Origin of the sequence: Nocardioides ganghwensis (assembly GCF_014779655.1) — a bacterium.
Classification (GTDB): domain Bacteria; phylum Actinomycetota; class Actinomycetes; order Propionibacteriales; family Nocardioidaceae; genus Nocardioides; species Nocardioides ganghwensis.
This window is the reverse complement of record NZ_JACXYX010000022.1, coordinates 1-55,102: the sequence shown is the minus strand read 5'-3', so window position 1 is coordinate 55,102 and position 55,102 is coordinate 1. Positions and strand designations below refer to the sequence as shown.

At 72.3% G+C, this 55,102-nt stretch carries 57 protein-coding genes, 1 tRNA gene and 1 pseudogene (1 of these 59 cut by a window edge); 29 read left to right on the top strand and 30 right to left on the bottom strand.

All coding sequences use genetic code 11. From position 1 onward, the window contains the following. Positions 1-974, bottom strand: partial view of an ABC transporter permease subunit gene (locus IEZ24_RS19825; protein ID WP_129456741.1) — the 5' portion only. The gene continues 652 nt to the left of window position 1, outside the view; the window shows 974 of its 1,626 coding nt (coding positions 1-974); it begins with the start codon at positions 972-974; the stop codon falls past the left edge of the window. A 131-nt stretch (positions 975-1,105) separates the two neighbouring features. Beyond that, entirely contained in the window at positions 1,106-2,389 is a 1,284-nt protein-coding gene (locus IEZ24_RS19820) for a sugar ABC transporter substrate-binding protein (RefSeq protein ID WP_129456742.1), read from the bottom strand. Positions 2,390-2,525: 136 nt separating this feature from the next. On the opposite strand from IEZ24_RS19820, the gene IEZ24_RS19815 reads away from it, so the two are divergent. Next, positions 2,526-3,575 carry a LacI family DNA-binding transcriptional regulator gene (locus tag IEZ24_RS19815; RefSeq protein ID WP_129456743.1) on the top strand — a complete coding sequence of 350 codons (1,050 nt, stop codon included), beginning with the start codon at positions 2,526-2,528 and terminating at the stop codon, positions 3,573-3,575. Here the strand turns inward: IEZ24_RS19815 and pntB are convergent. The 4 genes from pntB to upp all read right to left on the bottom strand — a co-directional run bounded on the left by pntB (position 3,547) and on the right by upp (position 9,166). Then, positions 3,547-4,995 carry a Re/Si-specific NAD(P)(+) transhydrogenase subunit beta gene (gene pntB, locus IEZ24_RS19810; RefSeq protein ID WP_207206926.1) on the bottom strand — a complete coding sequence of 483 codons (1,449 nt, stop codon included), beginning with the start codon at positions 4,993-4,995 and terminating at the stop codon, positions 3,547-3,549. The two genes, IEZ24_RS19815 and pntB, sit on opposite strands and share 29 nt — an antisense overlap. 3 nt (positions 4,996-4,998) lie before the next feature. Then, positions 4,999-6,564, bottom strand: coding sequence for a Re/Si-specific NAD(P)(+) transhydrogenase subunit alpha (locus tag IEZ24_RS19805; protein ID WP_129456744.1), 1,566 nt, complete (start codon positions 6,562-6,564; stop codon positions 4,999-5,001). 128 nt (positions 6,565-6,692) lie between these two features. Further along, on the bottom strand, positions 6,693-8,507 hold the full coding sequence (locus IEZ24_RS19800) for a glycoside hydrolase family 13 protein (protein WP_207206927.1): 1,815 nt from the start codon (positions 8,505-8,507) through the stop codon (positions 6,693-6,695). 17 nt (positions 8,508-8,524) lie between these two features. After that, positions 8,525-9,166 (bottom strand): uracil phosphoribosyltransferase, encoded by a 642-nt coding sequence (upp, locus tag IEZ24_RS19795; protein WP_129456745.1) that lies wholly within the window; start codon positions 9,164-9,166, stop codon positions 8,525-8,527. Positions 9,167-9,262: 96 nt separating this feature from the next. Here upp and IEZ24_RS19790 point away from each other — a divergent pair, with 96 nt between their 5' ends. The 3 genes from IEZ24_RS19790 (at position 9,263) to IEZ24_RS19780 (ending at position 10,744) form a co-directional block, all read left to right on the top strand. Further along, positions 9,263-9,748, top strand: coding sequence for a tRNA adenosine deaminase-associated protein (locus IEZ24_RS19790; RefSeq protein WP_129456746.1), 486 nt, complete (start codon positions 9,263-9,265; stop codon positions 9,746-9,748). A gap of 82 nt (positions 9,749-9,830) precedes the next feature. Then, the gene (gene tadA, locus IEZ24_RS19785) at positions 9,831-10,277 is read left to right on the top strand and encodes a tRNA adenosine(34) deaminase TadA (RefSeq protein WP_129456747.1); all 447 of its coding nucleotides are present in this window, start codon (positions 9,831-9,833) and stop codon (positions 10,275-10,277) included. Beyond that, positions 10,274-10,744, top strand: a complete 471-nt coding sequence (locus IEZ24_RS19780) for a GNAT family N-acetyltransferase (protein WP_129456748.1) — start codon at positions 10,274-10,276, stop codon at positions 10,742-10,744. Before tadA ends, IEZ24_RS19780 begins: the two co-directional genes overlap by 4 nt. A gap of 13 nt (positions 10,745-10,757) precedes the next feature. On the opposite strand, the gene IEZ24_RS19775 is transcribed toward IEZ24_RS19780, so the two are convergent. The 4 genes from IEZ24_RS19775 to IEZ24_RS19760 form a co-directional block, all read right to left on the bottom strand. Then, the gene (locus IEZ24_RS19775; protein WP_129456749.1) at positions 10,758-12,026 is read right to left on the bottom strand and encodes a DUF2254 domain-containing protein; all 1,269 of its coding nucleotides are present in this window, start codon (positions 12,024-12,026) and stop codon (positions 10,758-10,760) included. 133 nt (positions 12,027-12,159) lie between these two features. Then, positions 12,160-13,554, bottom strand: coding sequence for a wax ester/triacylglycerol synthase domain-containing protein (locus IEZ24_RS19770; protein ID WP_129456750.1), 1,395 nt, complete (start codon positions 13,552-13,554; stop codon positions 12,160-12,162). After that, positions 13,551-14,984, bottom strand: coding sequence for an HAD-IB family hydrolase (locus IEZ24_RS19765; RefSeq protein ID WP_129456751.1), 1,434 nt, complete (start codon positions 14,982-14,984; stop codon positions 13,551-13,553). Before IEZ24_RS19765 ends, IEZ24_RS19770 begins: the two co-directional genes overlap by 4 nt. Continuing rightward, positions 14,981-16,918, bottom strand: a complete 1,938-nt coding sequence (locus IEZ24_RS19760) for a lysophospholipid acyltransferase (protein ID WP_129456752.1) — start codon at positions 16,916-16,918, stop codon at positions 14,981-14,983. The genes IEZ24_RS19765 and IEZ24_RS19760 overlap by 4 nt, the downstream gene beginning before the upstream one ends. A gap of 156 nt (positions 16,919-17,074) precedes the next feature. Between IEZ24_RS19760 and IEZ24_RS19755 the strand changes: the two genes are divergently transcribed. The 7 genes from IEZ24_RS19755 to IEZ24_RS19730 all read left to right on the top strand — a co-directional run bounded on the left by IEZ24_RS19755 (position 17,075) and on the right by IEZ24_RS19730 (position 24,666). Next, positions 17,075-17,164, top strand: a tRNA-Ser gene (locus IEZ24_RS19755). Between the two features lie 118 nt (positions 17,165-17,282). Continuing rightward, entirely contained in the window at positions 17,283-18,329 is a 1,047-nt protein-coding gene (locus tag IEZ24_RS19750) for an acyltransferase family protein (RefSeq protein ID WP_129456753.1), read from the top strand. Positions 18,330-18,659: 330 nt separating this feature from the next. Further along, positions 18,660-19,343: a DUF308 domain-containing protein gene (locus IEZ24_RS21885; protein WP_129456754.1), complete on the top strand. Its 684-nt coding sequence runs from the start codon at positions 18,660-18,662 to the stop codon at positions 19,341-19,343. A gap of 227 nt (positions 19,344-19,570) precedes the next feature. Then, positions 19,571-20,386 (top strand): alpha/beta fold hydrolase, encoded by an 816-nt coding sequence (locus IEZ24_RS19745; protein WP_224745602.1) that lies wholly within the window; start codon positions 19,571-19,573, stop codon positions 20,384-20,386. A gap of 206 nt (positions 20,387-20,592) precedes the next feature. Then, complete coding sequence (locus IEZ24_RS19740; protein WP_129456756.1) at positions 20,593-21,300, top strand: TetR/AcrR family transcriptional regulator; 708 nt, start codon at positions 20,593-20,595, stop codon at positions 21,298-21,300. A 52-nt stretch (positions 21,301-21,352) separates the two neighbouring features. Next, complete coding sequence (locus IEZ24_RS19735; RefSeq protein WP_129456757.1) at positions 21,353-23,830, top strand: MMPL family transporter; 2,478 nt, start codon at positions 21,353-21,355, stop codon at positions 23,828-23,830. After that, positions 23,827-24,666, top strand: coding sequence for an HAD-IIA family hydrolase (locus IEZ24_RS19730; RefSeq protein WP_129456758.1), 840 nt, complete (start codon positions 23,827-23,829; stop codon positions 24,664-24,666). Before IEZ24_RS19735 ends, IEZ24_RS19730 begins: the two co-directional genes overlap by 4 nt. 22 nt (positions 24,667-24,688) lie before the next feature. On the opposite strand, the gene IEZ24_RS19725 is transcribed toward IEZ24_RS19730, so the two are convergent. The 4 genes from IEZ24_RS19725 to IEZ24_RS19710 form a co-directional block, all read right to left on the bottom strand. After that, a complete protein-coding gene (locus tag IEZ24_RS19725) occupies positions 24,689-26,176 on the bottom strand; it encodes a fused MFS/spermidine synthase (RefSeq protein WP_129456759.1) in 1,488 nt (495 codons plus the stop codon). Positions 26,177-26,214: 38 nt separating this feature from the next. Beyond that, a complete protein-coding gene (chrA, locus tag IEZ24_RS19720) occupies positions 26,215-27,579 on the bottom strand; it encodes a chromate efflux transporter (protein ID WP_129456760.1) in 1,365 nt (454 codons plus the stop codon). Between the two features lie 73 nt (positions 27,580-27,652). Then, the gene (locus IEZ24_RS19715; protein ID WP_129456761.1) at positions 27,653-27,913 is read right to left on the bottom strand and encodes a GlsB/YeaQ/YmgE family stress response membrane protein; all 261 of its coding nucleotides are present in this window, start codon (positions 27,911-27,913) and stop codon (positions 27,653-27,655) included. Between the two features lie 61 nt (positions 27,914-27,974). Next, complete coding sequence (locus IEZ24_RS19710) at positions 27,975-28,595, bottom strand: hypothetical protein (protein WP_129456762.1); 621 nt, start codon at positions 28,593-28,595, stop codon at positions 27,975-27,977. Between the two features lie 90 nt (positions 28,596-28,685). On the opposite strand from IEZ24_RS19710, the gene IEZ24_RS19705 reads away from it, so the two are divergent. After that, positions 28,686-29,324 (top strand): vitamin K epoxide reductase family protein, encoded by a 639-nt coding sequence (locus IEZ24_RS19705; RefSeq protein ID WP_191192886.1) that lies wholly within the window; start codon positions 28,686-28,688, stop codon positions 29,322-29,324. Here the strand turns inward: IEZ24_RS19705 and IEZ24_RS19700 are convergent. Then, on the bottom strand, positions 29,303-30,082 hold the full coding sequence (locus IEZ24_RS19700) for a cation diffusion facilitator family transporter (protein WP_129456764.1): 780 nt from the start codon (positions 30,080-30,082) through the stop codon (positions 29,303-29,305). The genes IEZ24_RS19705 and IEZ24_RS19700 overlap by 22 nt on opposite strands. Continuing rightward, complete coding sequence (locus tag IEZ24_RS19695) at positions 30,082-30,447, bottom strand: ArsR/SmtB family transcription factor (RefSeq protein WP_129456765.1); 366 nt, start codon at positions 30,445-30,447, stop codon at positions 30,082-30,084. Before IEZ24_RS19695 ends, IEZ24_RS19700 begins: the two co-directional genes overlap by 1 nt. 80 nt (positions 30,448-30,527) lie before the next feature. Here IEZ24_RS19695 and IEZ24_RS19690 point away from each other — a divergent pair, with 80 nt between their 5' ends. Beyond that, complete coding sequence (locus IEZ24_RS19690) at positions 30,528-31,793, top strand: MFS transporter (RefSeq protein ID WP_129456766.1); 1,266 nt, start codon at positions 30,528-30,530, stop codon at positions 31,791-31,793. 214 nt (positions 31,794-32,007) lie between these two features. On the opposite strand, the gene IEZ24_RS19685 is transcribed toward IEZ24_RS19690, so the two are convergent. From IEZ24_RS19685 to IEZ24_RS19660, 6 genes are all read right to left on the bottom strand, one after another. After that, entirely contained in the window at positions 32,008-33,018 is a 1,011-nt protein-coding gene (locus IEZ24_RS19685) for an aldo/keto reductase family protein (RefSeq protein ID WP_129456767.1), read from the bottom strand. Positions 33,019-33,055: 37 nt separating this feature from the next. Then, positions 33,056-33,430 carry a hypothetical protein gene (locus IEZ24_RS19680; RefSeq protein WP_129456768.1) on the bottom strand — a complete coding sequence of 125 codons (375 nt, stop codon included), beginning with the start codon at positions 33,428-33,430 and terminating at the stop codon, positions 33,056-33,058. Further along, a complete protein-coding gene (locus tag IEZ24_RS19675) occupies positions 33,423-34,082 on the bottom strand; it encodes a Pr6Pr family membrane protein (protein WP_129456769.1) in 660 nt (219 codons plus the stop codon). Before IEZ24_RS19675 ends, IEZ24_RS19680 begins: the two co-directional genes overlap by 8 nt. 39 nt (positions 34,083-34,121) lie before the next feature. After that, entirely contained in the window at positions 34,122-34,349 is a 228-nt protein-coding gene (locus IEZ24_RS19670; RefSeq protein ID WP_129456770.1) for a biotin/lipoyl-binding carrier protein, read from the bottom strand. Between the two features lie 65 nt (positions 34,350-34,414). Beyond that, the gene (locus tag IEZ24_RS19665; protein WP_129456771.1) at positions 34,415-35,701 is read right to left on the bottom strand and encodes a hypothetical protein; all 1,287 of its coding nucleotides are present in this window, start codon (positions 35,699-35,701) and stop codon (positions 34,415-34,417) included. Between the two features lie 11 nt (positions 35,702-35,712). Beyond that, entirely contained in the window at positions 35,713-36,480 is a 768-nt protein-coding gene (locus IEZ24_RS19660) for a carbon-nitrogen hydrolase family protein (RefSeq protein ID WP_129456772.1), read from the bottom strand. A gap of 26 nt (positions 36,481-36,506) precedes the next feature. Between IEZ24_RS19660 and mobA the strand changes: the two genes are divergently transcribed. The 4 genes from mobA to IEZ24_RS19640 all read left to right on the top strand — a co-directional run bounded on the left by mobA (position 36,507) and on the right by IEZ24_RS19640 (position 39,179). Next, positions 36,507-37,085, top strand: coding sequence for a molybdenum cofactor guanylyltransferase (gene mobA / locus IEZ24_RS19655; RefSeq protein ID WP_129456773.1), 579 nt, complete (start codon positions 36,507-36,509; stop codon positions 37,083-37,085). Positions 37,086-37,132: 47 nt separating this feature from the next. Next, positions 37,133-37,456 carry a DUF6457 domain-containing protein gene (locus tag IEZ24_RS19650; RefSeq protein WP_129456774.1) on the top strand — a complete coding sequence of 108 codons (324 nt, stop codon included), beginning with the start codon at positions 37,133-37,135 and terminating at the stop codon, positions 37,454-37,456. A gap of 3 nt (positions 37,457-37,459) precedes the next feature. After that, positions 37,460-38,428 (top strand): NAD(P)H-quinone oxidoreductase, encoded by a 969-nt coding sequence (locus IEZ24_RS19645; RefSeq protein ID WP_129456775.1) that lies wholly within the window; start codon positions 37,460-37,462, stop codon positions 38,426-38,428. Positions 38,429-38,558: 130 nt separating this feature from the next. Next, positions 38,559-39,179 (top strand): bacterial proteasome activator family protein, encoded by a 621-nt coding sequence (locus IEZ24_RS19640; RefSeq protein ID WP_129456776.1) that lies wholly within the window; start codon positions 38,559-38,561, stop codon positions 39,177-39,179. Between the two features lie 86 nt (positions 39,180-39,265). Here the strand turns inward: IEZ24_RS19640 and IEZ24_RS19635 are convergent, their stop codons facing one another. From IEZ24_RS19635 to serS, 5 genes are read right to left on the bottom strand one after another with little or no spacing between them, the layout of a single operon-like run. Beyond that, complete coding sequence (locus tag IEZ24_RS19635) at positions 39,266-39,838, bottom strand: hypothetical protein (RefSeq protein WP_129456777.1); 573 nt, start codon at positions 39,836-39,838, stop codon at positions 39,266-39,268. A 10-nt stretch (positions 39,839-39,848) separates the two neighbouring features. Beyond that, entirely contained in the window at positions 39,849-40,667 is an 819-nt protein-coding gene (locus IEZ24_RS19630) for an HAD family hydrolase (protein WP_129456778.1), read from the bottom strand. Further along, positions 40,664-40,984: a DUF1905 domain-containing protein gene (locus IEZ24_RS19625; protein WP_191192888.1), complete on the bottom strand. Its 321-nt coding sequence runs from the start codon at positions 40,982-40,984 to the stop codon at positions 40,664-40,666. Before IEZ24_RS19625 ends, IEZ24_RS19630 begins: the two co-directional genes overlap by 4 nt. Positions 40,985-40,986: 2 nt before the next feature. Next, entirely contained in the window at positions 40,987-41,826 is an 840-nt protein-coding gene (locus tag IEZ24_RS19620; RefSeq protein ID WP_129456780.1) for an HAD family hydrolase, read from the bottom strand. 39 nt (positions 41,827-41,865) lie between these two features. Further along, on the bottom strand, positions 41,866-43,149 hold the full coding sequence (serS, locus tag IEZ24_RS19615) for a serine--tRNA ligase (RefSeq protein WP_129456781.1): 1,284 nt from the start codon (positions 43,147-43,149) through the stop codon (positions 41,866-41,868). 59 nt (positions 43,150-43,208) lie between these two features. Between serS and IEZ24_RS19610 the strand changes: the two genes are divergently transcribed. Further along, a complete protein-coding gene (locus tag IEZ24_RS19610; RefSeq protein ID WP_242498596.1) occupies positions 43,209-44,783 on the top strand; it encodes a YegS/Rv2252/BmrU family lipid kinase in 1,575 nt (524 codons plus the stop codon). A gap of 47 nt (positions 44,784-44,830) precedes the next feature. Here IEZ24_RS19610 and IEZ24_RS19605 read toward each other — a convergent pair whose 3' ends face one another. Beyond that, on the bottom strand, positions 44,831-45,232 hold the full coding sequence (locus IEZ24_RS19605; RefSeq protein ID WP_129456783.1) for a DUF4446 family protein: 402 nt from the start codon (positions 45,230-45,232) through the stop codon (positions 44,831-44,833). A gap of 69 nt (positions 45,233-45,301) precedes the next feature. On the opposite strand from IEZ24_RS19605, the gene IEZ24_RS19600 reads away from it, so the two are divergent. From IEZ24_RS19600 to IEZ24_RS19570, 7 genes are all read left to right on the top strand, one after another. Then, positions 45,302-46,141, top strand: coding sequence for a prephenate dehydratase (locus tag IEZ24_RS19600; protein WP_129456784.1), 840 nt, complete (start codon positions 45,302-45,304; stop codon positions 46,139-46,141). A gap of 16 nt (positions 46,142-46,157) precedes the next feature. Next, entirely contained in the window at positions 46,158-46,763 is a 606-nt protein-coding gene (locus tag IEZ24_RS22480; protein WP_242498597.1) for a TMEM165/GDT1 family protein, read from the top strand. Then, the gene (locus IEZ24_RS19590; protein ID WP_165356200.1) at positions 46,745-47,881 is read left to right on the top strand and encodes a GNAT family N-acetyltransferase; all 1,137 of its coding nucleotides are present in this window, start codon (positions 46,745-46,747) and stop codon (positions 47,879-47,881) included. The genes IEZ24_RS22480 and IEZ24_RS19590 overlap by 19 nt, the downstream gene beginning before the upstream one ends. Positions 47,882-47,913: 32 nt before the next feature. Further along, positions 47,914-49,140, top strand: a complete 1,227-nt coding sequence (locus tag IEZ24_RS19585; RefSeq protein WP_129456785.1) for an arginine deiminase — start codon at positions 47,914-47,916, stop codon at positions 49,138-49,140. Positions 49,141-49,241: 101 nt separating this feature from the next. Then, positions 49,242-49,616 carry a Crp/Fnr family transcriptional regulator gene (locus tag IEZ24_RS19580; protein WP_129456786.1) on the top strand — a complete coding sequence of 125 codons (375 nt, stop codon included), beginning with the start codon at positions 49,242-49,244 and terminating at the stop codon, positions 49,614-49,616. Between the two features lie 10 nt (positions 49,617-49,626). Then, entirely contained in the window at positions 49,627-50,616 is a 990-nt protein-coding gene (locus IEZ24_RS19575; RefSeq protein ID WP_242498598.1) for an adenylate/guanylate cyclase domain-containing protein, read from the top strand. A gap of 74 nt (positions 50,617-50,690) precedes the next feature. Further along, positions 50,691-50,858 carry a hypothetical protein gene (locus IEZ24_RS19570; RefSeq protein ID WP_165356201.1) on the top strand — a complete coding sequence of 56 codons (168 nt, stop codon included), beginning with the start codon at positions 50,691-50,693 and terminating at the stop codon, positions 50,856-50,858. Positions 50,859-51,063: 205 nt separating this feature from the next. Here the strand turns inward: IEZ24_RS19570 and IEZ24_RS19565 are convergent, their stop codons facing one another. Both IEZ24_RS19565 and IEZ24_RS19560 read right to left on the bottom strand, forming a co-directional pair. After that, a complete protein-coding gene (locus IEZ24_RS19565) occupies positions 51,064-51,993 on the bottom strand; it encodes a DUF5926 family protein (RefSeq protein WP_129456787.1) in 930 nt (309 codons plus the stop codon). Between the two features lie 9 nt (positions 51,994-52,002). Next, a complete protein-coding gene (locus tag IEZ24_RS19560) occupies positions 52,003-52,824 on the bottom strand; it encodes a glycerophosphodiester phosphodiesterase family protein (RefSeq protein ID WP_129456788.1) in 822 nt (273 codons plus the stop codon). A 236-nt stretch (positions 52,825-53,060) separates the two neighbouring features. Between IEZ24_RS19560 and IEZ24_RS19555 the strand changes: the two genes are divergently transcribed. The 4 genes and pseudogenes from IEZ24_RS19555 to IEZ24_RS22585 form a co-directional block, all read left to right on the top strand. Continuing rightward, positions 53,061-53,849 carry a hypothetical protein gene (locus IEZ24_RS19555; RefSeq protein ID WP_129456789.1) on the top strand — a complete coding sequence of 263 codons (789 nt, stop codon included), beginning with the start codon at positions 53,061-53,063 and terminating at the stop codon, positions 53,847-53,849. Between the two features lie 165 nt (positions 53,850-54,014). Further along, positions 54,015-54,431 (top strand): DUF2177 family protein, encoded by a 417-nt coding sequence (locus IEZ24_RS19550; RefSeq protein ID WP_129456790.1) that lies wholly within the window; start codon positions 54,015-54,017, stop codon positions 54,429-54,431. 268 nt (positions 54,432-54,699) lie between these two features. Beyond that, positions 54,700-54,912: pseudogene (locus IEZ24_RS22590) on the top strand (IS110 family transposase); the annotation flags it as partial. Positions 54,913-54,985: 73 nt separating this feature from the next. After that, positions 54,986-55,102 (top strand): transposase (locus IEZ24_RS22585; protein WP_191192887.1); only part of this gene is annotated, 117 nt, incomplete at its 3' end.

The window sequence follows — 55,102 nt, the reverse complement described above, 5'->3', positions numbered from 1 at the left end:
CCGATCACCGAGAAGGTGGCGAAGACGACCGTCCACACGAAGATGCCGAAGAAGCTGCTGCTGATCCGGCTGTCGGTGAAGATCCGCTCGTAGTTGCGCCAGCCGACGTTGGCCGTCCACGACTGGTCGGACAGGCGCTGGCCCTCGTCATCGACGAAGAACTCCCGGTCACCCTGCTGCTCGGCCGTGTAGACGGTGTCGGTGGTGGTGTCGGTGATCGTGTCGGCGTCCTCGTCGTAGACGAGCGTCGGGGCACCCTCGAAGGCCTCGCTGGTGCCGTCGCGCACGATGAAGTTGCCATTGTCGGTGGGGACGGCGATCTCGTCGAGCGCGTCCGCGGCGGCGCTGACCTGACGGATGTCGAGGACGGTGAAGCCCTCGATCGCGGTGACGCGACCGTTGTCGACGGTGACGCCGTCCGGATCCTCCTCGAGCCCGTCCTCGGTGCCCTCGAAGACGGTCTCGGGATCGCTCTGCGGCACCAGGAAGTAGGTGAAGGGCCCGGACTCGGGGTCACCGTCCGTGGCGATGGTGAGGTTGTACTGCGGCGAGTCGTCGGACCGCACCACCGACGACCCGACGATCCGGTCGACGGTCGTCTGCTTGTCGTTGCGGGTGCCGTCGCCGTAGTTGGTGAACGAGGTCTGCGCGGTCAGGAAGATCGGGTAGACCACGAAGAGGGCGAGCATCAGCGTGCCGGGCACGAGGTACTTCGCCGGCAGCGCGCGCCCGGTGGCGTACGTCGCGACCAGGATCACGGTGACCACCCAGATCCCGACGAGGAACGTCCAGGATCGCTCGCCCACCAGGGCGGGCGTCAGCGCGATCGCGGTGCCGATGACGACGCCGAGGAAGAGCACCTTGACGAGGAGTGCGGGGATCCCGTCGCGGCCGGGCTTGGTGAACCCGAAGCGGGACCCGCCGTCCGCGTCGGGGTCCTTCTGGTTGTCGATCGTGTCGCGCAGGTCCGCCATGTCAGCTGCCCTTCAGGGTCCGAGCGGGGCCGGGTAGGACTGGGTGGGCCTCGACGAGGCCGGGTGTAGCACGGAGGCTGGGCGGGGCACCGGTGGGCGGCGACGGCCGCCCACCGGGGTTCCCCCTGGGCTCAGCCCGCGTCGGCGATGTTCTTGTTGATGGTGTTGCCGGCGGACTTGATGGTCGCGACCGGGTCCTTGCCGCTGACGATGGCGGAGTACGCCTTGCCGAGCGGCTCCCAGACCGAGGCCATGGCCGGGATGGCGGGCATCGGGGCGGCAGCGTTGGCGGCCTCGGTGAAGACCGTCAGGTCGGGGTCGTCGACCTGCTCCTGCACGGCCGTCATGGCGGGCGGCAGCTGGGTGCCCTCGAAGAGGGTCATCATCGCCTCTTCGCTGTTGACGCCGTTGTTGACGAACTCCTGCGCGATGTCCTTGTTCTTGCCGTTGGCGGCGACCATGAACGCCTGCGCTCCCATGAACGGCTCAGCGGGCTCCTGGCCCTCGAAGCCGGGCACGGGCTGGATGGCGTACTCGAAGCCGGCCTTCTTGACGTCGGCCAGGGCCCACGGACCGGAGACGAGGAAGGCGGCCTTGCCGCTGGTGAACAGCGCGATCGAGTTGTCGCCGCTGATCGAGGTGCGCAGCACGTTGGCCTTGGCGAGGCGGGAGATCTCCTGGGCCGCCTTGACGGACCCCTCCTTGCCGATGCCGACGTCCTGGGCGTCGTAGCCCGAGCCCTCGTCGTAGGCGAAGATGTAGCCGCCGAACGAGGTCAGGATCGGCTCCATGTGGTAGGCGTCGCCGAGCTGGCCGACCGGGAGGTTGAGCGCGGAGTCGACCTCGCCGGCCTTGACGGCCTTCTGGCCGGCGGCTATGGCCTCGTCCATGCTCGCGGGCTCGTCGGGGACGACGTCGGCGTTGCGGTAGAGAGCGAGCGCCTCGATGCCGTAGGGGACGCCGTAGAGCTTGCCGTCGTACGTCGTGGCCTGGACCGCCTTCTCGGAGTAGCCGGACAGCTCGTCGGGGGTCAGGTTGAGCGGCTCGATCGCGCCGTTCTGGACGAGGTTGCCGATCCAGTCGTGGGCGCCGACGACCACGTCGGGGCCGTTGCCGGCCGCGTCCGCGGTCACGAAGTTGCCCTGGAGGTCCTCGGAGATGGCCTGCACCTTGACGTTGATGCCGTTGGACTCGCCGAAGGACTCCGCGACCTCCTTGACGGCGTCGATCTTGAGCGAGTCGGTCCAGACGAGGAGGTCGGCGTCGCCGCCGTCCCCGCCGTCGGGATTGGCGCTCGAGGTGTTGTCGGAGCCGGACGGCTCGGAGCTCGAGCCGGATCCGCCGCCGCAGGCGGCGGCGGTCATGACGAGCACCATCGCGGCCGCCGGGCCGAGGGTGCGGGCGAATCTGCGCATAGGTGGTTCCTCTTCAGAAGTGCGGCAGGTGTGAGGGTCGCCACACGGTAGCAGCGCATTTGCAAGAACGGGAAGACGCTGCAACTTTTTTCATGAGGGATCCCCGCGGAGTGGTCCTCGTCACTAAGGTGTGGTCGTGACCATCAGGCTGAGCGAGATCGCCGAGCGCTCCGGCGTGAGCATCAGCACGGTCAGCCGCGTCCTCAACGAGCGGCCCGGCGTGAGCCAGCAGACCCGCCGCCAGGTCCTGACCGCGATCGACGTGCTCGGCTACGACCGACCCGTACGACTGCGCCCGCGGGCGGGGGGCCTGGTCGGCCTGGTCATCCCCGAGCTCCAGAACCCCTTCTTCCCGCGGCTGGCGCACCACCTCGAGATCCACCTGTCCCGCACGGGCCTGTCGACGGTGCTGTGCAGCCAGACGCTGGGCGGCATCCACGAGGACGACTACGTCGCGATCCTGATGGAGCACTCCGTGGCCGGCATCGTGTTCGTCTCGGGGGTGCACGCCCTCGTCGACAGCGACCCCGCGCGCTACCAGCGCCTGATGGACCTCGGCCTGCCGATCGTCCTGGTCAACGGCGCCCTCGCCGGCCTGGACGCCCCCTGCGTCTCGACCGACGACGTCGCCTCCGTCCAGCTCGCGGTGCAGCACCTCGAGCACATGGGCCACCGCCGCATCGGGGCGGCGCTGGGCCAGCTGCGCTACGTCCCGGCCCAGCGCAAGCGGAAGGCGTTCCTGGAGATCGTGACCGAGCGCGGCCTGGTGCCCGACGACCTCGACGCCGAGGACCTGGTCGAGACCACCGCGTACTCGGTGCAGGGCGGGCAGCGGGCCGCCGACGCCCTCATCGACCGGGGCGTGACCGGCATCGTGTGCGGGTCGGACGTGATGGCCCTGGGCGTGATCCGCGCCGCGCGCCGGCGCGGGCTGCGCGTGCCAGAGGACCTGTCGGTGGTCGGCAGCGACGACAGCCAGATGATGGAGTTCGCCGACCCGCCGCTCACCACCGTACGGCAGCCCGCCGAGGCACTCGCCCAGGCGGCGAGCCTCGAGATCGCCGAGCAGATCGCGGGGTCCAAGCCGCACGCGGGCGAGGTGCTCCACCGCCCCGAGCTGGTCGTACGGGGCTCGACGGCCGCGGCGCCGGAGCCGCTCAGCCCAGGGCGGCCACGATCTCGTTGACCTTGTCCTTGGCGTCGCCGAAGAGCATCTGGGTGTTGTCCTTGAAGAACAGCGGGTTCTGCACCCCGGCGTAGCCCGTGGCCATGGAGCGCTTGAACACCACGACGTCCTTGGCGTTCCAGACCTCCAGCACCGGCATGCCGGCGATCGGTGAGCCGGGCTCCTCCTGGGCGGCCGGGTTGACGGTGTCGTTGGCGCCGATGACGAGCACGACGTCGGTCTCCGGGAGGTCGTCGTTGATCTCGTCCATCTCGAGCACGATGTCGTAGGGCACCTTCGCCTCGGCGAGGAGCACGTTCATGTGGCCGGGCAGCCGGCCCGCGACCGGGTGGATCCCGAACCGGACGTCGACGCCCTTGTCGCGCAGCTTCCTCGTCATCTCCGCGACGGGGTACTGCGCCTGGGCGACCGCCATGCCGTAGCCGGGCGTGATCACCACCGACGAGGCGTGGGCGAGGAGCTCGGCCACGTCGTCGGCCTGGATCTCGCGGTGCTCGCCGTAGTCGCGGTCCTCGCCCGCGGACCCGCCGTCGGAGCCGAACCCACCGGCGATGACGCTCACGAACGAGCGGTTCATCGCCTTGCACATGATGTAGCTCAGGATCGCACCGGACGAGCCGACCAGCGCGCCGGTGATGATGAGCAGGTCGTTGCCGAGCATGAAGCCCGCGGCGGCCGCCGCCCAGCCGGAGTAGCTGTTGAGCATCGACACGACCACCGGCATGTCCCCGCCGCCGATCGCGGCGACGAGGTGGAAGCCGAGGACCAGGGCGAGCGCGGTCATCACCAGGAGCGGGACGATGCCGACCCCGTCGCCGTCGTCGCCCTCGACGAGCGCGAACCACACGCCCAGCGCCACCGAGGCGACGATGATCGCCAGGTTGAGCCAGTGGCGGCCCGGCAGCGTCAGCGGCGCGGACTTCATCCGCGCGCTGAGCTTGAGGTTGGCCACGATCGAGCCCGTGAAGGTGATGGCGCCGATGAAGACGCCGATGAAGACCTCGACGTCGTGGACGGTGTCGTGGCCGGCGCCGTGCTGGAGGTAGGAGTTGAGGCCCACGAGGACGGCGGCGAGACCGACGAAGGAGTGGAGCAGCGCGACGAGCTCGGGCATCCCGGTCATCTCGACGGTGCGCGCGCGCCACGCCCCGATGACGGCGCCGATGCCCATCATGGCGGCCACCACCAGCACGGCCACGCCCAGCGAGGGCGCGTCGGTGGTCAGCTCGTTCTGCTGCGCCATCAACAGGACCGTGGCGACCAGGGCCAGCGCCATGCCGCCCATCCCGAGGATGTTGCCCTGCTTGGCGGTCTCGTGCCGCGCGAGGCCCGCGAGCGCACCGATGAAGCACAGCGCCGCGATGATGTAGGCACCCTGGATGAAGCCGTAGAGGTGCTCCGAGGTGAGGAAGTCGGTCACGGGTCAGCCCTTCCGGAACATCTGGAGCATCCGCAGCGTCACGAGGAAGCCACCGAAGATGTTGATGCTGGCGACGAGCACGGCTACCGCTGCGAGGACGAGGATCAAGGCGTTGCTGGCCGTGCCGACCTGGAGGATCCCGCCGACCAGGATGATCCCGGAGATGGCGTTGGTCTCGGCCATGAGGGGCGTGTGGAGGGCGTGCGCCACGTTGGAGATGACGTAGTAGCCCGCGACCACCGCCAGCGCGAACACCGTGAAGTGACCGAGGAACTCCCCGGGCGAGAAGGCCGCGAGCAGCGCGAACAGCACGCTCGCCAGGCCGGCGGCGTACCACTTGCGGCGCGGGTCCGGCGGCACCTTCTCGGCCGCCGGCTCCTTCTCGGCCGCCCCTGGTCCGGCCGCCGCCGGTGCCGCGGAGACCTGGACGGGGGGCGGCGGCCACATGACCTCCGCACCCGTCCCCGCCGTCGCGTCCTGCCCGGCACGGGTGACGGCGATGCCGCGCTGGACCACGTCGTCCATGTCGAGCGTCAGCACACCGTCCTTCTCCGGCGTGAGCAGCTTGAGGAGGTTGACGATGTTGGTGCCGTAGAGCTGGCTGGTCTGGGCGGCCAGGCGACCGGCGAGGTCGGTGTAGCCGAGGACGGTGACACCGTTGGCCGTGACCACGCGCTCGTCCTTGACCGTGGCGGCGACGTTGCCGCCGTTGGCCGCGGCCATGTCGACGATCACCGAGCCGGGCCGCATCGCCGCGACCGTCTCGGCCGAGATGAGCTGCGGCGCGGGGCGGCCGGGGATCAGCGCGGTGGTGATGACGATGTCGGCTGCGCGCGCCTCCTCGTCGTACATCGCCGCGGTGGCGGCCTCCTGCTCGGCGGTCATCTCCTTGGCGTAGCCGTCCGAGCTGACCTCCTGCTCCATGTCGACCGTGACGAACTGCGCGCCCATCGACTCGACCTGCTCGGCCACCTCGGGGCGTACGTCGAACGCGCGGACGATCGCGCCCAGCGAGCCCGCGGCGCCGATGGCGGCGAGGCCGGCGACACCCGCGCCGACGACGAAGACACGGGCCGGCGGCACCTTTCCGGCCGCGGTGACCTGGCCGGTGAAGAGCCGGCCGAACTCGTGGGCGGCCTCGATCACCGCGCGGTAGCCCGCGACGTTGGCCATCGACGACAGCACGTCCATCGACTGCGCCCGCGAGATCCGCGGCACCGCGTCCATCGCGAGCGCGGTCACGCCCTGGGCGGCGAGCCGCTCGACGAGCTCGGGGCTGCGGCCCGGCGCCATCAGGGCGATGACCGTGGCGCCCGGGCGCAGGCGCGCGATCTCCTCGTCCGTGGGGGCGTTGACCTTGACCACGACGTCGCTCGACCACACCTCGTCGGCGGCGACGACCGCGATGCCCGCGTCGGCGTACGCCGTGTCGGGCTGGTCGGCCGCCTCTCCCGCGCCCCGCTCGACCACGACGACGTAGCCCAGCGCGGCGAGCTGCGACGCCGTCTTCGCCGTCGCTGCGACGAGGGTCTCACCGGGTCGTGACTCACGTGGGATGCCGATGCGCACTGCGTGCCTCCTGGGTGGGGGCTCGGGTCCGGGTCGGGACCTGAGCGGCGTGCGGGCCGGGCACAACGTATCGAAAGGAGGCTGCGCGTCACCTGTGTCTCATGTGGCACGCGTCACGTGTCGCGTGCTCAGGCCGGCTGCCACATGGAGAACCGGGGGCCGTCGTCGGGGAGGGTCAGCGTCCCGTCCGCGTCCGCCCGGACGTCCTCGGTCCCTGCGATCCCGACGAGCTCCCGGCCGAAGGCGGCCGCCGGGAGGCGTACGACGTCGTGTGCCGACCGCGCGGCGTGCACGAGGACCCGACCCTCCGGGGCCTCGCGCAGGAAGGTGACGGCTCCCGCGGCGACGTTGACCCACCGCAGCCCACCGTGGCGGAGGGCCGCGTGGTCGGCGCGGGCACCGAAGAGCGCCCGGGTGGTCGCGAGCCTCCTGTCGTCCCACTGGCTGGTGTCGTGCCACGGGAACGGGCGCCTGCCGTCCTCGCCGTTCGTGCCCTTCTGCCCGATCTCGTCACCGGCCCACAGCATCGGGATCCCCGGCATCGAGGCGAGCAGGCCGAAGGCGACTGTGACGAGCGCGTCGTCGCCGAGGAACGTGGCGATCCGCGGCACGTCGTGCGACCCGACCAGGTTGAGGGCGTGGGCGGTGGCGCGCCACGGCTGCGCGGCCGAGAAGGCCCGCATCGTGTCCACCATCGCGGTGCCGGGGAAGCTGGGAAGCGGGGTGAAGGGGCCCGGCTCGAACCGGATCTCCTCGGGCGGCTTCAGCCACTGCCACAGCGGACGGGCGAAGCCGGCGTAGTTCATCACGCCGTGCCACCCGTCCCCTGCGAGGTCGTGCGACGCGTCGTGGGAGTGCTCGGCCAGGAGCAGCGAGTCCGGGTCGGCCGCCGCCATCGTGGCACGGATGGCGGTGGCGACCTCGTGGTTGAGGTCGGTCGCGCCGAGACGGCCCGTCATGTTGGCGACGTCGATGCGCCACCCGTCGAGGCCGCTGGGGCCGAGCCACCTCGCCACGGTCGACGTCGGGCCCTCGTAGAGGGCGGCGCGCAGGCCCGCGTCACGGTGGTCGAACTTGGGGAGGGAGCGGTACCCGAACCAGCAGACGTAGTCGTCCGGGTGCCTCGTGAAGACGAAGTAGCCGGCCTCCGGCGAGGTGGCGTCGGCCAGCGCACGCTGGAACCAGTCGTGCGCGTCGCCGCAGTGGTTGGTGGTGAGGTCGCCCATCAGCCGCATGCCGCGGCGGTGCACGTCGTCCGCGAGCCGGGCCAGGGCGGAGTCACCGCCGAGCAAGGGGTCGACCCGGTCGAACGTCGAGGCGTCGTAGCGGTGGTTGGAGCGGGCCGGGAAGAACGGCGTGAGGTAGACGGTGTTGGCACCCAGCGACGCGATGTGGTCGAGGTGGGCGCGGACGCCGTCCAGGTCCCCGCCGTAGTACTGCAGGGGCGTCTCGGGACCACTCCCGACGACGGGGTCGTCCCACGCCTGCGGGACGGCCCAGTCGGGGGCGGGCCGGTCGACGGACTTGTCGAACCGGTCGGGGAAGACCTGGTAGAGCACGGCGTCGGCAGCCCACGCCGGCGGCGGCGCGTACGTGGAGATGCGAAAGTCCTCGGCGTCGGTCACGTCCCGCTGGAAGGCGCCCGCCTGGTTCAGCCACTGGTAGCCGTGGGGCACACCGTCGAGGAGCCAGCGGTAGCTGACGACCGGGTTCTCGACGACGAGGTCGCCCCGCAACCAGATCTCCTGGTCGGTCTCCCGGTCGACCGTTGTCTCGACGAGGACCTGCTCGCCGTCGATGCTGCTGCGGAGCAGCGCCTGCGTCACGCCGCTTGCCCGTGGCACACGCAGGAACACCGAGACCTCGTCCCCGAGGTCAGGCGTCAGGTCCGAGACGTACGTCGCCGAGCCGTCGTGATGGGGGGTGTCCCACAGGTGCGCCATGTCGGCAACGCGATGCGTCAGTGCGCGACGCCGTAGAGCCGGTCGCCGGCGTCGCCGAGACCGGGGACGATGTAGCCCTTGTCGTTGAGCTTCTCGTCGAGGGCCGCGGTCACGACGGCGACGGGGACGTCGAGGTCCTCGAGTCCCTTCTCCAGGTTCGCGACGCCCTCGGGCGCGGCGAGCAGGCAGATCGCGGTGATGTCGTCGGCGCCGCGGTCGGTGAGGAACCGGATCGCGGCCGCGAGCGTGCCACCGGTCGCGAGCATCGGGTCGAGGACGTAGCACTGGCGCCCGGACAGGTCCTCGGGCAGCCGCTCGGCGTAGGTCGAGGCCTCGAGCGTCTCCTCGTTGCGGACCATGCCGAGGAAGCCGACCTCGGCCGTCGGCAGCAGGCGCATCATCCCGTCGAGCATGCCGAGCCCGGCGCGGAGGATCGGGACGACCATCGGCTTGGGCTGGGCGAGGTAGACGCCCGTGGTCGGTCCGACGGGGGTGGTGATGTCCATCGGGGCGACGCGCACCTCGCGGGTCGCCTCGTAGGCCAGCAGGGTGACCAGCTCGTCGGTCAGTCGCCGGAAGGTCGGCGAGTCGGTGTCCTGGTCTCGGAGGACGGTGAGCTTGTGGGAGACGAGGGGGTGGTTCACCACGTGCAGGCGCATGGGGGCCACCCTAGTGGGGAGGCCGGGCGCCGAACGAGACACCGAAGAAGGTTGGCGCACCCGGGGCTTTCTGCGACATTGGTGGAGGGAGGTCAGATGTCCGAGCAGCACGGCGAGGTGGACTTCGCGCTGGCCGCGTTCCTGGAGGACGGGGACTGGCAGGTGCAGGAGATCGCCTCGCCCGCCTACGACTCGATCGAGTCGTTGAGCCACGCCCTCCGCCAGGTCTCCGGCGAGGACGGGGCCGTCGGGATGGTCGCCGTCGACGAGGACTTCTTCGTGCTCGTACGCGTCACCGGGGCACGGACGCGCGTGCTGCTCTCCGACGTGACCGCAGCCGACCAGTGGGAGCTGGCCCAGTCGGCCATCGACTTCCTCGGTCTGCCTCCCCCGGAGGACGACGACGTGGAGGTGCCCGCCGGCGACCTCGACCTGCTCGGCGACCTCGGGCTGCACGCGATCGACCTGGGTGCCCTGCTCGACGACGTCGAGCTCTACCCCGACGAGATGCTCTCCGACATCGCCCGTCGCCTCGGGTTCGGCGAGCTCTTCGACGACGCCGTGGGACTCACCTCCGCATGACGAACACCCCACGACGTTCTTCTCCTCCGCTCCGCTCCCCCGAACAACGCCGCGGGGACCCCGGGTGAGGTGGGAAGCACCGATGCGCCTGGCCCTCGCCGAGGCGCAGGCCGCGCTGGCCGCCGACGACGTGCCGGTCGGCGCCGTGGTCCTCGACGAGACCGGCACGGTCATCGGCACCGGACACAACACCCGCGAGGCCGACGCCGACCCCACCGGTCACGCCGAGGTGGTGGCCCTGCGCGCGGCGGCGGCGGCCCGCGGCGAGTGGCGGCTGACCGGCTGCACGCTCGTCGTCACCCTCGAGCCGTGCACGATGTGCGCCGGCGCGCTCGTCCTCGCCCGCGTGGACCGCGTGGTCTTCGGGGCGTACGACGACAAGCTCGGCGCGGTCGGCTCGCTGTGGGACGTCGTACGGGACCGCCGCCTCAACCACCGGCCCGAGGTCGTGGCGGGAGTGCTGGCCGAGGAGTCGGCGGCCCTGCTCGACGGCTTCTTCGCCCGCCACCGCTCGCAGGAGGTCCGATGACGACCGTACGCCGCGCCGGCGTCGCCGACGCCGAGGTGCTCGGCCAGCTGCTGTGGGACTTCAACACCGAGTTCGACACCGAGACCGACGACGCCGACGTGCTGGCCGCCCGGTTCGCCCGGCTGCTGGACCTCCCGGAGATCGTCGTGGTGCTGGCCGAGGACGAGGCGGGCGAGCCGGTCGGCTTCGCGCTGGTCAGCTTCCGACCGGCCATCTGGTTCGACGGCCCGGTCTCGCAGCTCGAGGAGCTCTACGTGGTGCCCGCGCTCCGGTCGCACGGCATCGGCACCGAGATCCTCGGCCTGTGCCGGAGCCTCGCGCGCGACCTCGGATCGCCGGAGATGCACATCGGCGTCGACGAGGTCGACGTCGACACCCGGCGCTTCTACGAGCGTCACGGCTTCGTCAACATCGAGGAGGGCGTCGACTACCGGATGCTCTACTACGTCGGCCCGACGAGCCACTGACGGTCCGCGCCCTTCACTCGCGCACTGCCGGGAGCTCCTCGCGCGCGGCACGCAGCCGGCCGAGGTCGATCTCGGGCACGCCCTCCCGCGCAGCACGGTCGAGGAGGGCGTCGACCTGCTCGTGGAGGCGCACCACGGTGTCGGGGGCTGCCACCCGAGCGATCCGCGCGGCCAGCCGCAGCGACGCGTGCACGACGGCGGGGTCGCCGGCGGCGTAGTTCCGCAGGTCGTCGAAGACGAGGTCGACCAGCGCGGTCCCCGACGGGACCGGCCAGATCACCCTCACGACGCCCTCGCCGTCGGCCCACCCCGCTCCCGGCGCGGGGTGCCGCATCGCCGGGACGAGCCCGGATGCCAGCTCCTCGACCACGTTGCGGGCCGTGTAGGGGTCGTTCGTCGACGGCGAGACCGCGCGCACCGCCATCTCGAGGAGCTGCTGCACCGCGAACCCCACGTCCTGGGCGGGGGTGCGGGTGTCGCCGATGTGGACGTGCTCGACGACGAGACGACTCATCGCCTCCGCGCCCCGGACGCGGGCGAGGGGCTCTCCTGCCATCACGTGGGTGCCCGGCGCCACCGTGAGCTCGGCGACGCCCACGCCCTCGGCCGCCCGGGCGAGCGTCGGAGCATCGATGGACGTGACGTACCCCGCCCGCGGGGCGAGGACGACGGCGTCCGCCGCGCCGAGCGGGCCGGCCGCGACGCGGTCCTCGGCACCGGAGCCGTACACGGCGTCGACCGCCCGCTCGAGCTCGGTGCGGACGCGCCGGATGAGGGTGGAGACCTGGATGACGTCGGAGATGTGGTGCAGGAAGTAGACCAGGGCGGCGACACTCGCCAGAGCCAGCACGAGCGCCCCGTACACCGCCACATGTGGCACGAACGTGATGCCGTCGGTGGCGTCCTGGACCCGCCGCATCACCATCAGGCAGTAGACGAAGGTGGCGACGAAGAGTCCGAGCACCCGCTGGTTGCTGCGGTCGGCCATGAAGTTGCGCACCAGTCGTGGGCCGTACGTGGACGACGCAGTGGCGATGACCGACATCGTGATGGAGAAGGTGGTCGCCGCGACCGCGAGCACCGAGCCGCCGACCGCGACGAGGATGCCGCGGCTGCCCTCGACGCCGAGCAGGAAGGAGTCCGGGAGCACGTCGAGGGCGCGCTCGTCGAGCCAGAGGTCGACCCAGATCACGCCTTGGGCGACCAGCACCGCACCGAGGACCATGAGGCCGGGGACGAACCACATCGACTCCCGCAGCGGGGAGAACCTCGACGACCTCATGTGGCCACCCTAGGAGCGGGTGTGTCGAGACCCCGTCCGCACGCCCCACGCTGTGCCGCGCACGTTCGGCGGTCCTGGCCCTCGATCTCGCGCGACGGGGTCAGCTTCCGTCGCACGTGCGGAGGTCGGTGCCTCAGCCGGAGAAGGCCCTGACCTCCTCCGCCAGGCACTCCTCGAGCTCGGCGAGGTCCGCGACCGCGCTGGCGTCGACGTTGACGCCGATGCAGGCGGTGTCGCCGCAGGTCACCAGGCACGCGGTCAGCGCCGCGCCGGGCAGCGGCCCGAGGACGTACATCCCCTGGACCTGGGCGCCGGCCATGAAGCGCTTGCGCGGCGGGCCCGGCAGCGTGAGCACGAACGCGTCGGGGGCGGCGGCCGTACGGAGGGCGGAGGCGCCGACGAAGGACGGCATCCGGTTCACCAGCGGCGCCGCGGCGTCGAGCACCTCGAGGGCGCGCTCGGTGTGCAGCGACAGCACCTCCCCGCGCACGGCGGCCACCCGGTCGACGGGGTCGTCGATGGAGAGCGGGCCGGAGATGATCGCCTGCGCGAAGCGGTTGCCGAGGTCGTCGGCACGGTCGAGCGAGACGCGTACGCCGACGGGGATCTCGGCGACGGGGCTGTCGCGCCGCAGGTGGTAGCGGCGCAGCCCGCCGAGGACGAGCGCGACCGCGGCGTCGTCGAGCGTGCCACCGCCCTGCCGGGCGACGGTGCGGATCGGGTCGAGGGGCGCGTCGAAGGTGAGGAACGACCACTGCTTGCCGGTGCGCGGCGACAGCTCGGGCGACGGTGGCGCGGTCTGGGTGAGCAGGCGGCGGACGGACGCCCCGTAGCGCAGCGTCGAGGCGAGGACGGCCTGCGGGCGGGTGGCCGCGAGCCCGAGCATGCGCGCCGTCGCCCTGGCGGACCCGGGCAGCGTCGCCACGTCGGTGCGCAACCCCGACACGGCGAGGTCGACCGGGTCGGCGGCCGCGGGTGCGAGTTGGTCCTCGCCCACGGGCTTGCGCGCGGTGTGCGCCCGCCGGCCGGACTGGAGCATCGACAGCAGCTGCACGGTGCCGAGCGGGTCGGCGAGCGCGTGGTGGATCTTGAGGACGTACGCCGCCCCCTCCGGCAGCCCCTCGAAGAGCACGCCCTCCCACAGCGGCCGCGACCGGTCGAAGGGGCGCAGCGCGACCTGGGCGGCGGCGGCGAGCATCTCCTCGCGGGACGAGACCCGCTCACGACGCAGGTGGTAGGAGAGGTCGAAGGTCGGGTCGTCGGCCCAGGTCGGGGCGGCGGTGGGGACGACGGGCTCGACGACGTGCTGCCGCAGCCGCCGGACGAGCCCGGTGCCCCACTCGGTGGCGGCGACGAAGCGCTTCCAGTCGGGCGCGCGGTCGAGGTCGATGACGACCGTGCTGGTCGACGACTGCACCGGGTGCCGCTCGGCCCGCCAGAGCAGGGTCTGCATAGCGGTCAGCTCGGTGCCGGCGGACCAAGCGGCCGCGCCGCCCCAGCGCTCGAAGTCCTCGCTGGAGGTGCTCATGATGGCCACCTGGCGAGGGTCTCCTCGAACTTCGTGTGCAGGGCGGCGATCCGCTCGCTCATGTCGTCGGTGCTCCAGTCGGTCTCGGGCTCCAGGACGCACACGTCGACCACGCCCGGGTTGAGCACCAGCGAGCTGCGTCGCATCAGCTCGCCGGTGTTGCGCAGCACGATCGGCACGACCGGCACGCCCGCCTGCGCGGCGAGGTGGAAGGCGCCCTTGCGGAACGGGCCGAGCACGGGGGTCGCGGACCGCGTGCCCTCGGGGAAGATCATCAGCGACGTGCCGGAGCGGATCCGCTCGACGACGCCGTCGAGCGTGGCCCGGGCCGACGCCGAGTCACCGCGGTCGATCCACGCGGGGTCGATCACGACGGACCCCACCATCGCGCGCGGGTCCCACCGCGCCTCCTTCTTGGCGACGATCGTGAAGTCCCGCTCGAGCAGCCGGCCGAGCACCGGGATGTCGAGCGCGCTCTGGTGGTTGGCCACGAAGATCGCCGGGCGGTGCGTCCAGAGCCGCTCCTGGTGCAGCACGTCGACCGACACGCCGGCCAGCGCCATCGGCAGGCGGGTCGCGAGGCGTACGGCGGCGTTGCGCCCCTCCCGCAGGTTCCCGCGGGCGAGGCCGTAGGCCAGCCCCGCTCCGACGCCGGCGTTCATCCCGGCGAGCGCGGCGAGCGTACGGCCGGCGGCGACGAGCGATCCGCCGACGGGGTCGCTCAGGTCGAGCACCGGCCACCCGAGTCGCGCCGCGGCGGCCCGCAGGTCGCGGTGCGGGTTCAGCGCGGTGGGGTTGCCGACGGAGGAGAGGAAGGCGACGTCCTCGTAGCCGTTGCCGTAGGCGTAGGACTCGGCGAGGTCGATCCCGTGCTCGCGGGCGAAGGCGCGCACGCCGCTGGCCTTGTGGCGTCCCCACAGCATCGGCCCGTCCGTGGCGCCGGTGAACTGGCCGTCCTCGACGACGAGCTGCGTGCAGACGAGGTGCTCCACACCGAGGTCGCGGGCGACCGGCGCGATCTGGTACTTCGTGGCGGCCGAGGCGACGGCGACCGTGTGGCCGGCCCGCTGGTGCGCCATCACGAGGGCGCGGGACTCGCGGCGGATGGTGCCGGCGATCTTGGACCGGAAGAGCCGGTCGCCGAGGTCGGCGAACGCCTCCTCCGACTCGCCGCGCATCGCGGAGAACGCCACGTGGGCGATGCGGGTCGGGTCGCCGCCGAGCTCGCCGTCGACGGCGGTGACCACCGTACGGAGGAACTCGGCCGGCGAGACGTCGCGACCCTTGAGCCGGTCGCCGTAGAAGGTGGCGGCGGTGTAGCCCGCGACGAGGGTGCCGTCGAGGTCGAAGAAGGCGCCGACCGACGGGCCCTGGGGACCGGCCTCGATGGCGTCGATCGCCTCCTGGACGGCAGCGGACAGCCCGCTCACACGCGCTCCTGCCGGCCCTGCTGCTCGCGGGGCTCGGGCTCGGGGTGGCCGACCGTCACGGTGTCGCCCGCGATCTCGCCGATGATGTTGACCCGCCGCAGGGTGTCGCGCAGCTCGGCGGCGAACGCCTCGCGGGCCGACCCGACGCCCTCGCCCGCCTCGAGCAGGCCCTTGTGGCGGGCCAGTGCGAGGGCGGTGCGGAAGAGCTCGAGCGAGATCGACTCCTCGCTGGCGACGCGCCGCTGCAGGGCCCACTGCTGCCCGACCGCGAGGGAGTCGGCGAGCAGGTCCTTCTCGTCGACGGGCCCGTCGCCGTGGTCGGCGAGCCGGTCGGCGACCACGAGGTAGGCGTCGAGGAAGGGCCGCAGCACGAGGTGGGCGAGGTGCGGACGGGCGGTGACGAGCAGCTCACGCGCGCGCACGGGCGTCATCTCGGTGACGCCCTCGCCCACGAGGAGCCGGAGCTCGGTGCGCAGCTCCTCCTCGAAGCCGGCCCGGGAGGGGAAGAAGAACTCGAACTTGAGGAGGTCGCGCATCCGCTTCGCCTCCTCCCAGCCCACCTGCAGCTCCCCGCCCGGGGGCAGCTCGGCGCCCGGCTCGAGCTCGCTGACGGTGAGCAGCGCCAGCTCGCCGATCGCCCGCTCGACGAGGATGTGGATCACCGTGTTGCGGTAGAACGCGGCGACGAGGTGCTGGTCGTCGCCGATCTTCCAGACCGGCTCGGTGCCCTGGTCGTACGCCGTCAGCACGCCGCTCTGCGTCAGCTCGGCGAGCGCGCGGCGGATGGTGGAGCGGTCCCGGAGGTCGGCGGCGCCGGCGACCGGCCACTGGCGGGCCTCGATGTAGGCCGCGAGGGGCTCGACGGTCTCGAGCACCTCGTCGACGGTCAGCGCGCGGTCGGCGCCGAGCAGCGCCAGCGACACGATCGCGGTGGTGGTCACCGGGGTGGCGCGGTTGAGGCGGTGGGAGATGTCGAGCGCGACGCGCTCGACGGCCTGGTGACCGGTGACGCCCTCGGCGGCGAGCTCGTCCATCCGCTCGCGCAGCGAGAACGGCTCGCCGACGGTGAGGTAGGCCCGGCCGAGGCGGTTGCGCTGCAGCCGGGCGAAGCGGACCAGCCAGCGCCAGTCCTCGGGCGTCTTGTTGGCGCCCCTGGCCTCCTCGGTCATCAGCGACACCTCGTGCAGCTGGTCGTAGACCACCGAGACGGGCACGACCTGCACGTCCGGTGCGTCCTCGCCGAAGGGGTCTCCCTCACCCTCGCCCTGCACGGTGTCGGTGAGGTACTTGAGGATGCCGTGCACGGGCGGCCGCAGCTTGCCGGTGCGCGTACGTCCGCCCTCGATCGACCAGGCCAGGTTGCGCTTGTTCTTCACCATCTGGCGGATGTAGGAGCGCAGGGCGAGGCGGTAGACCGGGATCTCCTGGGTCGAGCGCCGGATGAAGATCAGTCCGGTGCGGCTCGCGAACGAACCGATGACCGGTAGGTTGAGGTTGGCGCCGCCGAACGTGTAGGTCGGGGAGAACCGCCGCGCCATCAGCACGTTGGGGATGACCATCCCGTCGAGGTAGGACCGGTGGCTGAAGGCGAGCGCGAGGCTGTGCGCGCGGTCGACCTTCCGCAGCTGCTGCATCTGGTCCTCGTCGACGAGCACGTCGTAGGCCCGCAGGAACCAGTCGCCCATACGGGCCCACCCCTGCGAGGCGCGCTCGTCGTGGGCGGCGGACATCTCGTGGAGGTAGCCCTTGACCTCCGCCCAGACCTCCTCCTCCACGCGACCCTGCTCCTCGGCGGCCAGGGCGACCGCCCGCTGGAAGCGCTTGTCGTGGAGCAGCTCGGTGACCTCCTGCGGCGGTGCGGCCGGCAGCCGCTCCCCCACGCTCCTCGGGAGCGCGGCGCGGGCGAGGTCGCGGACACGGCGTACGACGGCCACTGACCCCTCCTTCCCGCTCGCGTGGTGCGCGAGCACAGGCGTGCGCCGCAAGTTACCGGTCGGGAGGTCCGCTGGCCATGGCCCAGCCGGATGTGTGGGACAGGTGGACCCGCGCCGGTTTCCGGCCTGCGCGGCCCCTCCGGTAACGTTCGGCGCGGTGACGTGTCCGAGCGGCCTAAGGAGAACGCCTCGAAAGCGTTTGTGGGCGCAAGTCCACCGAGGGTTCAAATCCCTCCGTCACCGCCACCCGATCGGGCCGGTCCTCCACGGACCGGCCCGATCGACGTATCTGCGACATCGCCCGACCTAGGTATAGCGGAGCCGGGCCGCGAGGAGGCGGTCGTGACCGTGCATACGGTGCGGCATGACCCTGCGGAACGCGCTACTCGAGCGCCCGAACTCGCTCAACCTTCTCCGCCTGGTGTTGGCCGGATCCGTGATCGTCGGCCACGCGTGGCCCGTGGGTCGCGAGGGGGCAGCGCCCGGGTGGGTCGAGTCGGTGGTCTCGCTGGCCGTGCCGGGCTTCTTCTGCCTGTCGGGATTCCTCATCGCCCACTCGCGGATGCGTCTCCCGCTGGGCCGCTTCATGTGGAACCGCTGCCTGCGGATCCTGCCCGCCTACTGGGTGGTGCTGGCCGCGGTAGCGCTCGTCGCTGCTCCCCTCTCGACCCTCGGCGGCGGCGTCTGGAGTGCCTCGGAAGCAGTACGCTACATGGCCAGCAACGCTGCTCTGCGGCAGTTCACGTGGACCATCCCGGGCACGGTCGACGGATGGGCATGGAATGGCTCGCTGTGGACCTTGTGGTTCGAGTTCATCGCCTACATCGGAGCCGGCGTCCTGCTCTCGATCGCGTTGGTGCGTCGTCACCCGGCGACGGTGTCAGCGGTGCTGTACGTGCTCGGGGCCGTCAGCGTCTGGTGGATGTTCGGACCGGGTGGGATCTCGACCGACCTGTTCCGGGACCTCGCGTGGCTGGGGACCTACTTCCTGGCTGGGATGACTTTCTACTTCCTCTCCGGCAGGGTGCCGCTGGACGCGCGGTGGGCGATCGTCTCCGTCGCGTGCCTCGCTCTGTTCCTCTCCCTCGAGTGGGCGCACTTCGCGGGGGGCCTGCCGCTCGCCTACTCCCTGCTGTGGGCCGGAGCCGTGATCCCGGCCAGATGGGCGCAGCGGAACGACGTGTCGTACGGCGTCTACATCTACGCGTTCCCGGTCCAGGTCCTGCTGGAGTGGTTCGTGCCTGGCCTCGGCGTCGCGTTGCACATCGTGCTCGCATTCGCAATCACCGTGCCCCTCGCCTGGACGTCGTGGCTGCTCGTGGAGCGCCCTGCCATGCGCCTCAAGCACCTCGACCTCCGCCGGGACCACCCCAGGGTGCCGCCCAGGCGGGAGCCGACCCTGGCGCCCTGATCCGTCCCTTGTAAGACATGCTCTGGTCCACCGGTCCAGACCACCCCTGGAACGCCGTCACGACACCGGGCGGGCGCCGTCCCACTGACGGTAGGGCCGGACGGCCGCGTTCCGTCCAGCCCGCCCGCCGTCCCCGTACGCCGACCTCCCGCCGACGTACGGATCCCCCCAGTGGCGGCGGAACCGACAGCACCGACAAACGCAACCGCGGCACGGCCCTCGCAGGGGCCGTGCCGCTGCGTTTTTCCACCCCGGACCACCCCCCGAAAGGGTGACGGGCCCGCTACCCTCGACACACCTTGGACAGGGCGCAGCGGGAGGGAGACCGTGATGGCGCGAGAGCGGTGGTGGTCGGCCGGGATCGGCATCGTGGCCGTCGTGGTGGGGTGGTGGCTGCTCTTCCGGCCGTTCGCCTCCCTCAGCCTGCTGATGCTGCTGGTGGTCGTCGGGCTCCTGGTCATGGCGGCCGCCCGGCTGGCGGAGGCGGAGCGACCGTACGCACCCCTCGAGCTCGCACCCGCCGCGGCGTACGCCCTCGCGGCGGTCGCGATCGTGCTGTGGCCCGGCAGCGCGGTGGTCGCCCTCGTCTGGGTGGTCGCGCTGTCGCTCCTGGTCGACGGCGTGGTCGCGCTCGTCCGGGCGGCGCGCGAGAGCGGTCCGGGCCGGATCGCCGCAGCCCTTCGAGGTGCGGCCTGCATGGTCCTCGCCGTGCTCGCAGTCACGTGGCCCGATCTCGCGTCGATCGTCGTCGCGGTGGTCTTCGGCATCCGGCTGCTGTGGACCGGGCTCCAGCTGGTCTGGCAGGGCGTGCGCGGGCGAGAGGTCGGCCTGACCCGCAGCGCGGGGCCTGCGCCGTGGTGGCGGCGGAGCCTTTCGCGGTCGTGGCCGCTGGCACCCTCGCACTGGCTGTCGTGCTCGCCGGCGTCGGCTCCCTGGTCAGCGACAGCACGCCGGTGCCGGACGACTTCTACGCCGCTCCCGACGACGTCCCTGCCGAGCCCGGCGCGCTGCTGAGGACGGCCGACTTCGACCGCGCGATCCCGGAGGGCGCGACCGCGCAGCGGATCCTCTACACGACCACCGCGCTCGGCGACGAGCCGGCACTCGCCAGCGCCCTCCTGGTGGTGCCGGAGGACGCGGGGGGCGACCCGCTGCCGGTCGTCGCCTGGGCGCACGGCACGACCGGGGTCGCCGAAGGATGCGCGCCGTCGCTGCTGGAGGACCCCTTCGAGGCCGGGGCGATGTTCACCCTCGACGAGGCGATCGACAACGGCTGGGCGGTCGTGGCGACCGACTACATCGGCCTCGGCACCGAAGGTCCGCACGCCTACCTCGTCGGGGAACCGGCCGGCCACGCCGTGCTCGACGGCATCCGCGCGGCCCGCTCGGTCGAGGGACTGTCCCTCTCCGACCAAGCCGTGGTCTGGGGCCACTCCCAGGGCGGGCACGCCGCACTGTGGGCCGGCACCCTCGCCGGCGACTACGCCCCCGGCGCCGGGGTCGTCGGGGTGGCCGCCATGGCGCCGGCCAGCAACCTCACGGGGCTGATCACCAACCTGGACGACGTCACCGGCGGCAGCATCTTCGCCGCGTACGTCCTCGACGGGTACGCCGCCGCCTACGACGACGTCGACATCGACGACTACGTCCGCGGCGCCGCGGAGGTGCAGGTCGAGGAGATGGCCACACGCTGCCTGTCCGGCCCGGGCGCCCTGCTCAACATCGCGGAGTACCTCACCCAGGACACCTCGGTCTTCGACACCGACCCTTCGTCCGGAGCGCTCGGCGCCCGGCTGGCGGAGAACGTCCCGAGCGACCTCATCGCGGCGCCACTCCTCCTCGCGCAGGGCGAGACCGACCCCCTCGTCATCCCGGCGGCCCAGGAGGCGTACGCCGAGCAGCGCTGCGCCTCCGACGGCGGGCCGGTCGACTATCGCACCTACGCCGACCGGGACCACGTCGGCGTCGTGGCGGACGACTCACCTCTCGTGCCCGACCTCCTTGAGTGGACCAGGCAGCGGTTCGCCGGGGAGCCGGCCGCCGACACCTGCGGCTGATCCACGGCGCGCGGACGCACTTGGAGGGGAAGTCCGACACGTCGTGGGGGTTGTGTCCCCCTCCAGGTGGCGGACTCCCCGCTCGAGCGGGGAGTCCGCCACTTCGGGGCTTTCACAACCCCCACCAACAGTCGGACTTCCCCACCAGGTCGGCCCTCGGTGCCCGCCGATGACGAACCTTTTGCACTCAGTGCAACAATGATCGGGTGACCACCGACCAGCCAGCCGACGGGCGCAGCGCACTGCGCGCGGAGCGACGTCTCGCGATTCTCGACGCGGCACGCGCCCTCGCCACCGAGCACGGCTCGGCCGGCTTCACCGTCGACCAGGTCGCCGCGCGCGCCGGGGTGTCGCGGCGGACCGTGTTCAACCACTTCGCCGGTCTCGACCAGCTCCTCGTCGCCGTGTGCGAGCAGCGCCTCGCCGAGACCACCACCGAGCTGCTCGACGAGGTCGACCGCCGCATCGCCGCCCTCCACCGGACAGGCCCCGGCGCGGGCCTCGGAACAGGCCCCGGAACTGGCCCTGGGACGGACCTCGACGGCCGTACGGTCCTCGCCGCGGTCGCCGGGTCCGCCCGCGGCGTCGACCTGCCGACCGCCATCGCGTCGATCCACCTCGTGCTCGGTGCCCCGGCCCCGGCCGACGAGCGCGCCCAGCACATCTCGCGCACCGCCTTCGAGCACGTCGGCGGGCGCCTGCGCGAGCACCTGCAGCTGCGGGCGCCCGACCTCGACGCCCTCGACCTCGAGCTGACCCTGGCGCTGATGTTCAGCGGCATCACCACGATCGCCGACATCTGGCTCGAGCAGCACCCCGACCTCCCGCCCGACGTCCCGGACGCCGCGCGCGCCGAGTGGGACCGCCTGCTCGAGCGCCTGCTCCACCACCTCCGCCTCGGCCCCGCCGACTGAGGGCGTCCCCGCCCACTCCGCTTCCCTCGCTTCCCCCGAAAGGCCCGCCGACATGGCTGAGCTCCTCTACCGCATCGGTCGCTTCGCAGCCCGCCACCACTGGACCGTGATCGGCGCCTGGCTGGCCCTCCTCGCCGTGACCGCCGTCACGTACGTGTCCTTCGCCGGGGCGCTGTCGTCGTCGATCTCGCTCCCGGACACCCCCACCACACGGGTCTCGCAGCAGCTGCAGGACGACTTCGAGGGCACCGGCGCGGGCAACGGATCGATCGTCGCCGAGACCACCGACGGCGAAGCGCTCACGGCAGCGCAGGAGCGGGAGCTGGTCGACCTGTTCGACCGGATCGCCGAGGTCGACGGGATCGAGGACGTCACGGACCCGTTCGCCACGCAGTCCCGGGTCGACGAGTCGGCCGAGCAGGTGTCCGAGGGCCAGCAGCAGCTCCAGGACGGGCTCGTGCAGCTCGACGCCGCCCAGGCGCAGATCGACGCCGGCCGCGACGCGCTCGAGGAGCAGCGCCGGCGGGCGCGTGAGGCCGGGACGCTCGCCGCCGTACGCTCCCAGCTCGCGGCTGCGGAGCAGCAGCTCGACAACGGTCAGGCCGAGGTCGACCGCGGGCTCGCCCGGATCGAGGAGCAGAGGCCCCGGCTCGAGGTGGGCGCCACGCTGTCCGGGCTGTCGTCCGGGTTCCGCACGGTCTCCGAGGACGGCTCCGCCGCGGTGGCCAACGTGGTCTTCTCGCTGCCGATCAACGAGGTCGAGGTCGAGACCAAGACCGAGATCGAGGACCTCGTCGCCGACGCGGGCATCGACGGCGTGGAGGTCCACCCGTCCCAGGAGATCGCCCAGACCGTCCCCTCGATCCTCGGGCCGGGCGAGATCGCCGGCGTCGTGATCGCGGCGATCGTGCTCACCGTCATGCTCGGCACCCTCGTCGGCGCCGCGCTCCCGCTCGTGACCGCGCTGCTCGGGGTCGGGGTCGCGTCGCTGGCGTCGCTGTCCTTCTCGGGCCTGGTCCAGTTCGTCTCGGTCACGCCGGTGCTCGGCGTGATGCTGGGCCTGGCGGTCGGCATCGACTACTCCCTCTTCATCATCAACCGCCACCGCCGCCAGCTGAAGCAGGGCGCCGGCCTGCACGAGTCGATCGGGCTGGCCAACGGCACGTCCGGCAACGCGGTGGTCTTCGCCGGCGTGACCGTCATCGTCGCGCTGCTCGCCCTCAACGTCACCGGGGTCGGGTTCCTCGGCCTGATGGGCACGGTGGGCGCCGTCGCCGTGCTGGTCGCGATCCTCATGGCGGTCACCCTCACCCCGGCCGTGCTCTCGCTGGTCGGGATGCGCATCCTGCGCCGCCGCGAGCGCGAGCGGCTGGCCGCCGGCGAGCGCGCCCACGACGACGCCATCACCGAGCGCGACCGCCCGATGAGCACGCTGCGCGCCTGCTGGGTGCTCGGGTTCGGCATCGCGGCGCTGCTCCTCGTCGCCGCCCCCGCCACCCAGATGCGGCTCGGCCTGCCCGACGGCTCCACCCAGCCCCCGGACTCCTCCGGCTTCCGGGCCTACGAGGTCCAAGCGGAGAAGTTCGGTGACGGGTCCAACGGTCCGCTGCTCGTCGTCGCCGACCTCGCCGCGCCCCTCGGCGAGGGCGAGGACGCCGTGCTGCGCGAGCAGGCCGCCATCGGCGCGGCCATCGACCGCCTGTGGTCCGTCGAGGCGGTCGTGCCCATCGGCGCCTCGGTGGACCGTACGTCGCTGGCCTTCCAGGTCGTCCCGCACGGGGCGCCCTCCAGCGAGTCGACCGAGGAGCTGGTCCGTGACCTGCGCGAGCTCAGGCCGCAGACCGTCGACGGCAGCGAGGCGACGCTCGGCGTCGCCGGCAACGCCAGCGCCAACATCGACATCTCCGGACAGCTCGCCGACGTGCTGCCGACCTACCTCGTGCTGGTCGTCGGGCTCTCGATGCTGATCCTCATCGTGGTGTTCCGCTCGATCCTCGTGCCCCTCACGGCGACGCTCGGCTTCGTGCTGTCGCTGCTGGCGGCCTTCGGCGGCATCACCGCGATCTTCCAGCTCGGGTTCCTCGCCGACCTGTTCGGCGTCCACGCCCCCGGCCCGGTGCTGAGCTTCCTGCCGATCATCGCCACCGGCATCCTCTTCGGCCTGGCGATGGACTACCAGCTGTTCCTGGTCTCGGGGATGCGCGAGGCGTACGCCCACGGAGCGCCGGCGCGGGTCGCGGTGCAGCACGGCCTCCACGCCGGGCGCGCGGTCGTGACGGCTGCCGCGATCATCATGATCTCGGTCTTCGCGGGCTTCGTGTTCTCCCACGACGCGACGATCAAGCCGATCGGGTTCGGCCTGGCCTTCGGCGTGCTGCTCGACGCGTTCGTCGTACGGATGCTGCTGATCCCGGCCGCGATGCACCTGCTGGGCGAGAAGGCGTGGTGGCTGCCGCGGTGGCTCGACCGGATCCTCCCCGACGTGGACGTGGAGGGCGCCAGGCTCGAGCGCAGCCACCCAGTGGGATGACCGGCCGCGTGCACGACAATGGCCCCGTGACCGAATCCCGCTCCGTACGCACCTGGCTGACCGACATGGACGGGGTCCTGGTGCGCGAGGAGGAACCGATCCCGGGCGCCAAGGAGTTCATCGCGGCCCTGCGCGAGAACGACGTGCCGTTCCTGGTGCTGACCAACAACTCGATCTTCACCCCGCGCGACCTGCGGGTGCGGCTGCTGCGCAGCAGCGGCATCGACGTGCCGGAGGAGTCGATCTGGACCTCGGCGCTGGCGACCGCACAGTTCCTGGACGACCAGCGGCCGGGCGGCTCGGCGTACGTCGTCGGCGAGAGCGGCCTGACCGCGGCCATCCACGACGTCGGCTACGTGATGACCGACCAGGACCCCGACTACGTCGTGCTCGGCGAGACCCGCACCTACTCGTTCGAGGCGATCACCCGTGCCATCCGCCTCATCGCCAGCGGCGCGCGCTTCATCGCGACCAACCCCGACCCCAACGGACCGAGCGCGCAGGGCATGCTCCCGGCGACGGGCTCGGTCGCCGCGCTCATCAGCACAGCCACGGGGCGCCAGCCCTACTACATCGGCAAGCCCAACCCGCTGATGATGCGCAGCGCGCTCAACCGGCTCGAGGCCCACTCCGAGACGACGGTGATGATCGGCGACCGGATGGACACCGACATCATCAGCGGCCTCGAGGCCGGGATGCGCACGATCCTCGTGGCCACCGGCGCCACCGAGCGCCACCAGGTGGAGAACTTCCCCTACCGCCCGACGCGGATGGTCGAGTCCATCGCCGACGTCGTCCCCTTCGTCAGCCGGATGTGCCTGCCCGAGGACTCGTAGGCCTCCGCCACGGGCAGCACGGTCACCAACCGTACGGCGTGAGCAGCTGGTCGACCGGCGCGTAGTCGTCGGTCAGCACCGGAGCGTCGGCCGCCCACGCAGCGAGCTCGTCGCCGGACATCGCGCGCCAGTCGAGGTCGCGCTCGGCGAACGACGCGGTGACGGCGTCGAGGTCGACCGGCGCCCCGGACGCGACGAGGACGAGGTTGCCGCCGTCGTCGCCCGCCAGGACGTCCGGGGCGGCGAGCAGCGCCACCTCGTCGAACACCTCCGCCGCCGTACGGACGTAGGCGCGGGCGAAGTCGAGGGGGCCGTGGTCGATGACGTTGGCGACGTAGACCCCGTCCGCCGCCAGGCTCCGCTCGAGGCCGCCGAGCGCCTCGACCGTGGCGAGGTGCCACGGCACGCTGACGCCTCCGAAGGCGTCGCCGACGACCAGGTCGAGCGTGCCGGGGTCGAGGTCGTCGATGGCGAGTCGCCCGTCCTCGACGTCGACCTCGACGCCGTCGGGGAGCGAGCCGCCGAGCAGCTCGAGGTCCGCCTCGACCACGCCGGCGTCGATCTCGGAGACCGTGCTCGCGGTGCCCGGCCGGGTCGCCGCGAGGTAGCGCGGCAGCGTGAGCCCGCCGGCACCGAGGTGGTGGGCCGTGAGGGGGTCGTTGGCGGGGAACGCGGTGTCGAGCACCGACGCCATCGCCTGGACGTAGGCGAAGTCGAGGTGGGTGGGGTCGTCGAGGTCGACGTAGGAGTGCCGCAGGCCGTCGAGCACCAGCACCCGGCCGTCCGGCCGGTCGGGGTCCTCGGTGACCGCGAGGCAGTGGTAGGTCGTCTCGACGTCGCACCCGCTGGGCGCCGCCGCCGCACCGAGACCGGCGAACGCGACCACCAGCCCGAGCACCGCGTCGCCGCGGCCGCGGCGCCCCGACACCTGCACCAGGACCGACGTCACCAGCAAGGCGACGCCGAGGCCCACGAGGATCCCGCTCACCGGCACGCGCGAGACGAGGACGAACCCGGTCACCACCGTGCCGACGATCGCCCCCACGGTGCCGAGCCCGGACAGGTGTCCGACGACGGTGCCGGTCTCGGCGAGGCTGGTGAGCCGCAGCTTGATGACCACGGGGCCCACCGCCGACAGCAGCACCCCGGGCACGAGGATCGACAGCATGGCCGCGAGGAGGAGCAGGCCGGCGTCGCCCGACGCGGCAGCCCCGCGTACGACGGCGGGGGTCAGCGCCACCGCGGCGCCCGAGACGCCGAGCAGCGGTCCGAGCAGCGGTCGCGGCGCGACCCGGTCCGCGGTCCACCCGCCGGCCCAGGTGCCGGCGGCGATCGCGGTGAGGGCCATCCCGATCACCAGCGTGTTGGTCTCGAGCGTCAGGCCGTAGTGGGGCGCGAGCAGGCGGAGCGCCACCAGCTCGACCACGAGGACGGCCGCCGACGAGCCGAACACGAGCGCGGCCGCGACCCACGCGGACAGTCCGTGCCCCTGCGCCGACTCGCCTGCCATGGCGACGATCCTGTCAGTCGGCTCCCAGCGCCGGGGGGTCAGGCGGCCAGCGCGAGGCCCAGCACGACCCCCGCCAGTGCACAGGCGCCGAGGGTCCGGAGCACCGACCAGCCGCGCCAGAAGACCAGGGCCGCACCGAGGCCGGTGATGGCCAGCGCGGCCCAGTCGACCGACGAGAGCACCGGGTACTCCGCGTCGAGCGGTCCGGCGACGAGGTGCCGGGTCTCGCCGAAGAGCGTGTGGAGGGCGAAGAAGACCGCCAGGCTCGCGATGACGCCCACCACCGAGGCCGTGATCCCGGCCAGCGCCGCCGCCAGGTCGCGGTTGCCCCGCAGCCGCTCGACGTACGGGGCGCCCAGGAGGATGAAGAGGAAGCACGGCACGAACGTCACCCAGGTCGTCAGGCCGGCGGCGAGCACGGCGGCCACCCACGGGTCGAGGTCGCCCGGGGACCGGTACGCACCCACGAACGCGACGAACTGCACGACCATCACGAGCGGGCCGGGCGTGGTCTCGGCCAGCGCGAGTCCGCGCACCATCTCACCGGGTGCCAGCCAGCCGTGGACCTCCACCGCCTGCTGGGCCACGTAGGCCAGGACCGCGTAGGCGCCCCCGAAGGTGACGAGGGCGGCCCCCGAGAAGAAGACGCCCTGGTCGACGAAGATGCTCGAGCGTCCGAACACCGCGGCGGCGAGCGCGACCGGGCCGAACCAGACGAGAAGGCCGATGCCGAGGACCAGCGCTGCCCTGCGGGTCGACGGCCGCTCCGTGTGCAGCGCGTCGTCGCTGATGAGCGGGGGCGGACCGTCGTCGACAGCCGAGGCGGGCGGCCGGGTGAGCGTACGGATCCGGCGTCCGAGCACCCAGCCCGCGATCGCGGCGGCGAGCACCACCGCCGGGAACGGTGCGTCGAAGAAGGTCAGGGCCACGAAGGAGAGGGCAGCGAGGCCCACGAGCGCCGGATGGCCCAGGCCCTTGCGACCCACCCGTACGACGGCCTGGACGACGATCGCGATGACGGCCGGTGCCAGCCCGAGGAAGAGCGACTCCACGAGCGTGGTCTCGCCGTAGGCGACGTAGATCCCCGAGAGGGCGAGCAGGGCCACGACCCCGGGCAGGATGAAGAGGACGCCGGCGACGAGCGCCCCCTTGACACCGTTGAGCAGCCAGCCGACGTAGGTCGCCAGCTGCTGCGCCTCCGGGCCCGGCAGGAGCGTGCAGTAGGACAGGGCGAAGAGGAACCGCTGCTGGCCGATCCAGCGCTTCTCCTCCACGAGGGTGCGCTGCATGACCGCGATCTGCCCTGCGGGACCACCGAAGGTCTGCAGCGAGATCGCGAACCACGTCCGCGTCGCCTCACGGAGCGGGATGACGTCGTGCGCCACGGGCGAGGGCTCAGCCATGGACGAACCGAACCGCTCCGAGCGGGTCTAAGTCAAGTTTTCAGGTCGACTAAACCGATTTCACCGGACCGGGTCACCCCGCGGACTTGTTCCTGCCCGCCACCGACTCGGCCACCCCGATGAGGAGGACGGCCGCGATGACGGCGAGGACGAAGCCGATGACGTTGAGCTCCCAGATGTCGCCCGTGCCGAAGAACTGGGCGATGACCCCGCCGATCAGCGAGCCGACGAGTCCGAGGCCGAGGGTGGCGAGCAGTCCGAGGTCCTGCTTGCCGGGCTTGATGAGGCGGGCCAGCGCTCCGATGATCAGGCCGGCGACGAGGAATCCCAACATGGTGCGCTCCTGGTGCTCGGGAGTGGAGCGGGTGGCTCCGTGCTCCCGAGCATAGACACCCTCAGGTGAGCGGTCGCGGATCCCGGAGCCGTCCCCGACGCCAGGACCGGTGGATGACGACGGCGGCCACCACCGCGCCCGCAGCGCCGAGGGTCAGGTCGCCCAGGGTGTCGGCGTAGGCGAACTCCCGCTCGGTCGATCGGCTGATGAACGCGAAGAACTCCGCGACCTCCCAGGCGATCGCCGCCGTCGCGCCGAAGGCGAGGCCCCGCTCGAGCACCCGGCCGAACCCGACGTCGCGCGGCAAGGTCAGCAGGATGAACGCGGCGGCGAGCAGCCCGGTGTTCATGAAGTGCATCCAGTCGTCGAACCACACGACCGTGTCGTAGAGGTCCATGCGGTTGCCGAGGATGTCGGTGAAGCAGGTGATGGTGATCAGGAGGTCGGGCAGCCACGGGAACGAGATGCGGTCGCGCCAGAGCGTCCACCACAGCACGGGCACGGTGAAGGAGATCAGCGGGTAGCCGATCGCGCGCATGCCGGCGGCCTTGTCGCGCAGGTGGGCCTGGTCGGGATAGACGACCGCGAACGCCAGCAGGAGCACGAGCGCGCCCTTGGCGAGCACGTTGGCGGTCTTGGCGAGGGTGGGCGTCACCGACCGCTCGATCGCTACCTCTGTCACGCGGTCCCCTGTCCCTCGGCCCCGCGTCGGTCGCGTGCCCCGGACAGTGTCTCACCCGCGGTTGGCGAGATGCCGGAGGATGGGGGCGACATGACCCCGCACCGAGGAGACCCGCTCGCCATGAGCACGTACGCCACCACCGGCGAGCCGCAGGAACGACCCCTCGCGATCGGCCTCCTCGTGGGCGGCCTCGTCGGCCTGGTCGCCGCGGCCGTGCTGCTCGTCGAGCGGATCCGGCTCGCCGAGGACAGCGGCTACGTCCCGACGTGCAGCATCAACCCCGTGCTGAGCTGCGGCAACGTGATGGAGTCCGCGCAGGCGTCGCTGCTCGGCTTCCCCAACCCGGTGATCGGCGTGGCCGCCTTCCCCGTCGTCATCGCGACCGGCGCTGCCATGCTGGCCGGTGCCCGGTTGGCCCGGTGGTACTGGGCCGGCCTGCAGGCCGGTGTCACCCTGGCGATGGTCTTCGTCGCCTGGCTCGTCTTCCAGAGCCTCTACCGCATCGGCGCACTGTGCCCCTACTGCATGGTGGTGTGGGCGGTCGTCATCCCGCTGTTCTGGTACGTCACGGCGCGCAACGCGGCCGCCGGTGTGCTCGGGGCGCCCTCCGGCGGCTGGCTGGGGAGCGTCCTGCGGGACTGGCGCGGTCCGCTCGTGTTCGGCACGTTCCTGCTCGTCGTGCTGCTGGTCCTCGAGCGGTTCTGGTCCTACTGGTCGTCGCTGGTCTGAGCCGCCCGGGCCCCGCCGAGCGGCCGGACGGGTCGCCCCGCCGGTCCGACGACGTCCGCGTGCGACGGCTGGCCGCCCGCCGCGGACCCGCAGCCGCAGCCGGTGCCGCACGCGCAGGCGCCGGCGGGGTGCGTGCCCGCGGACCCGATCGAGCCGCAGCAACCCTCGCCGCGCCAGGCCTCGCGGCCCTCCCTGATCGCGATCGCGGCGATCACCAGGCCGGCGAGCGGGTCGGCCCACGACCACCCGAGGGTGGCGTTGAGGAGCAGTCCGACGAGCAGGACGGCCGAGAGACAGGTGCACAGCAGCGTCTGTGTCGAGTCGGCCACGACGGCGTTGGAGCCGAGGGCCTTGCCGGTGCGCCGCTGGGCCCAGGAGAGGAGGGGCATGACGGCGAGGGAGGCCATGGCCAGCCCGATGCCCACCGAGGACGACTCCGGGTCGTGACCGACCACCAGGACCCGGACGGACTCGAAGCCGACGTAGGCCGCCAGGACGAAGAACGAGACCGCCATCAGCCGGAGCGCCATCCGCTCGCGCGACTCGGGGAGGGGGTGGCGGAACTGCCACAGGATGATCAGCCCGCTGGAGACCTCGACGACGGAGTCGAGGCCGAACCCGACCAGGGCGACCGACCCGGCGACGAGGCCCGCGGAGATCGCGACGACCGCCTCGACGAGGTTGTAGGAGACCGAGGCGGCCGCGAGCAGCTGGGCGCGGCGCCCCAGACGGGCGCGGTCGGCGGGCGCGGTGACCATCAGCCCTCCACGTGGAGCGCGTCGGGACCGTAGGTCGGGCACAGGGTGACGGCGTACCCGGTCAGCCCCAGCAGGCGCTCGGCAGAGCCCATCAGCTCCATGACCGTCTCGGGGTGCTCGAGCGACCACAACGATGCGCGCCCCTGCGGGCGCGAGCTGACCAGGCCGCAGTCCCGCAGGCAGGCCAGGTGCTGGGAGACGGTGCTCTGGGCCAGGCCGAGATGGGCGGTGAGGTCGACGACCCGGTGCTCGCCGAGGGCGAGGTGGCGCAGGATCGAGAGCCGGGACGGGTCCGAGAAGCCGTGGAACAGGCAGGCGGCCGCCGTGAGCCCAGTTGCTTCGTCGACGGACGCTGTCATCGTCATGTGGCGATGATACGTGGCCTTCGGGTCCGCGGGTCAAGGCCCGTCCCGACCGCGCGTACGCCGTCGCCTAGCCTGCGCGGGTGGAGAAGCGACTGCTGGCGGACACCCGCCCGCTCGCCAACCCGCACTTCAAGCGCCTCTGGCGAGCCAACATCGTCACCGTGATCGGCGCCCAGCTGACCGTCGTGGCAGTGCCCGCGCAGATCTACGCGATGACCGGCTCGTCGGCGTACGTCGGGCTGACCGGCGTCTTCGGACTGGTCCCGCTGGTGGTCTTCGGGCTCTGGGGCGGGGCGCTCGCCGACGTCTTCGACCGGCGGACGCTGCTGCTCATCACGACCCTGGGGCTGATCGCCACGAGCGCGGGGTTCTGGCTCCAGGCCGCGCTCGGCGCCGAGGACGTGTGGCTGCTGCTGTCGCTCTTCGCGGTGCAGCAGGCGTTCTTCGCGGTCAACCAGCCGACCCGGTCGGCGCTGCTGCCGCGGATCATCGACAAGGAGCTGCTGCCGGCGGCGAACTCCCTCAACATGACCGTCATGCAGGCCGGCGGCATCGCCGGGCCGCTCGTCGGTGGCGCGCTGATCCCGCTGATCGGGTTCTCGTGGCTCTACCTGCTCGACACCCTCACGCTCTTCGCGACGCTCGGCGCCGTCGTACGCCTCCCGCCCCTGCCGGTGATGGGCGCGACCGTGACGCCGGGGATCCGCGCGGTCGTCGACGGCTTCCGCTACCTGCGCACCCAGCCGGTGCTGATGATGTCGTTCGTCGTCGACATCATCGCGATGGTGTTCGGGATGCCGCGGGCGCTGTTCCCCGAGATGGCCGACGTCGACTTCGGCGGCCCGAGCGAGGGCGGCCTGGCCTTCGCGCTGCTGTTCGCCGCCATCCCCGCCGGAGCCGTGGTCGGCGGGGTGCTCTCCGGCTGGGTCTCGCGGGTCGAGCGCCAGGGCCTCGCGGTGATCGTGTGCATCCTCGTGTGGGGCCTGGCGATGGTCGGCTTCGGCGTCGCCGCCATGCTCGCCCCCTTCGCGCCGGGGCTCCTCCTGGTCGTCGCCGTCCTCATGCTCGCCGTCGGTGGCGCCGCCGACATGGCGTCGGCGGCCTTCCGCACGTCGATGCTGCAGGCCGCTGCCGACGACGCGGTCCGCGGCCGGCTCCAGGGCATCTTCATCGTGGTGGTCGCCGGCGGTCCCCGGATCGCCGACGTCGCGCACGGCGCCGCCGCAGCCGCCACGGGGGCCGCCGTCGCCGCGGCCGGCGGCGGCGTACTGGTCGTCGTCTTCACTGTCGTCGCGGCGCTCGCGGTGCCGGCCTTCGTGCGCTACCGGGTGACGCGGGTGGCCTGAGCCGCGCACCGTGCGGCGGTAGCGGCGTCCGTGCCGGCGCCGCACACCTGGACGACGCACGACGTGACCTCGGGAGACGTACGCGCCACGCTCGAGGCGAGCGTCGCCTGGGCCGACCTCCACTCCCGGTAACTGCCCGAAACGGGCACTCCCGCCCCCGCGGGTGGGGGCGGGAGTGTGCACACGGACCCGTTACCCGGGGGGCCTGCCGCGGTCAGGCGACGCGGGTCTTCGGCATCCCCTCGGCGGTCTTGGCGGGGTCGCGCACCACGACGTCGCCGAGCGCGTCGTCGATGCGCTTCATGACGTCGGCGTCGAGCTCCACGCCGGCGGCCTTGACGTTGTCGGCGACCTGCTCGGGGCGGGAGGCGCCGACGAGGGCGGCGGCGACGTTGTCGTTCTGCAGCACCCAGGCGATGGCGAGCTGGGCCATCGTCAGGTCGCAGTCCTTCGCGATCGGCTCGAGGTCCTGCACGGCGGAGAGCACGTCGTCGCGCATGAAGCGCGAGATCATGTCGGCGCCACCCTTGGTGTCGGTGGCGCGCGACCCCTCGGGCGGGGCCTGGCCGGGCTTGTACTTGCCGGTGAGCACGCCCTGCGCGATCGGGCTCCACACGATCTGCGAGACGCCGAGCTCACGCGAGGTCGGCACGACCTCGTCCTCGATGACGCGCCAGAGCATCGAGTACTGGGGCTGGCTGGAGATCAGCTGGAAGCCGAGCTCCTTCGAGAGCTCCACGCCGGCGCGGATCTGGTCGGCGGTCCACTCGCTGACGCCGATGTAGAGCGCCTTGCCCTGGCGCACGATGTCGGCGAAGGCCTGCATCGTCTCCTCGAGCGGGGTCTCCACGTCGTAGCGGTGCGCCTGGTAGAGGTCGACGTAGTCGGTCTGCAGACGCTTCAGCGAGCCGTTGATCGACTCCATGATGTGCTTGCGGGAGAGGCCGGTGTCGTTCTTGCCGCCGGGGCCGGTGGGCCAGTAGACCTTCGTGAAGATCTCGAGCGACTCGCGGCGCTCGCCCTTCAGCGCCTCGCCGAGGACGGTCTCCGCGGCGGTGTTGGCGTAGACGTCGGCGGTGTCGAAGGTCGAGATCCCCTCGTCGAGCGCGGCACGCACGCACTGCGTGGCGACGTCGTTCTCGACCTGGGAGCCGTGGGTGAGCCAGTTGCCGTAGGTGATCTCGGAGATCTTCAGTCCGCTGTTGCCGAGGTATCGGAATTCCATGCTCCCGACACTAGCGAGGGCGCTCCAAGGGCGGGGCTCAGGCGGTCGCCTCCCAGTCGCCCCACGACACCTCGACCCCGGCGGCGGCGAGGCGGCGTACGGCGGCGGTCAGGGCCTCGGCGACGCGGTCCGGCGCCGGGTGGTTGCCCGTGCCCTCGACGTCGACGACGACGGTGCTCGGGGACGTCGGCTCGACGAGGAGCACGCACGAGGTGGACGCGGCGGCCGCCAGCCAGGCGAGCCACGGACGCCGCTTCGCGCGGAAGCCGTCGCTGCTGGCCGTGGTGCGGAAGCCCTTGTCGCCCAGGGACGCCTCGACCTCCCGGAGCGTGGCGTCGGGATCGCTCGTGGTGAGCGTCAGCCGGGGGTGGACGATCCGTCGCGACCACCGTCGGACCGGGGCGTCAGGCATGTCGCGGTCCCCCGGGCGCCGACCGCAGCCGCCGGTCGAGCCAGCCGTAACCCGCGAAGACGGCGAGGAACAGCACCGTGATCCCCACGCACGCGACCACGACCGCACCCCAGCCCTCCTCGGACGCGTCGAGGAACGGGTAGGGCACCCAGCCGTCGACCTGCCCGACGACCAGCGTCCAGACGACCCACGCGACCGGCCAGCACAGCGCGTACGCCGTCTCGCGCAGGTGGACGCGCGGGCGCGGGCCGCACCACGCCCAGGCGGCGACCGCGAGGACCGGCACGACCATGTGCAGCAGCTTGTCGGCGACCCAGTCCGCCCCGTCGAGGTCGAGGAGCGGGCGCAGCAGGAGGAAGTGCACCACCCCGGTCACCGTGATCCCTGCCAGCCCCGCGACCCGCACCACGCGCCACCACCGCCGGTCCGCCTCGGGGTCGTGGGCGAGCACCGTGGAGGCGACGGCGACGAGGAGGTTGCTCTGGATGGTGAAGTAGGCGAAGAAGCGGTAGATCCTCTCGCCCCTCCCGGGCGGGTCCTCCTCGACGAGGACGGCCGAGCCGCCCAGGACCAGAGCGAGCTGGAACACGACGGCGCCCCACGCGACGGCGGCGACCACGAGGTGCACCGTGCGGGCGCGCGCGGGAGTCATGGCAGGAGAGTAGGGAGCCGGTCCGGCCGCGACGAGGGCTCAGTCCACGACGACGAGGACGTCGCCGTCCTGCACGACGTCGCCGACGGTCACCTTGATCGCGGTGACGGTGCCACCGCGCTCGGCGAGCACCGGGATCTCCATCTTCATCGACTCCAGCAGCACCACGGTGTCGCCGGCCTCGACGCGGTCGCCCTCGGCGACCTCGATGGTCAGCACGTTGGCGACCAGCTCGGAGACGATCTCGAGGGACGTGGTGCGGGCCATGCGGTCGACGCTAGCGGTTACCCGGGCGTACGCCGGGATCGGTCACCACAGCTCGTCACAGCTCGTCACAGCTCGGCGAAGCGGCGCGGCTCGGGCCGGTGCGGTCCGGCCTCCTCGGCGCGGCGCCCGCGCTTGCCCTTGGGACCGGTGAGCGCGAGGTCGGCGCGGATCACCAGGTAGCCGACGACGAGGCCGAGGACGACGGAGTACGCCGCGCGCAGGCCGGCCTCGAGGTAGGAGCTGTCGGGGGCGACGAGGCCCGTCGCCAGCGGCACGGTGGCCGCGACGCCGAAGGCGCAGAACCACCAGCCCTGGCGCCGGCGCGCGCGGACGTGGGTGCCCCACACGAGCGCCGGGACGCCGAGCAGCACCACCAGCGGCCGCGGGAAGGCGCCGATGCGCGCAGACGTCCAGTCGGCGAAGTCGAGCACCGAGGAGACGAAGGTCTGGGCGCCGTAGCGGCGCAGGAGCTCGGCGTAGGCGAGCGTCGCGAAGAGCACGCCGAGACCGATCGCGACGACGATCATCCCGCGGCGGCCGAGGCCGTGGAGGCCCGCGCCGAGCCGGTAGACGATCGCGAGGACGAGGGCCAGCGCGAGGAGCAGGGCGACGATCTCGAAGCGTTCGGTGGCGACGGTCGGCTCGAAGCCCACCGCCGCGAACGCCGTGACCGAGGCGACCAGCGCCGCGATGAGGGCCTCGCGCACCGCCTTGAGACCGGTGACCGCGGGGACGGTGACCATCACGGCGTACACGCTGCCGACGACGCAGGTCATCACCGCCGCGCCGGTGGGCAGCACCCGCCCGCCGACGACCAGGCTGGCGACGCCGAGCGTCAGGGCCAGCCCGGCGGAGATCAGGGCGCGGCCCGCGGTCCGGGTCGCGAGGAACCAGGACAACGAGGTGACGACAGCCACGGCACCGGCACCGTCGAGCCACTCCGGCACCGGGGCGAGGTCGCTGATCGGCTGGTGGTCGCTGAAGGCCCCCGTGACCACCGACCAGCCCAGCGCGGCGGCGCCGAGGGCGAGGACCAGGAACCAGAAGGCCAGCAGCGAGCGGCGGGGCCCGTCGGGGAAGACCTCGACCGGCTCAGGCGAGGCAGCCGAGGCAGCCGGGGCGGCCGGCGGTGTCGGTGCGGTCGCGGCGGTCGGGGCGGGCGCGGCCGGGGCGGGCGGGGGCGGGACGACCTCCCGCTCGGGGGGCGGCGCCGAGGCCGGCGCATGGGCCGCAGCCGTACGCCCCCGCGACGCGTCGGCCCTCCGGTTGCGGCGCAGCCGGGACGGCGGCCGCTCGGCAGCCCGCTTGCCGCGGGAGGACCCGCGGGGGCTGTCGGAGGAGGGGGAAGACACGACGCAGGAGGTTACAGCCGACGGTTGGCCAGCGACGGATTGGTGCGGCGGGCCTCGTCGAGGTCGCGGCGCTCGAGCACCGCCTCGAGGACCTGCTCGTGCCCGTCGGCCTCGACGAGCGTGTCACCGAGCGGCCCGAAGACCGCGGAGTGCCCGACGTAGCGCGGCTCGGGCTGGCCCGCACCGATGACGAAGCAGGTGTTCTCGATGGCCCGCGCGGCGAGCAGCGTGCGCCAGTGGGTGACCTTGCGCTCACCCGGCAGCCAGGCGGCCGGCACGACCAGCACCTCGGCCCCGGCGTCGACGAGACGCCTGGCGAGCTCGGGGAACCGCAGGTCGTAGCAGGTCATCAGGCCGACCTGCCAGCCCGCCACCTCGACCACGGCCGGCTCGAGCGGGCCGCCCGTCAGGCGGTCCGACTCGCGGTAGCCGAAGGAGTCGTAGAGGTGGATCTTGCGGTAGGCCGCCGTGTCGGCACCGCCCACGACGAGGGTGTTGTAGGGCCGGGCCGGGTCCTGCGAGGTCTCGAACATGCCGGCCACGACGGTGGAGCCGGTGGTGGCGGCGACGCGGGCGACCTCGCCGGCGAAGGGTCCGTCGAGTGCCTCGGCGTGGGCGCTGACGTCGGACCCCGCCTCGCCGAAGTCGCGGGCGAAGGCCTCAGGGAGGACGACGAGGTCGGCCCCGGGCTCGACCCCCTGCGCCAGGCGTGCGCGGTTGTCGGCGGGGTCGAGCCCGCTCGCCCACTGGTGGACGCGCACCCGCAGCTGATCGCTCATGGAGCCAAGACTGACACGATGCGGGCATGGACCTCGACCTCACCGCCGGCGGCTTCTGCGGCGTGGTGCTCGCCGGAGGTACGGCGGCGCGGATGGACGGGGTCGACAAGGCGGGCGTCGAGCTCGCCGGGCGGACCTTCCTGGCGTACGCCGTCGACGCCTTCCTCGACGCCGACGAGGTGGTCGTCGTGGGACCCGCCGGCGTCCGGACCGAGCGGCCGGTCACGTTCGTCACCGAGGACCCCCCGCGCGGCGGACCGGTCGCCGGACTGCTCACCGGCGTCGACGCATTGCTGCGCACGCCGCGCCTCGTCGGCGTGCTGGCGGTCGACATGCCCCGGGTGACCGCGGCGACGATGCGGCGCCTGCGCGAGGCGGCGACCGGTCGCGACGGGGCGTTCCTCGTCGACGGCGACGGGCGCCGGCAGCTCGCCGGCGTGCTCGACGCGGCCCGCCTGGCGGCCGTACGCCCGGACCTGGAGGGGCAGCACGGGATGGCGCTGCACCGGCTCCTCGCGCCCCTCGACCTGGCGGAGGTGGCGTCGGCCGGCGAGGAGGCGGTCGACGTCGACTCGTGGGCGGACCTGCGCGACCTGGGCCGCTGAGTGCCGCTCCCTTGCCGCACCCGGGTGGGGTGCGAGACATTGGGCTCGTGAATCTCCACGACTGGATCGACGAGCTCAGCGACGTCCTGGACGTCGAGACCGAGGTCGACGAGGGGCTGATCCTCGACATCGCCCGCACGGCGGCCCAGAACGTGCAGAAGACCGCAGCGCCCCTCACGGCGTACCTCCTCGGCGTCGCCGCCGGCGCCCGCGACGCCGACCCGGAGACCATCGAGCGGCTGGCCGCCAAGGCCCAGCAGCTCGCGGAGAGCTGGGACCGGCCCGCCGACGCGCCGGACCCCGACGACATCGACGACGACGTGCCCGACGACTCGACGGTCGACCACACCGACGACGAGTACGAGGACTGATCCGTGCGCGCAGTCGTGACCGCCGGTGACGGTGGCCCCGAGGTCCTGTCCGTCGGCGAGGTCGAGGACCCGCGTCCGGGCGCCGGCGAGGTCCTCGTCGACGTCGTCGCGACCGCGGTCAACCGCGCGGACACCCTCCAGCGGATGGGGTACTACCCGCCCCCGCCCGGGGCCTCGGAGATCATCGGGCTCGAGTGCAGCGGCCGGATCACCGAGCTCGGCGAGGGCGTCGAGGGCTGGTCGGTCGGCGACGAGGTGTGCGCGCTGCTGTCCGGTGGCGGGTACGCCTCGCGCGTCGCCGTGCCGGTCGGACAGGTCATGCCGGTGCCGGCCGGCGTCTCCCTGGTCGAGGCGGCCTGCCTGCCGGAGGTCGCGGCCACGGTGTGGTCCAACGTCTTCATGACCGCCCACCTCGACAAGGGCGAGCGCTTCCTCGTCCACGGCGGGGGCGGCGGCATCGGCACGATGGCCATCCAGCTCGCGGCGGCGCGCGGTGCCGAGGTGTACACCACCGCCGGGTCCCCCGAGACGCTCGAGCTGTGCCGCTCGCTGGGCGCCACGCGGGCGATCAGCTATCGCGACGAGGACTTCGTCGAGGTGCTCACCGAGGTGGGCGGCGCCGACGTCATCCTCGACAACATGGGTGCGAAGTACCTCGGCCGCAACGTCTCCGCGCTCGCGACCAACGGACGCCTGGTGATCATCGGCTTCCAGGGCGGCACCAAGGGCGAGCTCGACATCAGCGCCCTGCTGCGCAAGCGGGGCTCCGTCACCGCGACCTCGCTGCGGGCGCGGCCGCTCGTCGAGAAGGCGAAGATCTGCTGCGAGGTCGTGGAGAACGTCTGGCCGCTCGTCGCGGCCGGACGCGTACGCCCGATCGTCGAGACCACGATGCCGCTCGAGGACGTCGCCCGCGCCCACCAGCTGATGGAGGACGGCGGGCGCGCGGGGAAGATCGTCCTGACCCTCTGAGGTCCTGCTCGACCTCGTGGGCGGTGAGTGGGACAGCTTTTCGCGCGCCGCCCAGAACCTGCGTCACTCACCGCTCGTACGCCGTGGCCACCGCCCCGCGGGCTTCGGGCGCGCGACTAGGGTTGGCGCCATGACCGAGCAGCAGCAGCCCGCCGAGGGCGAGGAGCACGTCGTGGTCGTCGGACCCGACGGCCAGCCGATCGGCACCATACCGGCGAGCGCCCTGCCGTCGATGACGCAGGCGACCGGCGACGACGGGGACGACGGCGACGGCGAGCGCCACATCACCGAGCTGGTGGAGCAGCCGGCCAAGGTGATGCGCATCGGCAGCATGATCCGCCAGCTCCTCGAGGAGGTGAAGGCGGCGCCGCTCGACGAGGCCAGCCGCAACCGCCTCAAGGACATCCACGCCGCCTCGATCAAGGAGCTCGAGACCGGCCTCGCGCCGGAGCTGGTCGAGGAGCTCGAGCGGCTCTCGCTGCCGTTCACCGAGGACGGCACCCCCTCCGAGGGCGAGCTGCGGATCGCCCAGGCCCAGCTCGTCGGCTGGCTCGAGGGCCTCTTCCACGGCATCCAGACCGCGATCTACGCCCAGCAGATGGCCTCGCGCGCCCAGCTCGAGCAGATGCGTCGCGCGCTGCCCGCCGGACACGGCCGGCACACCCAGGAGGCGCCGCCCGGCATGCCCACGATGCCGACGGAGGACGCCGACGACCCCGCGGGGAGCCGCGGCGGCGGCATGTACCTCTGACGCTGCCGGCGGCCCACACCCTCGGCCCGGCCGTCCACACCCTCGCGCCCCCGGCCGTGCGTAGTCCGGTGGCGAGTCCGGGTGGGTCAGCGGCGCCCGAGCCGGCGTACGACGACGAGGCCGAGCAGGCCGATGATCGCGGCCGCGGCGCCGGGGGCGGCCGTACGGGCGAAGCCGGCGGGCGGGGAGTCCTCGACCAGCGTGCGCACGGCCTTCGGCGGCGGGGGCGGCTCGACGGACGTGCCCTCGCCGAGGAGCTTCTCGATCTTGGCGACCTTGGTGGGGTTGGCCACGCTCGTGCCGCTGCAGCTGTCGGCCTCGAACGGGGCCTCGGTGCCGGTGGCGAGGAAGACGTAGGAGGTCCCGACGGCCAGCTCGCCGAGGCCGCACGCGTTGCGGCCACCGGCGGAGAAGACCTGGGTGGAGCGTTCCGGCGTGCCCTGGTAGGCCCGCGACGCGGTGACGTCGTAGGTGTGGTCGTTGCCGGCGACCTCGACGTTGTCGACGGTGGCGATGAAGACCGCCTCGGCGCGCTCGACCTGCTGCTCGAGCCGGCCCGGCTTGCACGTGCACTCCGCCGACGCGGGCGCCTGGACCGTGACGACCAGGCCCAGGCACGCGAACAGCAGTGCGGCGGCGAGGCGTACGGCGCGGATCATGGCGGGCAGCCTATCGAGACGGACCGGAGGAAAGACCGAAGAGGTCGGCCAGCACCGCGGCGACGCCGTCGTCGTCGTGGTGCGGCGCGAGGTGGTCGGCGAGGTCCTGCACCGACGGGTGCGCGTTGGCCATCGCGTAGGACGTCCCCGCCCACTCCAGCATCGGCAGGTCGTTGGGCATGTCGCCGAAGGCGACCACGTCCTCGGGCCCCAGCCCCATCTCCGCCGCGACCATGGCCAGGGTGGTCGCCTTGGTGACGCCTGCGGCGCTGATCTCGACGAGCGCGAACGACGACGACCAGGTGGTGACCACCTCGGTGCCCACCGCGGCCTCCACCCGTTCCCAGAACTCCTCCGGGTCGAGCTCCCGGTGCACGGCGAGGATCTTGACCACGTCGTCGCGGTAGATCTCCGAGTAGTCGCCCTGCGTCCGCGCAGAGGACCTGTCGTCGGCGTGGGAGGGGAAGCCGACCTCGCTCGTCCACCCTGCGAGGTGCTCGATCGCGAAGCTCGTGCCGGGGACGGCGGCACGGACCTGCTCGGCGATGGAGAGCCCGACCTCGCGCGGCACCGCGTGGTAGTCCCGCACCTCGCGGCGCGCGACGTCGTAGACGATCCCGCCGTTGCTGCAGATCGCGAGGCCGTGCCCGCCGACGGCCTCCCACAGCTCCTCCATCCAGCGGATCGGCCGACCGGTCGTGAAGACGACCGGCACCCCGGCGGCGTCGAGCTCGTCGAGCACCGCACGAGTGCGCACCGAGACCCGGCCCTGGGAGTCGAGCAGGGTGCCGTCGAGGTCGGTCGCGACCAGGCGCGGGGTGTCGGTCATGTGCCGTCGCGGACGGTGAGCGTGACCGTGAGCTCGTCGCCCTCGGTGACCCCGGCGGCCGTGCGGACGGCCTTCTTCACGGGCAGCACGAAGCTCCCGGACGCGGCGTCGGGGAAGACGCTGGTGTCCCACTCCGTCTCGCCGACCCTCGCCCGTACGCGCACCGAGCCGAAGCCGCGCGGCTCGCCGGCGCGCTCGCGCACGTCGTCGGCGAGCTCGACGGGCAGGGTGACGAAGCACCACGAGCCGGAGTCGGCGGACTCCTTGCGCGCGGTCCAGCGCCAGAGCTCGGCGGTGAAGGTGAGCCCCGCGTCCACGGTCAGGAGCCCTGCGGGAACCAGCGCGACATCTCGACCGCCGCACCCTCGTCGTTGACCGACGCGGTCACGTCGTCGGCCGCGGCCTTCACCTCGTCGACCGACTGGCCCATCGCCACGCCGCGACCGGCCCATCGCAGCATCTCGATGTCGTTGCGGCCGTCGCCGATGGCGAGGACGTCGGCGGCGGAGAGGCCGAGCTTGTCGCAGACGTGCTGGAGGCCCGACGCCTTGGACACGCCCACCGGGGAGAGATCGAGCCACGCGGTCCACCCGACGACGTAGTCGGTGCCGTGCAGGCCGAGGTTGGCGGCGAGCTCGATGAAGTCGTCGGCGGTGGCGTCGGGGTCGCGGACGATGACGCGGCTGACCGGCTCGCCGACGATGTCATCGACGTGGGTGATGAGCTGCTCGCCGGACAGCTCGCCCTCGGGGAACACGCGGTTGACCCGGTAGCCGCCGACCTCGCGCTCCTCGACGGCGACGAGCGCCCGGGGGTGGTGCTCCAGCACGGCCGCCACCGCAGGGGCCGCGTCGAAGGTCTCCTCGTGGACGACCTCCATCGGCGGGTAGCGGAAGACGACGGCGCCGTTGGACGCCACCACCCACAGCTGGTCGGCCTCCTCGCGCGGGATGTCGAGCAGGTCGGCGATCCGCGTCATGCCGTGCGGCGAGCGACCGCTCGACAACACGATGTGGGCGCCGGCGTCGAGGGCGCGGTGCACCGCGTCGTAGACCGGCTCGGTGATCGTCTCGTAGTCCTCGCTCTGCCCGTCGACCCACTTGAGCAGGGTGCCGTCGATGTCGAGGGCGACGACCTTGGGCGTCCAGTCGGTGCTCACCGACGTCGTTGGTTTCGACACGCTCGCTTCGCTCACTGCTCAACCGGCGGAGGAGGTGGACCCGAGCGGCTTCATGACCTCGAGGCCACCGAGGTAGGGGCGCAGCGCCTGCGGCACGGTGACCGAGCCGTCCTCGTTCTGGTGCGTCTCCAGGATCGCGACGATCGCGCGCGTCACCGCGGTCAGCGTGCCGTTGAGCGTGGCGACCGGCGTCGTACGCCCCTCGACCCGGGTGCGGATGTCGAGGCGTCGCGCCTGGAACTCGGTGCAGTTGGAGGTCGAGGTGAGCTCGCCCCAGCCCTGGCGGGTCGGGATCCAGGCCTCGCAGTCGAACTTCCGCGACGCGCTGAGCCCGAGGTCGCCGGCCGCGGTGTCGATCACGCGGTAGCAGAGCTCGAGCTTGTCGAGGAACTCCTTCTCCCAGGCGAGCAGGCGCTGGTGCTCGGCGTACGACTCCTCGACGGTCGTGTAGACGAACATCTCGACCTTGTCGAACCAGTGCACGCGCCAGATGCCGCGGGTGTCCTTGCCGTGCGAGCCGGCCTCCTTGCGGAAGCACGGGCTGAACGCGGCGTAGCGCAGCGGCAGCGAGCCCGCGTCGAGGATCTCGTCGGAGTGGAAGGCCGCCATCGGCACCTCCGAGGTGCCGACGAGGTAGAGCTCCTCGCCTTCGATCCGGTAGACGTCGTCAGCGGCCTGTCCGAGGAAGCCGGTGCCCTCCATCGCGCGCGGGCGCACCAGCGACGGCGCGGCCGCCTGGACGAAGCCGGCGGCGCGGGCCTGGTCCATCGCCATGTTGACCAGCGCGAGCTGGAGCTGGGCGCCGATGCCGGTGAGGAAGTAGAAGCGCGAGCCGCTGACCTTGGCGCCGCGCTCGAGGTCGAAGGCGCCGAGCAGCTGGCCGAGCTCGACGTGGTCGCGCGGCTCGAAGTCGAACTCGCGGGGCGTGCCGACCTGCTCGAGGACGGTGTAGTCCTCCTCGCCGCCGGCCGGGGCGGCGTCGTCGGCGATGTTGGGGATCGCCTTCATCGCCTCGTCCCACGCGGCCTCGGCGCTCGTACGGGCCGCGTCGGCCTCCTTGACGCCCGCGGCGAGCTCCTTGACCTGCGCGAGCAGGGCCTGCTTCTCCTCGCCCTGCGCCTTCGCGACGAGCGCGCCGCTGGCCTTCTGCTCGGCGCGGCGGGCCTCGAAGTCGGCGATCGCCTGGCGTCGCGCGGAGTCGGCCGCCAGTGCCCGGTCCACCACGTCGTCGGACAGCCCGCGCTTGGCCTGGGCGGCGCGTACGCGGTCGGGGTCGTCACGGAGCAGGCGAGGGTCGATCACAGACAGAGGCTAGCCGGATGGGCGTGGGCCACAGCAATCGGTTTGGGCATACTTCGCGGGTGACTCCCGCCTCCCGCACCCGCAGCCTGACCTGGGCCGCCGTGGCCGCGCTGCTCTTCGGCGTCCTCGCCTACCTGGTGACCCGCGACCGGTCGCCCCTCGACACCTTCGACGTCGAGGGTCGTCGGCTCGAGGACTGGGCCGACGACCAGTCGGTGCTGATCGACACGCTGCGGGTGGTCGAGGTCGCCTTCGGCACCATCGGGATGACGGTCCTCACGGTCCTGCTCGCCGGCGCGCTCCTGCTGCGCCGCCAGCGCTGGGCGGCGCTGCTCGCGGTCGTGGTGATGCTCGTGACCTCGGTCGCCACCACGGGGCTCAAGCTGGGGCTCGGCCGCGACCGGCCCGACTGGCAGGACGCCCTGGGTCGCCACGTCAACAACAGCTTCCCGTCGGGGCACGCGTCCTCGGTCGCGGCCTTCTCGGCGATCCTCGTCATGCTGCTCGTGCTCTTCGTACGCCGGGCGAGCCTGCGGCGTACGGGGATCGCGGTGGTCGTGGCCTGGTGGCTGCTGGTGGGGGTGGACCGGGTGCTGCTCGGGCGCCACTTCCCGACCGACGTCATCGGCGGGGCGCTGCTCGCGCTGACGGTCTTCTTCCTGGCCCTGGCCTTCATCGACCCGCGGCCGCGCTCGACCGCGGCCAAGGCGGAGCCGTTGCCCGAGGTCTACGCCTCGGAGAAGCGGCTGGCGGTGATCCTCAACCCGATCAAGGTCGAGGACGTCGGCCAGTTCCGCGCGATCGTGGGCACGATGGCCAAGGAGTCCGGCTGGTCCGAGCCGACCTGGCAGTACACGACCGTCGAGGACCCCGGGACCGGCATGGCCGAGCGGGCCGCCGTCTCGGGCGCCGACCTGGTGCTGGTCTGCGGCGGCGACGGCACCGTGCGCGAGGTCTGCGCCGAGCTCGCCGGCACCGGCATCCCGGTCGGGATCATCCCGGCCGGCACGGGCAACCTGCTCGCCCGCAACCTCGACATCCCGCTCTACCTGCGCTCGGCGATCGACGTCGCGCTCAACGGCCAGGACCGGGCGATCGACCTGGTCAAGGTCGGCGGCGACGGCATCGAGGACACCCACTTCATGGTGATGGCCGGCATGGGCTTCGACGCCGCGATCATGGAGGGCGTCAACGAGGACATCAAGAAGAAGATCGGCTGGGTGGCCTACGTCGTCTCCGGCCTGAAGTCGCTGATGTTCCCCGCGATCAAGGTCGAGATCCAGATCGACGACCAGGAGCCCACCGTCCACCGAGCCCGTACGGTCGTGGTCGGCAACGTCGGCTTCCTCCAGGCCGGGATGCCGCTGCTGCCCGACGCGACGATCGACGACGGCATCCTCGACGTCGTGATCATCCACCCGCGGCAGTTCCTGTCCTGGATCACCGTGGCGATGCGGGTGCTCGCCAAGAGCACGATCGTCGACGAGACGCTCGACCGCCGCACCGGCTCCCGCGTGCGGGTCAGGGCGTCCTCCGACACCCCCCGCCAGCTCGACGGCGACTCCATCGGCGAGGGCCGCGAGCTGCACATGGAGTGCATCCACGGGCGGCTGCTGGTGCGCGTGCCGCGCTGAGGTTCGGAGGTGGCCTCAGGCGCCTGGGTGCTCGCTCCGCTCGCGGCTCAGCCGCCAAGAGGACGCGCGTGCTCGATCGCCTCCTCCTCCTCGGGCGAGAGCTGCTGCTCGCACGACCAGGAGGAGATCGACTTGGCATAGGTCCGGGCCTCGCTGCGGCCGTGGATCGAGGTGAGCACGACCCCGTGCCCGGCGTCGTCGAGCACGGCCAGGCTCCAGCTCAGGTGTCCGCCGACGTCGCCGAACGCGTCGTAGCGCACGACCGAGAGGTGGCGCAGCGCGTCGGCGCTCTCGGCCTTGAGGGCCGCGACCTCCTGCCGCAGGCCGTGGACGTCCTCGGGCAGCGCGTCGACGCCGTCCGCGGCGGGACGTGACGGCGTACGGCGGAGCGCGAGGCCGGCGACCACGCAGGCCACGGCGGCGAGGGCGACGGCAACGACATCGAGCATGGGGCGACCCTATGTTCGGGGGACGGTCACGGCCGGTCGGACACGGCCGGAGGTGACACACTCGCGGACGTGACTGCCCGACGGATCGCCTACCAGGGAGAGCCCGGCGCCAACTCCCACCTGGTCTGCCAGCAGGCCTACCCCGAGTGGGAGCCGCTGCCGTGCGCGTCGTTCGAGGACGCCTTCGCCGCCGTGGAGAGCGGCGAGGCCGACCTCGCGATGATCCCGATCGACAACTCGATCGCCGGCCGGGTCGCCGACATCCACCACTTCCTGCCGACCTCCGACCTGCACATCGTGGGCGAGCGCTTCCTCCGCATCCAGTTCTCCCTCATGGCGCTGCCCGAGGCGAGCATCGACTCGCTGCGCACCGTGCACAGCCACGTGCACGCCCTCGGCCAGTGCCGCGGCGTGATCCGCGAGCTCGGCCTCACCCCGGTGGTCGCCGGTGACACCGCAGGCGCCGCACGGGAGGTGGCCGAGTCGGGCGACCCGACCCAGGCCGCGATCGCGCCGCCGCTGGCCGCCGACATCTACGGCCTGAAGGTGCTGCGCGAGGAGATCGAGGACGAGGACCACAACACCACCCGCTTCGTGGTGCTCTCGCGCGACTTCGAGCAGGCGCCCAGCGGCGACGGGCCGGTCGTGACGACCTTCATCTTCAACGTGCGCAACCTGCCGGCGGCGCTCTACAAGGCGCTCGGCGGCTTCGCCACCAACGGCGTCAACATGACCAAGCTCGAGTCCTACATGGTCGGCGGCCACTTCACCGCCACCCAGTTCCTCGCCGAGGTCGACGGCCACCCCGACGACCCGCCGGTGCGCAACGCGCTCGAGGAGCTGGCGTTCTTCACCACCGAGGTCAAGGTCCTGGGCGTCTACCCCGCCGACGCCTTCCGGGCGGAGTGACTGAGACACTCGCGCGGTGATCGATCTCCTCGTGGTCGCCCTCGCCTTCGGTGCCATCTTCGTCGTCGAGCTCCCCGACAAGACGTTCATCGCCACGCTGGTGATGTCCACGAAGATGCGTCCGCTCTTCGTCTGGATCGGCGTCGCCCTCGCCTTCTTCGTCCAGACCGGCGTGGCGGTCGGGCTCGGCACCGCCGCGTCGTTCCTGCCCGACCAGCTCGTCCACGTCGTCGCGGCCCTGATGTTCGTGATCGGCGCGGTCATCCTGTTCCGCGCGGCCCGCACCGCCGACACCGACGAGGGCGCGCAGGAGGACGAGTACGCCGCGAAGGCCGACTCGGGCGCGCACGGCTTCAAGGTCGTCGCGACGTCGTTCCTCGTGCTCTTCGCCGCCGAGTGGGGCGACCTGTCCCAGCTGCTGACGATCTCGCTCGTCGCCAAGTACGACGACCCGGTGTCGGTCTTCCTCGGCGCGTGGGGCGCCCTGCTCGCCGTCTCCGGCCTGGCCGTGATCGTGGGCCGCCTGCTCCTGCAGCGCGTACGCCTCTCGGTCCTCCACTATGTCGGTGCGACGGTCTGCGTGTTCATGGCAGCCTTGACCGTGTGGGAGATGACACGCTGAGGCAGTCGGTCCACGACCGCTTCGTCGCCGTCAACGGCGACCACCCGATGACCGCGGAGGACGACGCCTACGTCCGCGCCCACTTCGTCCCGGCGAGCGTCGAGGCGCTGGAGCTGATGCTGGCCGACCGCCTGCCGCTGCCGTCGTACGTCCTCGGTGACGGCACGCCGATGGTGCCCGCCGACCACGGCAGACCCGCGGAGATCGCCGGCGGCATCGACCGGCTGCACGACTGGTTCGTCGCGTTCTGGGAGGGCGACCCCGAGACCGGCGAGCAGGAGTGGGTGGCGTACCTGTCCGGCCAGTACGTCTGTCTGCGCGAGGTCCTCCCGATGCGCATCAAGCACAAGGCCGAGCGGATCGCCGAGGCCGCGGCGGCCGTCGACCTCCTGCGCCGCGATCCGCACGACCCGGTCGCCCGCGGCATGCTCGGCGAGGCCGTGGACGGCGTGCTCGGCGTGCCCGGCCTCGACTCGATGCTGCGGCCGATGACGGCGTACGACCGGCTCCGCTTCGGCGGCCCGACCTCCCGCGAGCAGTGGGTCGACGCGCCCCGAGCGGAGTTCCTCACCCCGACCCCGCCGACCTGGCCGCTGCGCACCGAGCGGCTCGTGCTGCGTCCCTACGAGCCCGCGGACGCCGACGCCTTCGCCGTCGGGTGGGCGTCGGAGGAGTGGACCAGCCTGCTGCTGAGCCGGCCGATGAACCGCGCCGAGGTCGGCGAGATGGTCCGGCGCCGGACGGAGCTCGGGGACGGCTTGTTCATCAGCCTCGCCGTCGCCACCCAGGACGGCACCGTGGTCGGCGACTCGATGCTCCACCTCCAGGGCACCGGGCTCAGCGAGGGCGAGATCGGCTGGACGGTCCTGCCCGGGTTCGGCGGCCACGGCTACGCGACCGAGGCCGCGCGGGCCGTGCTGCGCCTGGGCTTCGAGCACTTCGGCCTGCGCCGGATCGTCGCCAACCTCGACGCCCGCAACGACCGCTCCGCCGCGCTCTGCGAGCGGCTCGGGATGCGGCGCGAGGTCGACCGGGTCGCGGACTTCTGGTCCAAGGGCACCTGGACCAGCTCATACGAGTACGCCCTGCTGCGCGAGGAGTGGGCCGCGGGCGCCTGAGCGCGCCGCACGAGAGCGATAGAGTCCGCGACATGGTCACCACCCCTCACGGAGCCGACAGCGAGGTCGGCCGCCTGGCCACCGTCATGCTCCACCGCCCCGGCAACGAGCTGAAGCGGCTGACGCCCCGCAACAACGACCGCCTGCTCTTCGACGGCATCCCGTGGGTGAGCCGGGCGCAGGAGGAGCACGACGCCTTCGCCGAGACCCTGCGCAACCGCGGCGTCGAGGTCCTCTACCTGACCGAGCTGCTGACCGAGACGCTGGAGAGCGAGCTGGCCCGCAACCACGCGATCACCAGCGCACTGTCCGGCCTGCACCTCGGCGACACCATGCGCCGCTACCTCGCCCAGGCGCTGCGCGAGTGCTCGCCGGCCGAGCTCACCGACGTGCTGACCGCCGGCATCCGCAACGACGAGGTCAAGGGCGGCCACGGCCTGGTGACCAGCCTGCTCGACCCGCACGACTTCCTCATCGACCCGCTGCCCAACCTGCTCTTCACCCGCGACTCCAGCGTGTGGGTCCGCGACCGCGTCGCCGTGACCAGCCTCGCGATGCCGGCCCGCAAGCGCGAGACGCAGCTGACCGAGCTGATCTACACCGAGCACCCGCGCTTCGCCGGCACCCGCAAGATCCACGGCTGGCACAACGAGCACGTGGAGGGTGGTGACGTGCTGCTGCTGGCACCCGGCGTGATCGCCGTCGGCGTCGGTGAGCGTACGACTCCCGCGGGCGTGGAGCGGCTGGCCCGTCAGGTCTTCCACGCCGACCTCGCCCACACCGTGCTGGCGGTGCCGATCGCGCAGGAGCGCGCCACGATGCACCTCGACACCGTCTGCACGATGGTCGACGTCGACAAGGTCGTGATGTACCCCAACGTCGCCGACACGCTCCGCGCGGTGACCGTGACCCTCGACGACCCGGGCTCGGGCGAGTCCGACCTGTCGCTGAGCGTCAGCGAGTCCGAGCCGTTCCTGGTGGCGGCGGCCAAGGCGATGCAGATCGACACGCTGCACCAGATCGACACCGGCCTCGACCCGGTCACCGCCGAGCGCGAGCAGTGGGACGACGGCAACAACACCCTGGCCCTCGCGCCACGGGTGGCGGTGGCCTACGAGCGCAACGACGAGACCAACGACCGGCTCGAGGACGCCGGCATCGAGGTCGTCCGGATCGCGGGCTCCGAGCTCGGCTCGGGCCGCGGCGGCCCGCGCTGCATGAGCTGCCCGATCTCCCGGGAGCCGCTGCACACCGACTGACGCCCCCGGCGTGGGTCGCTGGCACGACGACCCAGTGCACACCTGTTGACCGAATTCGTCCGCGGGGCATCACGTTCGCCCCGGTGGATCGTTGAGGTGGCATGACTGAGTCCATCCTCGAGGCCCTGCCGCCCGCCGACGCCGAGCGCGTCCTGGCCGCAGGTCGTGCGCTGACGCTCCCGCAGGGCTGGTCGCCCATCGCGGAGAGCACCCCCGCCGACAAGGCGTACCTCATCACTGCCGGTCGGGTGTCGGTCCGCAAGGGCGGCGTCGAGATCGCCACCCTCGGCCCCGGCGCCGTCGTGGGCGAGACCGCGATCGTGAACCGTACGCTCCGCTCGGCCACCGTGGTCGCGCTGACGCCGCTGAGCGTCGTGCACTTCACCAGCGAGAAGATCGAGGAGCTCGCCGACGAGATCCCGAGCTTCGGTGCCGCGCTGCGGGCCGCCGCCGCGGGGCGCGTGGGGCAGGGCTGAGTCCTTGGACGTGCCGTCCGACGTCGCGGAGGCGATGGAGGCCTACCTGCTCGGGCAGGCGCCGAGCCTGACGCGGGTCCAGGTGGCCGAGAAGGCAGGCGTGCCCCTCGACCTCGCGGTGACGCTGTGGCACCAGCTCGGCTTCCCGCACCACACCGACGACGACGTCGCCTTCGCCGAGAGCGACGTGGAGGCGCTGCGCCTGTCGGCCGAGCTGGTCCGGATCGGCATCCTGCCCCCGGACTCGCAGGCGGCGCTCGTCCGCACGTGGGGGCGGAGCTTCGCCCGGCTCGCCGAGTGGCAGACCACGCTGCTCGCCGGGCTGGCCGTGGAGGCCGGCGATCCCGCCGACGGCCTCACCGACCTCGCGACCGACGTGCTGCCGCGAGTCGAGGCGCTCCAGGCGTACGTCTGGCGCCGCCACCTCGCCAGCGCGACCCAGCACCTGCTGGAGGACGCCGGGACGCTCACCAGCAGCGAGGCGCAGATGTCGGTGTGCTTCGTCGACATCGTCGGCTACACCACGCAGAGCCGCAGCCTCGACGGCGCCGAGCTGGTCGCGTGGGTCGACGCCTTCGAGCAGGACACCACGACCCTCGTCGTCGACCGCGGCGGCCAGGTCATCAAGACGATCGGCGACGAGGTGTTGTTCACCGTGGCCGACCCGGTCGCCGCCGTCGAGGTCGCGTTGGCGCTGACCGCCCGCGGGGCCGACGAGGACGACCCGTTCCCGGCGGTGCGCGCCGGCGTCGCCCACGGCGCGGTCGTACGCCGCCTCGGCGACGTCTTCGGGTCGACGGTCAACGCCGCCTCCCGGCTCACCTCGGCCGCCCGACCCGGGTCGGTGCTCGTCGACGCGGGCGTGCACGAGGCCCTGACCGCGGATCACGACGGCGAGGAGGACTCACCGTGGCGCTGGCGACGCCTGCGCCGGGTCTCGGCCAAGGGGTTCAAGAACCTCGAGGCCTGGCGGGTGCGGGCCCGGCAGGCGGACGACTGACTGGTCCAGCACACCGTTGTCCGGCCCGCCGCACGAGGCGCACACTGGTGCTCATCGTCTTCAGGAGCACCGTCATGAGCATGTTGCGAACCATCAGGTGCGCGGTGGGCCTCCACAGCTGGGAGCCGCCCGTGGGGGACGTCGGAGGAGCCCACCACACCTGCCTCTACTGCGGCAGGACCAAGGCGGTCAACACCGGCCGCCCACCGGACGCGCACGACAAGTCGGGCATCCACTCCTAGGAGCTCGCGCGTCCTGCCCCAGGTCCTCGTCGGTGATCTCGCGGACGAGGCAGCTCCGGGCATGTGAAAGCCCGGTCGTTGTTGACGGGGGAAACAACAACGACCGGGCAGGAACGAATCTACTCCGCTCGTGAGCACCGGCACAACCGTTGGCCCGGTTGTGTTCGGCACGTGGCCGCTTGGTGGGCGGCCGGTGGAGCGCTGCTTACCGGATCGTCACCTGACGGTTGGCAAGTCCTGCCCGTGCCGACCGCTCGGCGGCGCTCAGGTCGCCGCCCTTCAGCGCCTCCTCGAGGTCGGCCGCGAACCGCGCGGCGGGCTCCTCGAGCACCTCGGCGCCGGTGCCGACCGGGAGGTCCCAGACCGGCGCCAGCAGGCCGTGGGCGCGGAACATGCCGACGAAGCGCGACCCCTCGGCGACCGAGTCCTGACCTGCCGCGTGCAGGCGCGCGAGCGCGTCGAGGAGCTGGTCCTCGGGGTGCGGCATCACCCAGCGCAGGTGCTCCTTGGTCCCGACGTTGGTCCAGTACGCCGCCTCGACCGAGGTGAGTCGGCTGGTCGGCATCACACCGCCGTTGGCCTGCTCGAGCGCGGCCTCCATGCTGGCGTCGCGCTCGGGGATGTCGTCGATCCAGTACTCGAAGCCGTCGTGGACGGTGATGTCGAGCGACTCGTCGGTGATCAGGTCCTGGATGCTCGGGCCCTCCCCGGGCGCCGACATCAGGCCGACGATGCCGGGCTCCTCGGTGGCCAGCGCGGCCTCGAGGACGGCGCCGAGGTCGCGGGCGGGGTTGCCGTAGGAGTGCTGGACCTGGAGGCCGAGCCAGACGTCGCCGGACTCGCGGACCATCGCCGGCGCGGCGCCGGGCAGGAGGGTCGCGAGGCGTACGGTGCGCTCGCCGTCCTTGAGGGTGAGCGGGGCGGTCGCCGCGGGGACCAGCTCGCGCAGCGCGATCACGTCGCACTCGCTCGGCATCCCCTCGAAGGGCCGGGCGACGAAGGTCGGTGCGGCGCCGCCGGCAGCACCGTGGCACGCCTTGTAGCGCTTGCCCGAGCCGCACGGGCAGGGCTGGCGGGGTCCGACCTCGCCGGCAGCGGGAGCGGACGAGGTGCGGGTACGGGACTTCTTGGCCATGACGAGAACCTATCGGCCGAGCAGCTCCAGCATGTAGGCCGGCCGGTCGCTGATGACGGCGGTCACGCCGAGGTCCAGGCAGATCTGGAGGTCCTCGGCGGTGTTGACGGTCCACACGTGGATCTCGCGCCCCGCCTTGACCAGGTGCCGGCCGAGCCCGGGGTGGTCGCGCAGCTCGTCGATGCCGGGACCGATGATCCAGTCGTCGCCGACGACCGGACGCAGCACCGGCCAGTGGTGCGCCTTGTCGACGAGCAGCACCACGTCGAGGTCCGGCGCCAGGCGACGGACCCGGCTGACCGCGTTGACGGAGAAGCTCATCACTCGGACCGGGGAGCCAGCGCGGTCCCACCCGAAGTCGCCGAGCGTCTCGACCAGCCGTCGCTCGACCAGCCCGCCGTAGCGGGTCGGGTGCTTGGTCTCGATGGCGAGCTCGACGTGCCGGTCGTAGTCGGCGGCCGTCTCCAGCAGCTTGCGCAGCGTGAGCACCTTGCCGTGCTCGGGGTCGCGGTCGGGCGCCTCGTCGTCGAGCTCGGACCACGGGTTCTTCCAGGAGGCGAAGTCGAGCTCGTCGAGCTCGGCGAGGTTCATCGTCGACACGAGGCCCGGCGTGGCGGCCGTACGCCGGAGGTCGCGGTCGTGGACGCACACGAGGTGGCCGTCCGCGGTCAGCCGGACGTCGCACTCGAGGGCGTCGGCGCCCTCGTCGAGGGCCTTCACGTAGGCCGCGAGCGTGTGCTCGGCCGTCTCGTGGCTGCTCCCGCGGTGGGCGACCACCTGCGGCCGGGTGGGGCGCGGGGGACGGCGGCGGATGCGCGGCGTACGACGCATGCGCTGAGCATGGCACGTCCGTCGGCCGGTCGGCGGGAGGTCCTCGCGGGTGCCCACATCTGGTGGGTGGTCTGGACCGCTCGGGCTACGAAAGTCGGATATCGGTCCGTCGCGCCCCCCGACCCGGCCATTCCGCCCCTCCGGACCCGCGGCGTGGCTAGCGTGCCCGGAGAACAGCGCCCGATCTTGTGCGTGTGGGGACACGCCGGGGTGCTGCGCGGGAGATGAGGACAGCCATGAGCACCACTGTGCAGTCGCGCCGCAACGTCGTGCGCACCGTCGCCTGGACCGTGCCGGTCGTCGCGGCCAGCACCGCCGTCCCGGCGTACGCCGCGTCCTGCGGCAGCACGTCCTACGCGTGGCGCCTGGACTGGGCCGACAACACCACCAGCGACGCCTTCACCACGAGCTACTCGGTCGCGAAGCCGGCCGGCGCCAACGCCGTCCACGTCGGGACCGCGGTGGTCACCGGCCCGTCGGGGAGCAGCCCGGTCACCGTGACCTTCAGGAACTCCGTGGTCGGCGCGGACCGGCGCCACGCCACCAACCTGACGGTCGAGAACACGGCGAACATCGGCAACCTCGGCGCGCAGGAGCGCGGGCTGCTGCTGTGGAACACCGACATCCTCGAGGGCCGCAACGCCAGTCGCCAGGTGGTCGAGGTGACCTTCTCACGAGCGGTGAGCAACCTCCGGTTCACCATCACCGACATCGACTCCAACGACCAGCGCGGGTCGGGCAACGACTACCGCGACCAGGTCGAGCTGACCGGCGTGCGCACGGCCGTCGCCACGAGCCGCGTCGGCGGCGGGTCCTACGTCGTGGGCTCCGGCACCCAGGCCTCGCCCTGGCAGATGTACGACGACGACATCCCCGCCGCCGACAGCGCCGACGACCGCGGCAACCTCGCCGTCACCTACCCCGGGCCGGTCAGCAGCTTCCGGCTCGACTACTGGAACGCCTCGGGCAACGGCCAGCAGGCCGTCTTCCTCGGCGACTTCACCTTCGACGCGCTCGGCTGCTGACCCCACGTCGGCCCGAGCCCCGCGTGTCCCCACGACACGCCCGGCGAGCGGTGCGTGGGGCCCTGCACAGCACAACCCCACCCACGCCTCACGCACCGCTCACCACTCACGACTCCACCCGTCGCCCACCGCCCCCGGCTGGGCGGCGGTGTCATGCTGAACGCCATGCCGTGGGTAGCCCAGTACGTCGTCGCCGCCGTCGTGTTCTGCGTCCTCGACCTCGTCTGGCTCGGCACCATCGCCGAGGACCTCTACGCCCGCCACCTCGGCGACCTGCTCGCGCCGTCGCCGGACGTCGGTGCGGCGTTCGTCTTCTACGCCCTCTTCGTCGCCGGGCTGGTCTACTTCGTGATCCACCCGGCCGTGGCAGCGGGGTCGTGGCGGCGCGCCGCGGGGGCCGGGGCGTTCTTCGGCCTCGTCACCTACGCGACGTGGGACCTCACCAACCTCGCCGTGATCCGCGACTTCCCCGCCGCCCTCGTCCCGGTCGACCTGGCCTGGGGGACGTTCCTGGCCGCCGCCGTGTCGACCACGACGTACGCCGTGGTGCAGCGGCTGCCGGCCTGGGCGCGCAGCGCCTGACCTCACTGGTGGACGTTAGGTGCAGACAGGAGTAGGCCTCTTGTCTGCACCCCGGGTCCGCCAGGTCACTGCCAGGCTGACCGAGTCGCCCTTCATGGGATGACCTGGCTGAGAGTTGCAGGGCCTGGTGGCCCGGGACGTGCAGATCGGCCATAGGGCTTTGCGCCACGTGGCCCTCGCGGGCTGCCGGAGCGCCTCAGTGAGCGACCGACAGTCACGTCCCGGACCGGAGTGCTTGATCCGTGGGCTGACGGAAGGAGCACCCGAAATGAAGGCTACGCCCACTTTTGCGGGGATCGACTGGTCCTGGCAGCACCACGCGCTGTGCATCGTCGACAACGACGGACAACGCATCGAGGAAGCGACCGTGTCGCACACGCGACCTGGCCTGGCGAAGATCACCGCCTTACTGCGCCGCCATGGCGTGGACCGGGTCGGGATCGAACGCGGCGATGGTCCTGTGGTTGAGCACCTGATCCGTGACGGATTCCAGGTCTTCGTCATCAGCGCACGACAGGTGAAGTCCCTGCGCGCCCGCTACGGCTCAGCAGGTCCTGGCCCACCCCGACGGCCCGATCTTCCAGTCCCTGCCCCGCGCCGGCACCGTCCGCGCCGCCACACTCCTGGCCGAGATCGGAGACTGCCGCGCCCGGTTCCCCGACGCCGCGTCC

Bases quoted from the DNA above. Each gene is read 5' to 3' on its own strand.
- IEZ24_RS19780 (WP_129456748.1), top strand. From the start codon at position 10,274: ATGACGACCGTACGCCGCGCCGGCGTCGCCGACGCCGAGGTGCTCGGC.
- IEZ24_RS19635 (WP_129456777.1), bottom strand. From the start codon at position 39,838: ATGATCCGCGCCGTACGCCTCGCCGCCGCACTGCTGTTCGCGTGCCTG.
- mobA (WP_129456773.1), top strand. From the start codon at position 36,507: ATGGACCTCGACCTCACCGCCGGCGGCTTCTGCGGCGTGGTGCTCGCC.
- IEZ24_RS19770 (WP_129456750.1), bottom strand. From the start codon at position 13,554: ATGAGCACCTCCAGCGAGGACTTCGAGCGCTGGGGCGGCGCGGCCGCT.
- IEZ24_RS19800 (WP_207206927.1), bottom strand. From the start codon at position 8,507: ATGGCGCACCTGTGGGACACCCCCCATCACGACGGCTCGGCGACGTAC.
- IEZ24_RS19675 (WP_129456769.1), bottom strand. From the start codon at position 34,082: ATGACTCCCGCGCGCGCCCGCACGGTGCACCTCGTGGTCGCCGCCGTC.
- IEZ24_RS19580 (WP_129456786.1), top strand. From the start codon at position 49,242: ATGACTGAGTCCATCCTCGAGGCCCTGCCGCCCGCCGACGCCGAGCGC.
- IEZ24_RS19640 (WP_129456776.1), top strand. From the start codon at position 38,559: ATGACCGAGCAGCAGCAGCCCGCCGAGGGCGAGGAGCACGTCGTGGTC.
- IEZ24_RS19775 (WP_129456749.1), bottom strand. From the start codon at position 12,026: ATGAGGTCGTCGAGGTTCTCCCCGCTGCGGGAGTCGATGTGGTTCGTC.
- IEZ24_RS19585 (WP_129456785.1), top strand. From the start codon at position 47,914: ATGGTCACCACCCCTCACGGAGCCGACAGCGAGGTCGGCCGCCTGGCC.
- chrA (WP_129456760.1), bottom strand. From the start codon at position 27,579: ATGGCTGAGCCCTCGCCCGTGGCGCACGACGTCATCCCGCTCCGTGAG.
- IEZ24_RS19790 (WP_129456746.1), top strand. From the start codon at position 9,263: ATGTCCGAGCAGCACGGCGAGGTGGACTTCGCGCTGGCCGCGTTCCTG.
- upp (WP_129456745.1), bottom strand. From the start codon at position 9,166: ATGCGCCTGCACGTGGTGAACCACCCCCTCGTCTCCCACAAGCTCACC.
- IEZ24_RS19705 (WP_191192886.1), top strand. From the start codon at position 28,686: ATGACCCCGCACCGAGGAGACCCGCTCGCCATGAGCACGTACGCCACC.
- IEZ24_RS19685 (WP_129456767.1), bottom strand. From the start codon at position 33,018: ATGGAATTCCGATACCTCGGCAACAGCGGACTGAAGATCTCCGAGATC.
- IEZ24_RS19695 (WP_129456765.1), bottom strand. From the start codon at position 30,447: ATGACGATGACAGCGTCCGTCGACGAAGCAACTGGGCTCACGGCGGCC.
- IEZ24_RS19605 (WP_129456783.1), bottom strand. From the start codon at position 45,232: ATGCTCGATGTCGTTGCCGTCGCCCTCGCCGCCGTGGCCTGCGTGGTC.
- IEZ24_RS19630 (WP_129456778.1), bottom strand. From the start codon at position 40,667: ATGACCGACACCCCGCGCCTGGTCGCGACCGACCTCGACGGCACCCTG.
- IEZ24_RS19670 (WP_129456770.1), bottom strand. From the start codon at position 34,349: ATGGCCCGCACCACGTCCCTCGAGATCGTCTCCGAGCTGGTCGCCAAC.
- IEZ24_RS19745 (WP_224745602.1), top strand. From the start codon at position 19,571: ATGTTCACCCTCGACGAGGCGATCGACAACGGCTGGGCGGTCGTGGCG.
- tadA (WP_129456747.1), top strand. From the start codon at position 9,831: ATGCGCCTGGCCCTCGCCGAGGCGCAGGCCGCGCTGGCCGCCGACGAC.
- IEZ24_RS19750 (WP_129456753.1), top strand. From the start codon at position 17,283: ATGACCCTGCGGAACGCGCTACTCGAGCGCCCGAACTCGCTCAACCTT.
- IEZ24_RS19730 (WP_129456758.1), top strand. From the start codon at position 23,827: ATGACCGGCCGCGTGCACGACAATGGCCCCGTGACCGAATCCCGCTCC.
- IEZ24_RS19565 (WP_129456787.1), bottom strand. From the start codon at position 51,993: ATGGCCAAGAAGTCCCGTACCCGCACCTCGTCCGCTCCCGCTGCCGGC.
- IEZ24_RS19555 (WP_129456789.1), top strand. From the start codon at position 53,061: ATGAGCACCACTGTGCAGTCGCGCCGCAACGTCGTGCGCACCGTCGCC.
- IEZ24_RS19820 (WP_129456742.1), bottom strand. From the start codon at position 2,389: ATGCGCAGATTCGCCCGCACCCTCGGCCCGGCGGCCGCGATGGTGCTC.
- IEZ24_RS19660 (WP_129456772.1), bottom strand. From the start codon at position 36,480: ATGAGCGATCAGCTGCGGGTGCGCGTCCACCAGTGGGCGAGCGGGCTC.
- IEZ24_RS19735 (WP_129456757.1), top strand. From the start codon at position 21,353: ATGGCTGAGCTCCTCTACCGCATCGGTCGCTTCGCAGCCCGCCACCAC.
- IEZ24_RS19725 (WP_129456759.1), bottom strand. From the start codon at position 26,176: ATGGCAGGCGAGTCGGCGCAGGGGCACGGACTGTCCGCGTGGGTCGCG.
- IEZ24_RS19550 (WP_129456790.1), top strand. From the start codon at position 54,015: ATGCCGTGGGTAGCCCAGTACGTCGTCGCCGCCGTCGTGTTCTGCGTC.
- IEZ24_RS19700 (WP_129456764.1), bottom strand. From the start codon at position 30,082: ATGGTCACCGCGCCCGCCGACCGCGCCCGTCTGGGGCGCCGCGCCCAG.
- IEZ24_RS21885 (WP_129456754.1), top strand. From the start codon at position 18,660: ATGGCGCGAGAGCGGTGGTGGTCGGCCGGGATCGGCATCGTGGCCGTC.
- IEZ24_RS19570 (WP_165356201.1), top strand. From the start codon at position 50,691: ATGAGCATGTTGCGAACCATCAGGTGCGCGGTGGGCCTCCACAGCTGG.
- IEZ24_RS19680 (WP_129456768.1), bottom strand. From the start codon at position 33,430: ATGCCTGACGCCCCGGTCCGACGGTGGTCGCGACGGATCGTCCACCCC.
- IEZ24_RS19715 (WP_129456761.1), bottom strand. From the start codon at position 27,913: ATGTTGGGATTCCTCGTCGCCGGCCTGATCATCGGAGCGCTGGCCCGC.
- IEZ24_RS19560 (WP_129456788.1), bottom strand. From the start codon at position 52,824: ATGCGTCGTACGCCGCGCATCCGCCGCCGTCCCCCGCGCCCCACCCGG.